43 protein-coding genes, 1 pseudogene and 1 riboswitch are annotated in these 46324 nt (G+C 68.5%); of the genes and pseudogenes, 19 read left to right on the plus strand and 25 right to left on the minus strand.

What is annotated here, in order from left to right:
- A pseudogene (locus NY1_RS43825) lies at positions 1-326 on the plus strand (hypothetical protein); the annotation flags it as partial.
- On the opposite strand, the gene NY1_RS30795 reads toward NY1_RS43825, so the two are convergent.
- Positions 307-1179: an ATP-binding protein gene (locus NY1_RS30795; RefSeq protein ID WP_157762568.1), complete on the minus strand. Its 873-nt coding sequence runs from the start codon at positions 1177-1179 to the stop codon at positions 307-309. The pseudogene NY1_RS43825 and the gene NY1_RS30795 sit on opposite strands and share 20 nt — an antisense overlap.
- A 243-nt stretch (positions 1180-1422) precedes the next feature.
- Between NY1_RS30795 and NY1_RS30800 the strand changes: the two genes are divergently transcribed.
- Entirely contained in the window at positions 1423-2307 is an 885-nt protein-coding gene (locus NY1_RS30800) for a phenylalanine 4-monooxygenase (RefSeq protein ID WP_067720660.1), read from the plus strand.
- Here the strand turns inward: NY1_RS30800 and NY1_RS30805 are convergent.
- Both NY1_RS30805 and NY1_RS30810 read right to left on the minus strand, forming a co-directional pair.
- Positions 2304-2924 (minus strand): acyl-CoA-like ligand-binding transcription factor, encoded by a 621-nt coding sequence (locus NY1_RS30805; protein ID WP_067720661.1) that lies wholly within the window; start codon positions 2922-2924, stop codon positions 2304-2306. The two genes, NY1_RS30800 and NY1_RS30805, sit on opposite strands and share 4 nt — an antisense overlap.
- Positions 2914-4425, minus strand: coding sequence for an MFS transporter (locus NY1_RS30810; RefSeq protein ID WP_067720662.1), 1512 nt, complete (start codon positions 4423-4425; stop codon positions 2914-2916). Before NY1_RS30810 ends, NY1_RS30805 begins: the two co-directional genes overlap by 11 nt.
- Before the next feature lie 163 nt (positions 4426-4588).
- On the opposite strand from NY1_RS30810, the gene NY1_RS30815 reads away from it, so the two are divergent.
- From NY1_RS30815 to NY1_RS30825, 3 genes are all read left to right on the plus strand, one after another.
- Positions 4589-5257, plus strand: a complete 669-nt coding sequence (locus NY1_RS30815) for an ester cyclase (protein ID WP_067720663.1) — start codon at positions 4589-4591, stop codon at positions 5255-5257.
- A 39-nt stretch (positions 5258-5296) separates the two neighbouring features.
- Positions 5297-6598, plus strand: coding sequence for a D-alanyl-D-alanine carboxypeptidase family protein (locus tag NY1_RS30820; protein WP_067720664.1), 1302 nt, complete (start codon positions 5297-5299; stop codon positions 6596-6598).
- 112 nt (positions 6599-6710) lie between these two features.
- Positions 6711-6986 carry a hypothetical protein gene (locus NY1_RS30825; RefSeq protein WP_067720665.1) on the plus strand — a complete coding sequence of 92 codons (276 nt, stop codon included), beginning with the start codon at positions 6711-6713 and terminating at the stop codon, positions 6984-6986.
- 3 nt (positions 6987-6989) lie between these two features.
- On the opposite strand, the gene yhjD is transcribed toward NY1_RS30825, so the two are convergent.
- From yhjD to NY1_RS30840, 3 genes are all read right to left on the minus strand, one after another.
- On the minus strand, positions 6990-8015 hold the full coding sequence (yhjD, locus tag NY1_RS30830; RefSeq protein WP_067720693.1) for an inner membrane protein YhjD: 1026 nt from the start codon (positions 8013-8015) through the stop codon (positions 6990-6992).
- Positions 8016-8055: 40 nt separating this feature from the next.
- Complete coding sequence (gene trpS / locus NY1_RS30835) at positions 8056-9081, minus strand: tryptophan--tRNA ligase (RefSeq protein ID WP_067720666.1); 1026 nt, start codon at positions 9079-9081, stop codon at positions 8056-8058.
- A gap of 154 nt (positions 9082-9235) precedes the next feature.
- Complete coding sequence (locus tag NY1_RS30840; protein WP_067720667.1) at positions 9236-10192, minus strand: oxygenase MpaB family protein; 957 nt, start codon at positions 10190-10192, stop codon at positions 9236-9238.
- Between the two features lie 118 nt (positions 10193-10310).
- Between NY1_RS30840 and NY1_RS30845 the strand changes: the two genes are divergently transcribed.
- The 5 genes from NY1_RS30845 (at position 10311) to NY1_RS30865 (ending at position 13662) form a co-directional block, all read left to right on the plus strand.
- On the plus strand, positions 10311-10955 hold the full coding sequence (locus NY1_RS30845; RefSeq protein WP_067720668.1) for a TetR/AcrR family transcriptional regulator: 645 nt from the start codon (positions 10311-10313) through the stop codon (positions 10953-10955).
- Between the two features lie 106 nt (positions 10956-11061).
- A complete protein-coding gene (locus NY1_RS30850; protein ID WP_067720669.1) occupies positions 11062-11580 on the plus strand; it encodes a guanyl-specific ribonuclease in 519 nt (172 codons plus the stop codon).
- Entirely contained in the window at positions 11580-12077 is a 498-nt protein-coding gene (locus NY1_RS30855; protein WP_067720670.1) for a barstar family protein, read from the plus strand. The genes NY1_RS30850 and NY1_RS30855 overlap by 1 nt, the downstream gene beginning before the upstream one ends.
- Positions 12078-12144: 67 nt before the next feature.
- A complete protein-coding gene (locus NY1_RS45200; RefSeq protein ID WP_157762570.1) occupies positions 12145-13296 on the plus strand; it encodes an outer membrane protein assembly factor BamB family protein in 1152 nt (383 codons plus the stop codon).
- Positions 13297-13425: 129 nt separating this feature from the next.
- Complete coding sequence (locus NY1_RS30865) at positions 13426-13662, plus strand: hypothetical protein (protein WP_067720672.1); 237 nt, start codon at positions 13426-13428, stop codon at positions 13660-13662.
- 49 nt (positions 13663-13711) lie between these two features.
- On the opposite strand, the gene NY1_RS30870 is transcribed toward NY1_RS30865, so the two are convergent.
- A complete protein-coding gene (locus NY1_RS30870; protein ID WP_233434566.1) occupies positions 13712-14518 on the minus strand; it encodes an exodeoxyribonuclease III in 807 nt (268 codons plus the stop codon).
- A 69-nt stretch (positions 14519-14587) separates the two neighbouring features.
- Here NY1_RS30870 and ephH point away from each other — a divergent pair, with 69 nt between their 5' ends.
- Complete coding sequence (gene ephH, locus NY1_RS30875) at positions 14588-15442, plus strand: epoxide hydrolase EphH (protein ID WP_067720674.1); 855 nt, start codon at positions 14588-14590, stop codon at positions 15440-15442.
- Positions 15443-15471: 29 nt separating this feature from the next.
- Here ephH and NY1_RS30880 read toward each other — a convergent pair whose 3' ends face one another.
- From NY1_RS30880 to NY1_RS30915, 8 genes are all read right to left on the minus strand, one after another.
- Positions 15472-16359 carry an alpha/beta fold hydrolase gene (locus NY1_RS30880; RefSeq protein ID WP_067720675.1) on the minus strand — a complete coding sequence of 296 codons (888 nt, stop codon included), beginning with the start codon at positions 16357-16359 and terminating at the stop codon, positions 15472-15474.
- Between the two features lie 177 nt (positions 16360-16536).
- A complete protein-coding gene (locus NY1_RS30885) occupies positions 16537-18309 on the minus strand; it encodes an AMP-dependent synthetase/ligase (RefSeq protein ID WP_067720676.1) in 1773 nt (590 codons plus the stop codon).
- A 52-nt stretch (positions 18310-18361) separates the two neighbouring features.
- Positions 18362-19624 (minus strand): acyl-CoA dehydrogenase family protein, encoded by a 1263-nt coding sequence (locus NY1_RS30890; RefSeq protein ID WP_067720677.1) that lies wholly within the window; start codon positions 19622-19624, stop codon positions 18362-18364.
- A gap of 19 nt (positions 19625-19643) precedes the next feature.
- Positions 19644-20522: an SDR family oxidoreductase gene (locus NY1_RS30895; RefSeq protein WP_067720678.1), complete on the minus strand. Its 879-nt coding sequence runs from the start codon at positions 20520-20522 to the stop codon at positions 19644-19646.
- A gap of 21 nt (positions 20523-20543) precedes the next feature.
- Complete coding sequence (locus NY1_RS30900) at positions 20544-21407, minus strand: MaoC/PaaZ C-terminal domain-containing protein (protein WP_067720679.1); 864 nt, start codon at positions 21405-21407, stop codon at positions 20544-20546.
- Positions 21408-21424: 17 nt separating this feature from the next.
- Complete coding sequence (locus NY1_RS30905) at positions 21425-21862, minus strand: type II toxin-antitoxin system Rv0910 family toxin (protein WP_067720680.1); 438 nt, start codon at positions 21860-21862, stop codon at positions 21425-21427.
- A gap of 51 nt (positions 21863-21913) precedes the next feature.
- Positions 21914-23119, minus strand: coding sequence for a lipid-transfer protein (locus tag NY1_RS30910; RefSeq protein ID WP_067720681.1), 1206 nt, complete (start codon positions 23117-23119; stop codon positions 21914-21916).
- Positions 23120-23333: 214 nt separating this feature from the next.
- Entirely contained in the window at positions 23334-23981 is a 648-nt protein-coding gene (locus NY1_RS30915) for a TetR/AcrR family transcriptional regulator (RefSeq protein WP_067720682.1), read from the minus strand.
- A 265-nt stretch (positions 23982-24246) separates the two neighbouring features.
- Here NY1_RS30915 and NY1_RS30920 point away from each other — a divergent pair, with 265 nt between their 5' ends.
- Positions 24247-25398 (plus strand): hypothetical protein, encoded by a 1152-nt coding sequence (locus NY1_RS30920; RefSeq protein ID WP_067720683.1) that lies wholly within the window; start codon positions 24247-24249, stop codon positions 25396-25398.
- A 34-nt stretch (positions 25399-25432) separates the two neighbouring features.
- Here NY1_RS30920 and NY1_RS30925 read toward each other — a convergent pair whose 3' ends face one another.
- On the minus strand, positions 25433-26059 hold the full coding sequence (locus NY1_RS30925; protein ID WP_067720684.1) for an adenylate kinase: 627 nt from the start codon (positions 26057-26059) through the stop codon (positions 25433-25435).
- 41 nt (positions 26060-26100) lie between these two features.
- Between NY1_RS30925 and NY1_RS30930 the strand changes: the two genes are divergently transcribed.
- Positions 26101-26766 carry a 4a-hydroxytetrahydrobiopterin dehydratase gene (locus tag NY1_RS30930; protein ID WP_067720685.1) on the plus strand — a complete coding sequence of 222 codons (666 nt, stop codon included), beginning with the start codon at positions 26101-26103 and terminating at the stop codon, positions 26764-26766.
- Here NY1_RS30930 and NY1_RS30935 read toward each other — a convergent pair.
- The 3 genes from NY1_RS30935 to NY1_RS30945 form a co-directional block, all read right to left on the minus strand.
- Positions 26763-27962, minus strand: coding sequence for an MFS transporter (locus NY1_RS30935; RefSeq protein ID WP_084535651.1), 1200 nt, complete (start codon positions 27960-27962; stop codon positions 26763-26765). The two genes, NY1_RS30930 and NY1_RS30935, sit on opposite strands and share 4 nt — an antisense overlap.
- A 209-nt stretch (positions 27963-28171) precedes the next feature.
- Complete coding sequence (locus NY1_RS30940) at positions 28172-29536, minus strand: FAD-binding oxidoreductase (RefSeq protein WP_067720695.1); 1365 nt, start codon at positions 29534-29536, stop codon at positions 28172-28174.
- Positions 29537-30240: 704 nt separating this feature from the next.
- Positions 30241-31458: an NADP-dependent isocitrate dehydrogenase gene (locus NY1_RS30945; protein WP_067544012.1), complete on the minus strand. Its 1218-nt coding sequence runs from the start codon at positions 31456-31458 to the stop codon at positions 30241-30243.
- 269 nt (positions 31459-31727) lie between these two features.
- On the opposite strand from NY1_RS30945, the gene NY1_RS30950 reads away from it, so the two are divergent.
- Positions 31728-32372, plus strand: a complete 645-nt coding sequence (locus NY1_RS30950; protein WP_067720696.1) for a hemerythrin domain-containing protein — start codon at positions 31728-31730, stop codon at positions 32370-32372.
- 57 nt (positions 32373-32429) lie between these two features.
- Here NY1_RS30950 and NY1_RS30955 read toward each other — a convergent pair whose 3' ends face one another.
- The 3 genes from NY1_RS30955 to NY1_RS30965 all read right to left on the minus strand — a co-directional run bounded on the left by NY1_RS30955 (position 32430) and on the right by NY1_RS30965 (position 38304).
- Positions 32430-35948: an ATP-binding protein gene (locus NY1_RS30955; RefSeq protein ID WP_067720686.1), complete on the minus strand. Its 3519-nt coding sequence runs from the start codon at positions 35946-35948 to the stop codon at positions 32430-32432.
- A gap of 78 nt (positions 35949-36026) precedes the next feature.
- Positions 36027-36650, minus strand: coding sequence for a hypothetical protein (locus NY1_RS30960; RefSeq protein WP_157762571.1), 624 nt, complete (start codon positions 36648-36650; stop codon positions 36027-36029).
- Positions 36651-36807: 157 nt separating this feature from the next.
- Positions 36808-38304, minus strand: a complete 1497-nt coding sequence (locus NY1_RS30965; RefSeq protein WP_067720688.1) for an MFS transporter — start codon at positions 38302-38304, stop codon at positions 36808-36810.
- A 136-nt stretch (positions 38305-38440) separates the two neighbouring features.
- Here NY1_RS30965 and NY1_RS30970 point away from each other — a divergent pair, with 136 nt between their 5' ends.
- The 4 genes from NY1_RS30970 to NY1_RS43830 all read left to right on the plus strand — a co-directional run bounded on the left by NY1_RS30970 (position 38441) and on the right by NY1_RS43830 (position 42166).
- On the plus strand, positions 38441-39142 hold the full coding sequence (locus tag NY1_RS30970; RefSeq protein WP_067720689.1) for a TetR/AcrR family transcriptional regulator: 702 nt from the start codon (positions 38441-38443) through the stop codon (positions 39140-39142).
- Between the two features lie 12 nt (positions 39143-39154).
- Positions 39155-39265: riboswitch (SAM riboswitch) on the plus strand.
- Positions 39266-39361: 96 nt separating this feature from the next.
- Entirely contained in the window at positions 39362-40687 is a 1326-nt protein-coding gene (locus tag NY1_RS30975) for a bifunctional o-acetylhomoserine/o-acetylserine sulfhydrylase (protein ID WP_067720698.1), read from the plus strand.
- Positions 40684-41847: a homoserine O-acetyltransferase MetX gene (metX, locus tag NY1_RS30980; RefSeq protein ID WP_084535656.1), complete on the plus strand. Its 1164-nt coding sequence runs from the start codon at positions 40684-40686 to the stop codon at positions 41845-41847. Before NY1_RS30975 ends, metX begins: the two co-directional genes overlap by 4 nt.
- 157 nt (positions 41848-42004) lie before the next feature.
- Entirely contained in the window at positions 42005-42166 is a 162-nt protein-coding gene (locus NY1_RS43830) for a hypothetical protein (RefSeq protein WP_169815423.1), read from the plus strand.
- 96 nt (positions 42167-42262) lie between these two features.
- On the opposite strand, the gene NY1_RS30985 is transcribed toward NY1_RS43830, so the two are convergent.
- Positions 42263-42508 (minus strand): DUF3017 domain-containing protein, encoded by a 246-nt coding sequence (locus NY1_RS30985; protein WP_067720699.1) that lies wholly within the window; start codon positions 42506-42508, stop codon positions 42263-42265.
- Between the two features lie 138 nt (positions 42509-42646).
- On the opposite strand from NY1_RS30985, the gene NY1_RS30990 reads away from it, so the two are divergent.
- Positions 42647-43111 carry a tRNA (cytidine(34)-2'-O)-methyltransferase gene (locus NY1_RS30990; RefSeq protein ID WP_067720690.1) on the plus strand — a complete coding sequence of 155 codons (465 nt, stop codon included), beginning with the start codon at positions 42647-42649 and terminating at the stop codon, positions 43109-43111.
- A 4-nt stretch (positions 43112-43115) separates the two neighbouring features.
- Here the strand turns inward: NY1_RS30990 and NY1_RS30995 are convergent, their stop codons facing one another.
- Positions 43116-43346 carry a DUF167 domain-containing protein gene (locus NY1_RS30995; RefSeq protein WP_067720691.1) on the minus strand — a complete coding sequence of 77 codons (231 nt, stop codon included), beginning with the start codon at positions 43344-43346 and terminating at the stop codon, positions 43116-43118.
- 41 nt (positions 43347-43387) lie between these two features.
- Positions 43388-46324, minus strand: a 2937-nt coding sequence (locus tag NY1_RS31000; RefSeq protein ID WP_067720692.1) for an error-prone DNA polymerase, incomplete at its 5' end; no start/stop codon positions are given.

Below are 46324 nucleotides of genomic sequence, written 5' to 3' on the forward strand. Positions count from 1 at the left end.
GCTCCATGCGCATCGTGGTGTGGAACAGCGGAGCCGAGAACCTCTGGGGCATGCGCTCGGACGAGGCGGAGGGCGAGCATCTGCTGAATCTGGATATCGGATTGCCGGTGGCCGAACTGCGCCCGGTGGTGCGGCCCGCGCTCAGCGATCCGAACTATCACTGCGAGATCAAGCTGGACGGGGTGAACCGGCGCGGGCGCGGCGTGACGGTGCGCGTGGTGTGCACCTCGCTGCGCGATCGGTCCGGCGCCGCCACCGGGGCGATCCTGGTCATGGAACCGTTCGGCAACGGCGATGCGGAAACCGCTACGGCGGCAGGGAATTGAGACCGTGCAGGTACCGGCGGCGCGGGCCGGCGGCCAGCACCGCCCACACCACCTTGCCGGTCGGCCAGCGCGGCGTGCAGCCCCAGGCGCCGGCCAGCCGGGCCACCACGTGCAGCCCGTAGCACCGTGACGAGCCGGGCGCGGGCTCGCGCAGCACGGCTTCGCGCGGGTCGGCGTCAGCCACCGCGATGGTGAACAGCCCGGAGCGATATTCCAGCCGCACCTGTATATCGGCGGCGACCCGGCTGTGCAGGAAAGAGTTCTCGACCAGTTCGGTGACCACCAGCAGCGCGTCGGCGCGCACCTCGGCGAGCTCCCAATGCGCGCAGGTCTCCTCGACGAAACGGCGCGCGAGCTGGGCGCTTTCGGCGGTCGGCGGCAGTTCGATACCGGTGCGCCGGCGCACCGGCGGATGACCGACCGCCGCGAGAGCCTCGGGTAGCGAACCGTAGACCGGCACGAACCGGTGCAGGGCGGTGCGGCGCAACCTGGCGCACCGATCGGGGTCGTTGACGACCAGCACGATGGGCACACCCGGCCAGTCCCCGACTCGCATCCAGGCGCTGGAGAAGGCGGTGAGCAGCGGCTCGGCGCGAATGACCAGCAGATCCAGTACGACGATCACCGCACGCGGCTCGTCAACGGTGAATTTCACCAGGTCATCGGTGAAAATTCGATACACGGCCGAGTTCAGTTCACCGCGTGGCGTGACGACCGCGCAGCCCTGTGACTCCAATCGATCCCACCGGATCTCCGGCCCACCCAGCACTTGCCCCACCACATCACTCTCGCGTACCGCTTCGCGACTGCCCGCGAACGCCGTTGCCGCGCGGGCGATTCCGGTAAAACTCACCGTCGAGTGCACCGAACGGATCACTCCGGGTGCATGCGGCTCACAGTAAGGAGATACCCACCCGATCGGCCCGCAACCGGAAATCGCCCGATAACGCCGGTCTCGGCCGCTCGTACACGCAGTGCACAGTCGGCACTCGGAGTATCGCCGTCGCCAGCGCGCACCGAGCCGCCCAGCTAGACAAATTGCCCAGCTGCACGAGGGTTTGTTGTCGCGATCACACTACGGTGCTTGCATCGAGGTATGTTCACCGAAGCTCAGCTGTACTCTCCGGTCACCACGGGGGCCGACGGCGATGTCACCGTGCATCTGAGCGACGAGCATCCCGGTGTGCACGACGCCGACTATCGCGCCCGCCGCAATGCGATTGCCGCTCTCGCCCTGGGCTATCGAACCGGCGAACCGGTACCGCGGATCGAATACACCGCCGAGGAACAGGAAGTGTGGCGGATCGTGTCCGCCGAATTGGCGCGCAAACGCGCGAAATACGCGTGCGCCGAGGTGATCGAGGCGGCGAACCGGCTGGGGCTGCCCGCCGATCGCATTCCGCAATTGGACGAGGTGTCGGCGAAACTGGTGCCGCTCACCGGCTTCCGCTACGTACCCGCCGCCGGCCTGGTGCCGTTGCGGGAGTTCTTCGGCTCCTTCGCCGACCGGGTGTTCCATTCCACCCAGTACATTCGCCATCATTCCGCACCGCTGTACACGCCCGAACCGGATGCGGTGCACGAAATCCTCGGCCACGCCAATCAATTGGCGAGCCCGCGGTTCGCGGCGCTGTACGAGACCGTGGGCGCGGCGGTCGCCCGCATCACCACCGACACCGCGCTCAAGTTCCTGGCCGACGTGTTCTGGTTCTCGATGGAATTCGGCGTGCTGCGCGAACACGGTGAAATCCGTTGCTATGGTGCGGGTCTGCTGTCCTCGTACGGCGAGATCGAGGAATTCCGGGAGGCCGAACTGCGCCCGCTGAACATTCGCGAGATGGGCACCCGGGTCTACGACATCACGCACTATCAGCCGGTGCTGTACTGCGCGGAATCCATCGGCGAGATCGAGGACGTGGTGGGGGCGTTCTTCGAATCCATGACCGACGACACGGTGGCGGAGCTGACCGCGCCCGCCTAGAGCGGCATGCCGGCGGCCAGGAAGTCGATCACGCGCAGGATCTGGTCGCGGTCGAAGGTGAGCGTCTGCGCGGTCAGCGCGCCCAGCATCGCCCCCGTCATGGCCCCGGCCATGGCCCGGATCTCGAAATCGTCCGGGCTGCGGCCCAGGCGCTCCGCCGCGATGCCCGACATGAGCTCGATATTGCGCTCCAGTTCCCGGGCCATGGCGCCGCGCAGTTCCGGCACCGCGTAGACCAGCGCCATCCGCTCCCGCTCGAATTCCAGTTCCGCGGTGGTGATCTCGTCGAACGCATCCACGATCGCGGCCCGCACGGCGGCGATGAGCGGCAGTTCCCGGGGCTGCGTGGCGATGGCCCGGACCATCAGCGGATCCAGGTCGTCGGCCAGCACCACCTGCTCCTTGGACGGGAAGTACCGGAAGAAGGTGCTGGGCGAGACCTCCGCGGCCTCGGCGATCTGCTCGACGGTGGTCTCGCCGTAACCCTGCTCCCGGAAAAGCCGGAACGCCTCGGTGCGAATGGTGCGCCGGGTGCGTTCCTTCTTCCGTTCCCGCAGGGTCGGCTTGTGCCGCCCCGCGGGTTCCACGGTGATCTGGGGATTGGACTCAGCCGGCATGCACTGATTCTGCAACATCGGTCTCGGACTCCGGTGCGACCGGCTGGCGGGTGAGCAGGGCGGCCAGCACGGTGGCGGCGAGGCAGATGGCCGCGCAGACCCAGAGCATGGCGCTCATACCGTCGAGGAACGCGCTCTGCACGTGGTGCAGCACGGCGGGATCGCCGAGCTTACGAGCCACTCCGACACCGGCATTGACGCCGTCGGTGATCGGATCGTGGTTCAGCTCGCCCAGGCTCGAGCGGTACCGCGTGGACAGCACGGTGCCCAGCACCGCGACACCGATGGTGCCCGCGGCCTGCCGGAGCGCCTGCAGCAGCGCCGATCCCGAGCCCGCGCGGTCGGCGGCCAGTTCGCCCATGGCCAGGCCCATGGCGGCGGGCATGACGAATCCCATGCCGAATCCGAGCAGGGCGATGGCGAGCGCGGCGAACCAGTACGCGCTGTCCACGGTGATCAGCGCGCCCAGCCCCAGCCCGACGGCCAGCAGCGCGAAGCCGGTGGTGAGCACGACCCGCAGCCCGGCCTTGGGCAGCACCTTGTCGACCACCCGGGAGCCGATGGCCAGGCCGCCGATGAGCGGCAGCAGGCGCAATCCGCTGCCCAGGGCGTCCGCGCCCAGCACCGCCTGGAAGTACTGCGGCATGGTGAAGAACAACCCGAACATCGCGAAGTTGACGATCACCGAATAGACGGTCCCCCAACGGAATCCGGGTGCGGCGAAGAGACCGACGTCGATCAGCGGATTGGCCGAGCGGCGCTGCCAGAGCAGGAATCCGCCGAGCACCAGCACCCCGGCCGCCACCGCCGCCCAGCCCGCGCCATCGCCCCAGCCCTGCTCGCCCAGCCGGATGAAACCGTAAGTGAGCCCGAGCATTCCGGCCGCGGACAGCACCACACCCGGCAGGTCGATGCGGAAGTCGTTGTCGCTGCGGGATTCCGGCACCAGCAGCGCCACCGCGGTCGCGCCGATCACCACCATGGGCACATTGAGCAGGAACACCGACCCCCACCAGAAGTGCTGCAGCAGCCATCCGCCCACGATCGGCCCCAGCGGCAGCCCGATGGCGGTGGAAGTGATCCAGATGGTCAGCGCGCGCTGCCGCTGTGCCGGTTCCGGGAACAGCCCGGGCAGCACCGCCATCGACAGCGGGAGCATGGCCGCGGCCGCCACGCCGAGCACCACCCGGGCGGCGATGAGCTGTCCCGAGGAGGCGGCGAAGGCGCAGGCGAGCGAGGCCGCACCGAACACCAGCAGCGCCCCGAGCAGGAACCTCTTGCGCCCGTAGCGGTCGCCGAGCGCGCCCGCGGGCAGCATGACGGCGGCCAGGGCCAGGGTGTACGCGCTGCTGAACCACTGCAGCGCGGCGGTATCGGCGTGCAGGTCGACGGCGAGGGTGGGCAGGGCGACGGTGAGCACGGTGACGTCGAGGCCGATGGTCAGCATGGCCACGGCCAGCGCACCGAGGGCCAGCCAGCGGCGCACTCCGGGATCATTCATGACAGTTCCAATCAAGTGATGGTAACTAGATAATGAGAGAGTCTCTCATTTGCTACACACTGTCAATTCTTGACGCGACATGAACCTTGCAGCCTGCTAACGTGCACCGGTCTGTTTTTGAATTACGGGACCCCGCAACGGGTCTGGGAACACGAGGCTCCAAATGACCGCTGAAGCAACCGAATCCGCCGCCACCCCCCTGCACCTGCAAGGACGCGACGCCGTCATCGCCGCCGCCGCCCCCGAGGACTGGCGGGAGGGCGCGCCCGATTACCACTTGAGCGCGCAGGTGATTCCGGTCGAGCGCAGCACCCAGCACGCACCCGATTCGCTCGAGCACATCGTCGAAGAACTCGTGAAGGTCTTCGAGATGGAGGTCTCGCACAAGAAGGACCCCGCCAAGTGGGTCTCCCTGGTGGCCGAGCACTACCGGGGCCGGGTCAACGGCGGACCGTGGCAGGACGCCGAGGAATTCGCCCGCATCGGCTCCTACAACATCCTGATCGGCGAGAACCCCTTCTACGACGTGGCGGGCGAGACCTTCGAGTCCTCGCACGACATCTTCCACACGGCCTTCCCCGGCGGCTTCTTCTGGGAGGTGCTGGAAGTGCTGGCCGGCCCGCCGACCGTCACGTTCAAATGGCGGCACTGGGGTCGCTACACCGGCGAGTACAAGGGTCACCAGCCCACCGGCGAAATGATCGAGATGACCGGCATCACCATCGCCAAGGTCTCCGACGACCTGCGCATTCTGGAACTGGAGCACTTCTACGACAACAACAAGCTGCTCGGCCCGCTGGCCCACGGCTGCCCGGTGCAGCACCAGAGCTGATCACACTCGCGAGGCGGCCCGCATTTAAGCTCATGATCGATGAGCATCCGCAGGAGTAACCGCGCCTCGCTTCGCATCGCCGCCGTGGTGGCGGTGGGCCTGTCCGCCCTCGCCGGCGGGTCGATCGCATCGCTACCCGGTGCGGCGCACGGCCAACCGTCCACCACGACAACGCCTTTCACCACGCCGAACACCGACGGCTGCCCGCAGAAGACCGCGCCGCCGCCGCCCATCGACGCCTCCGAGGTGCCCGCGCCCGGGCAGACCGCGCCCGCCGCGCTGCCGGTGCCGGGCACGCCGATCGGCGGCAAGGAACTGGGCGGCTGCGGACTGGTGCTGCCCAAGGGCGCGCCCGCGGTACCGGAGGGCATCTCGGCCACCGCGTGGATGGTGTCGGACCTGGACACCGGCAAGGTGCTCGCGGCCAAGGATCCGCACGGGCGCTACCGGCCCGCCTCCACCATCAAGGTGCTGCTCGCGGATGTGGCGCTGCGGGTGCTGGATCTGAACAAGACGGTGACCGGGACCCAGGAGGACGCGGACGCCGACGGCACCCGGGTCGGCATCGGGCCGGGCGGCAAGTACACCAACCGGCAGCTGTTCCAGGCGCTGATCATGGCGTCCGGCAACGACGCCGCCCATGCCATCGCGGCCCAGCTGGGCGGGGACGAGGCCGCGGTGGCCAAGATGAACGAGCGGGCGAAAGCCTTGCAGGCGTTGGACACTCGCGCCGCCACGCCGTCCGGCCTGGACGGGCCGGGTATGAGCACCTCGGCCTACGATCTGTCCACGATCTTCCGCGACGCCATGACGCTGCCGCTGTTCGCCGAGCTGATCCACACCGAGGAAGTGCAGTTCCCGGGGTATCCGGCCGATCCGAAGAACCCCGAGGACAAGGATCATCCGGGTTATCCCATCGCCAATGACAATCACCTGCTGTTCGAGTACGACGGGGCGATCGGCGGCAAGACCGGGTTCACCGACGACGCCCGGCAGACGTTCGTGGCGGCCGCGCAGCGCAACGGGCACCGGCTGGTGGTCACGCTGCTGAAGGCCGATGTGCGGCCCTTCCGGCCGTACGAGCAGGCGGCGAAGCTGCTCGATTACGGCTTCGCGCTGCCGTCCGGGAGCAGCGTGGGCACGCTGACCGCCGCCGGGACCAAATCCAGCGCCGCGCCGGAAACCGATGTGGCGCTTGCCAGTCCGCCGCAGTCGACCGGCGGTGAGGCCAGCGGGCCGAGTTCGAGCCACGGCGATCTGCGGGTGACGCTGATGGTCGGCGGCGTGATTTTAGTGGTCGTTTTACTGGCCGGCGCGCGGCGGCTGAATCGGCGCCGCTGAGGTTGTAATACCGTCCGGCACGGTTCATTGGTTTGCCGTTGGTAGGTCATTGGTGGCCGCCCGCACAGTGGTGACAAGCCCGAACAGGCCCGTCACCCACAGGAGCAGAGCAATGAAATCCACCACCCAGACCCGCCGACTGGTTACGTTGGCGGCCACCGCGATCGCCTTCGGCGCCATCGGAGTGTCCGCGTCGGTGGGCACCGCCTCCGCCGGCCTGGCGTCCGCGCCCATGCCGCGCACGGCCAGCTGGAATATCGACAATGTGTCCGGTGGCTTCACCGCGCCGGTCCAGGCCACCGAGCCCGACAATGCCACGCCCAGTCCGGTCGCCGCCGGTGCGGACGGGGTCGGCGCGACCTCGACCCCGAGCATGACCGGCCGCTGAGCCTCAGCGGCGACGTCGTGCCGAAACCAGCGCTCCCGCAATCGCTCCCGCACCGAACAAGGCCGCACCCGCGCCGGCCGTGAGCCCCGGCCCCGCCACCCGGGGTTCGATCACGGCCGGGGCGGGCGGCGGAATGTCCGCGGGCACTTCGTTTTCCGAGGACGTGGCCGCCCAGGCGGTGGCGAACAGAATGATGCGGGCGGTGATGTAGCTGAACACCATGAGGCCGATGATCGGCCCGAAGACCGCGCCCGCCGGGCCGGTGACCACCGATTTCAAGATGATCGAGGCCAGCTGCTTGAACGCCTCGAAGGCGACGGCCGCCATCAGCGCCGCCCGCGCGGCACTGCGGAAGGTGACCGGATGGCGCGGCATGCGGGCGATGATCCACACCAGCACCGCCCAGTTGGCGCCGATGGCCAGCAGCAGCGACAGCAGCGTGAGCAGCAGTGTGATCCAACCGGATTCGGCGATGCCGAACTTCTGCAGCAGGGTGTGGATGAGGCCGCTCGAAGCGAGCACCGACAGGCCGAGCGAGACGCCGATGGCGAAGAACAAGCCCACCAGCGCCAGCAGATCCGACAGCTTGCTGACCACGAAATTGCGTTCCTTGGGCGGCTGATCCCACTGCTCGGTGAGCGCGGCGCGCAGGTTGGCGATCCAGCCCAGCCCCGCGTACGCGCCGGTGAGCAGGCCGATCACCCCCACCCCGGTGCGCGATTCCACCGCCTGGTTGATCAGATCGTTGACCGAATCGCCCGCCGCGCCCGGAATGTTCTCGACAATCTTGTTCTGAATGTCGGTGAGCCACTCCGGGTTTCGCGAGAGCACGAAGCCCGCCGCCGCGAAACCCACCATCAGCAGCGGGAACAGCGACAGCACCGTGAAGTAGGTGATGCCCGCGGCGTAGTAGTCACCACGCTGCCGCTGATAGCGGCCCGCCGCGCGCACCATGTGATCGAGCCACGGCCGGCGCTGGATCTGATGCTCGATCCACGCCTTGACCGACCCGACGACCTTGCCGAACAACCCGCCCACCTTCCGCACTTCGGCGCGGTGGGCGACCGGATCAGCGGGCCAGGAACCCGACCCGGTCGTACACCTGCGCTAGCGTCTTCCCGGCAACCTCCCGTGCCCGCTCCGCGCCGGCGGCGATGATGCGGTCGAGTTCGCCCTGGTCGGACATGTATTCTTCCACCTTCGCGCGCAGCGGAGTGACGAACTCCACCAGAGCGTCGGCGGTATCCGACTTCAGGTCACCGTAGCCTTTACCGGCGTAATCCTGTTCGAGCGTGACGATCGGGGTGTCGGTGAGCGAGCTGAGGATCACCAGCAGGTTGCTCACGCCCGGCTTGGTCTCCGGGTCGTACTTGATCTCGCGCTCGGTGTCGGTCACCGCGGAGCGGATCTTCTTGGCCGAGACCTTGGGGTCGTCGAGCAGGTTGAGCAGGCCGGCATCGGTATTGGCCGACTTGCTCATCTTCGAGGTGGGATCCTGCAGGTCGTAGATCTTGGCGGTGCCGGTGGTCATGTACGGCTCGGGCACCACGAAGGTCTTCTTGAAGCGAGTGTTGAAGCGCTGCGCCAGGTTTCGGGTCAGTTCCAGGTGCTGGCGCTGATCCTCGCCGACCGGAACCAGGTTGGCGCGGTAGAGCAGGATGTCGGCGGCCATCAGCACCGGGTAGGTGAACAGGCCCACGGTCGCGTTGTCCGCGCCCTGCTTGACCGACTTGTCCTTGAACTGGGTCATCCGGCTGGCCTCGCCGAAGCCCGTGATGCAGTTCAGCACCCAGGCCAGTTCGGCGTGCTCGGGCACCTGCGACTGCACGAACAGCGTCGACTTCTTGGGATCCACGCCGAGCGCGAACAGCTGCGCCGCCGAGATCTTGGTCCGCTTGCGCAGTTCCTTCGGGTCCTGCGCCACCGTGATGGCGTGCAGGTCCGGAATGAAGTAGAAGGCGTCGTAATCGTCCTGCAGGCGCACCCAGTTCTGCAGTGCGCCAAGGTAATTGCCGAGGTGGAACGAATCACTCGTCGGCTGGATCCCCGACAGGACCCGCTGCTTGCGTTCGGCGGCTGGTACAGGACTCGACATGCCCCGATCTTCGCACACTGGGTTTCATAGCCCTCCGCTGCGCTCCGGGCGGGTCCGCGGCCCTCATGTCTCGTTCTTCCCTCCCTCCGCTCCCCCGCTTCGCTCCTCCGCTCCACTCAGTCCAGAACGAGACGGCCGCGAACCTTGAACGTGATCAGACCGCGCGCGGCGGGGCATCACTGTGCAGGCGAGCCGTCAATGTGCGCGGGTCCACGCCCGGCATGCTCGGCTTGCCGGAGCCGACGAGCCGCTGTTCGCGGCGGGTGGCGAGCTTGTAGAGCGGGTAGCTGGGGCCGGTCATCGGGGCGTGCAGCGGGTTGCCGACCAGGGGCGGGGACAGGTGGGCGGTGCGGACGGCGCGGGCCAGGGCGCGGAAGGCGACCTCCTCCTTGATGCCCCAGGTCAGGTGGTACATCTCGCGGACGCGTTTGGGGAGGCTGCCCTGGACCAGCAGGGCGAAGCCGGACATGGCCTGCTGGACGGGGGCGGGCAGGGGGTGGGCGACCTGCTGGCCCATGAGGTAGCCACCGACCAGTCGGGCTTCTTCGGTGAGGAACGGTTCGTCCGAGGCCAGGTAGCCGTCGAAGTACTCGCGGAATTCGCGATAGGTGGGCGGGGCGGCCTCGCGGGGCATGCCGAACAGCTCACCCCATCGGATGTAGTCCTGGTACAGCCCTTCGCGTTCCGTGCCGGTCAGTTTGCGCACCAGCAGGTCGTGCATGACCTCGGCGGAATCGAAGGTGAAGGCCATGGTCATGAACATCAGCTGCGGGTCGTGCGCCGAATAGTCCGTGCCCGCCGGATTCCGCTCGCCCGCGTCCTCGGGCAGCTTCCCCCGCACCGGCGCATGCCGCTTGCGCGTGAACGCCCGCGCGCGATCGGCCTCCTCGCGCGTCCCCAGCGATACCGCCTCGAACATCCGCCCGGTCAGCGCGAGCCGGGTGTACGGCGTGGTCCGGTGCTGCGTGTTCTCGGCCGTCCCCACGTACAGCAGCGGATGCACCGCCCCGATGACCAGCGCCCGCTGCCCGTAGGTGAGCCCCACGGCCCGCCGGCGCATGACGCGCCTGATCATCGAATCCTCGCCGAAATAGCCGGCCTGTGCAGGCATCGTTGCCTCCCGAGAACACCGTGTGATGCAACCCACCACATCTGAAAGACAGAGTCCCCCACGCTCCCCAATCTGGCAACCCCTACTACCAGAATCGCTGCCGTGCCAGAATCGATCCGTGACCGGCCAACGGACCTACGGCGGCATCTCCGCCGAAGAACGCCGCACCCAACGCCGCGCGGCCCTGCTCGACGCCGCCCTCGACATCCTCGGCACCCAGCCCCTCGAGAAGCTCACCGTCGCCGCCCTCTGCTCCGGTGCGGGCCTCAACGAGCGCTACTACTACGAGAACTTCGACAGCCGCGAAGCCGTCCTGTCCACCCTCTTCGACGCCATCGCCGAAGAACTCGCCGCCGCCCTGATCGTCGCCGTCCAATCCGCCCCCGCCGACACCCGCGGCAAAGCCCACGCCGCCATCACCGCCGGCATCCACGTCCTCACCGACGACCCCCGCAAAGCCCGGGTAGCCCTCCTGGTCTCCTCCGCCACCCCCGAACTACGCACCCGCACCGCCCACACCATCCGCGCCTTCGCCAATCTCGTTGCCGCCGAAGGCATCGACTTCTACGGCCTCACCGACACCACCCCCTCCCCCACCATCACCTTCCGCGCCACCTACCTCGTCGGCGGCCTCGTCCAAACCCTCACCACCTGGCTCCAGGGGGACCTCCCCATGACCCGCGACGAGCTGATCGCCCACACCACAGACATTTTCGTGCTGCTGGGGGAGGATTCGGCGCGGGGGTTGCAGGCGCCGGATTAGCCTCACGCGCCGGTAGGTCCATGCCCGGGCCACGGCGCGCGGGTGACGTAGATTCGTCAGTCATGACAGAGAACCGCGACTACGCGCCCGGCACGGTGCGGTACCGGTGAAGATCTCCCCGAAGCTGCGCGCATGGTTGTTGCTGGGCGTCGCGGTGGCCATGCTGCTGGTCGCCGTCATGGTTTCGCGGGGCGGTGATCACAAGGACTCCGATGCCAAGAGCGGGCCGGTGGCCGCCTCCACCACCACCGCGCCGAAACCCGGTGGCACCAGGCCCGATTCGACTACGACGGTCAAACCGGGCGGCAATGCCGTCGACACCAGTACCCTCGCCCGCGCGCCCGGCGTACCCGATCGCGCCTACCAGACGCTGATCGAGATCGACGCGGGCCGCTGGCCGGATTCCGCCAACGCGCCCGGCACGCAGGGCGGCGAGACCTGGATGAATCGCGATCGCACCTTGCCCACGCAGGACGCGTCCGGCAAGAAGATCACCTATCAGGAATGGGACGTCAACCCGAAGCGCCGCGGCCAGACACGCGATGCCGAACGCATTGTCACCGGCAGCGACGGCACCGCCTGGTACACCGGCGACCACTACAAGACCTTCACGAGGATGCGCTGATGCCGAAGCCCATGCCGCTGTCGCAGTTCCTCTCCGCCCCGGCCGTTTCCACCGCGGCCGCCGCATCCGCGCCGACCCTGGGCGTGCTGCCCGTCGGCGCGGCCGAATTCTCCGGGGTGCGCAGCCGCATCCCCGCCGACTACCAAGCCCGCGAAGTCCGCGGCCGGCGCATGCGCACGGTCGCGGGGGTATTCGACGAGTTCGCCGCCGCTTTCCAATTCCCCTACTACTTCGGCGAGAACAAGGACGCCTTCGACGAATGTCTGCGCGATCTCGATGAATTCATCGGTTCCGCGGCGGGATACGTGGTCGTCGTACGCAATGCCGCACTGCTGCTGGACGAGCAGCCCGAGGACCGCGACTGGTTCGCGGAAGCCATGACGGATGCGGCGGCCGCCTGGGCCAAGCGGGACATCGCCTTCCGGGTGGTCTTGCAGGATGCCGTCCCGCCCGGTCTCGAGGCGGTCCCGCTGACCCTCGACGCCCCGTCCGCCTGACCCGCCAAGATCAGGAAATTCACCGAAATCGGACTGCATTCACGCGCGGTCCTCATATAGTCAGGCCGTGCTAGAACCTGTTGCAGTTTCGCTGCTCAGCCGTCGAAAACTCCTGATGAACAGCGCTTTTCTGCTGGCGGGCGGGCTCTCCGCGACCTCCTGTGGTCCCGCTCCGGCGCTCGGCGAGACAGCTGCTTCCGGCACCATCGTCTGGCGCTACGGCCTGGAGAACGAACAACTCCGGGCCCTGCGCTACAGCAACGGAGTCGTACTCGCCGACACCGGTACGGGCATCACCGGCATAGACGCGAAGACCGGCAAGAAGCTCTGGCAGGCGACGATCGCCGGGCCGGGAATCGACCGCCACGCGTTCATCACCGAAGGCACCCTCTACCTGTGCGGCGCCGAACCCGACGGTGAGCGCGCCATCGCCCTGGATGCGGTTTCCGGCCAACGCAAATGGACCTTCGACGCCCCCGCCGACACCGCACTCATCGGCATCCACGGCCTACGCGACGGCATCGCCTACCTCTTCACCCTGAACCGCGCCACCGCCCACCACGAAATCCTGGCCGTCGACACCACCACCCGCGCCATTCGCTGGACCGCGCCCTGCCCCACCGACAACACCGCCCTCCACATCCCCGCCACCGGTGCACTGATCTACAGCTCCCGCGAAAACGGCGGCGACCTCATCGCCTTCGACACCGAAAACAACGGCGCCACAGTCTGGTCCAAACAAGACGACCCCACCGCCGCCGCGACCACCATCGCCACCGGCCTGGTCGCCGGCGTCATCCTCGCCACCGACGGCTCCCGCATCGTCTCCGCCCTGGACCCGAAAACCGGTGCGCAACTCTGGAAAACCCCCGAACTGGCCACCCCCGCCGACACCTTCTTCGCCGACGCCGACACCTACTACCGCTGCGACGGCGCCAAACTCCAGGCCCTCCGCCCCGGCCCCGAAGCCGCCGTCCTATGGACCCTCACCGTCTCCGACAAAGCCGAAGCCCACCTCGCCACCGCCTACCTCACCTCCGGAACCTGCTACTTCCTGGCCGCGAACACCCTGCGCGCCATAGACGCCCGCACCGGCAACCCCCGCTGGTCCCGCACCATCGACATCCCCACCACTCCTTTCACGGTAGGCGAAACCCACTGCTACCTCGGATCCCCCTCCGACCCAGCAACTTCCGGCCTCATCGCCATCGCCCGCTGACCATCGGTCCCCACTTCGGTTGGCCCGCAGCACCATCCATCGACATTGCGGCATCGGCAAGCGGTCCCATAGGTTGTCGATGCCTGTCACTCGTGTGAGTGGCGGGACTCGATTCGGAGGTAATTTTCGATGTTCGTCAAATTCCTGGCAGCCGCGGTGATCGCCACCGGCGCAACGGCAGCCCTTACCGCGACCGCCGGCGCCGACGCGCTGACCGACGGCCCCTACGCCAACTTCGGCGACTGTGCCGCCGCGGCGCAGCAGGCGGGTTACTCCGACTCCGGCTGCCATCTCGGCCTGGGCCCGCAGGCCGGCAACTGGTACTTCTACAAGACCGGGGGCACCGGAAGCAGCAGCGGCAGCTGATCACGGCGAGGATGCTGCGGACGCAGCCCGCAGCATCCTCGAAACCGATTCACCGGTACTGGACCGTCACGGGGGCGTGGTCCGACCAGCGCTCGGCGTAGGTGGCGGCGCGCTCCACCACGGCTTGTTTGGCGCGGGTGGCGATTTCACCGCGGGCGAGCTGGTAGTCGATGCGCCAGCCGGCGTCGTTGTCGAAGGCGCGGCCGCGGTAGGAGTGCCAGGAGTAGGGGCCGGGGACGCCCGGGTGGAGTTCGCGGACCACGTCCACGTAGCCGGCCGCGAGCATCGAGGAGACCCAGGCGCGTTCGCCGGGGAGGAAACCGGCGTTCTTGAGATTGCCTTTCCAGTTCTTGATGTCGAGTTCGGTGTGGCCGATGTTCCAGTCGCCGCTGATGACGAAATCGCGGGTGATGGCGGTCATGCGGGCGCCGACGGCGTCGAGGAAGCGGTATTTCTCGTCCTGCATGGGGGTGTCGGCTTCGCCGGTGTGGACGTAGACGCTGGCCACGGTGAGATCGCCGAAGTCGGCTTCGATATAGCGGCCGGTTTCGGCGAATTCCGCTACCGGGGTCCAGGTTCCGTCGACGTCCGTGCCGACGCCGACGCGGACGGCCTCGGGTTCGCGGCGGGAGAGGATGGCGACGCCGGCGCGGCCCTTCACGCCGGGTTCGGCATGGCTGAGAATCCAGCCGGCATCCAGGGCGGGAGCCAGCGCGCTACGCGTTTGCTCGTCGGTCGCGCGGGTCTCCTGGAGGCAGATGAAATCGGCTTCGGTGGCCGCTAGCCAGGGGAGCAGTCCTTTGCCTGCCGCCGCACGGACCCCGTTCACGTTGACTGTACTGAGGATGTTGGCCACCCTACGACCGTACAATGCGGTCATCCACACTTCTCCGCGGACATCGAGGTCCAGGAAGGGGTGACGACGATGACGTCAGGCACCGCTCAGCCCACACCCCCGCTCGCGCCCATGAAGGCGATTCACATCGGGTCCGGAGACCCGCTGCTCCTGTTGCACGGGTTCATGATGTCGCCGCACTGCTGGGAGCAGGTGGCGCAACGCATGGCCGGGCATTGCGAGGTGTTCGCTCCGGCATTCACGGGGCATTGGGGCGGACCAGATTTCGAGGGCTGGTATCTCGATGTCAGTACCCTTGCCGACCGGGTCGAGGACCAGTTGGACGAATTGGGCTGGCGGACCTGCCATATCGCCGGCAATTCGCTCGGCGGCTGGGTGGGGTTCGAACTGGCCCGGCGCGGGCGGGCCCGCACGCTCACCGCTATCGCCCCGGCGGGCGGCTGGCAATCGCCGTCCGTCACCCAGTTCCGGATCGGGGCCAAGTTCCTGTCGCTGGTGCCGTTCGTGGAGATCGGCAAGCATCTGCCGCACGCCATCGCGTTCAGCGCGCCGGTGCGGCAGGCGGTGGCGATGATCTTGAGCAAGAACACCGGCAATGCGCCCCGGCGCGCGATCGAAGCGGCCATCACCTCGGCCATGAACTGCAAGGCCATGCTGCCGATGATCGCCGGTTCGGTGCGGTATCCGGCGCTGGAGGACCTGTCCACGCTGAAAACGCCGGTGCGGCTGCTCATGTGCGAGAAGGACCGGGTGATCCCGAATCGGGTGTACGCGCGGCGGTTCCTGGAGGAGCTGCCGGAGTGGGCGGACCGCATCCTGGTGCACGATGTGGGGCATGTGCCGATGCTGGAAGCACCGGACCGGATCGCGACGCTGATCGCGGAGCACGTGTACGCGAGCCGTACTCGGCTGCGGGCGGTCTGACCTTCGCGATATTCGGCATCCCGCCGGAGTCAGCCCACCGCGTCCTGCGGCGGAATCACCTTGCGGTCGACGAAATCGGCGATCAGCGCGGCGATTCCGTCCGGATCGTCGAGTTGCGGGCAGTGCCCGGCGTGCGGCAGTACCGTCAGTTCGCTGTCCGCCAGCCGGGCGTGCAGGTCACGGCTCGCCTGTACGGGAATGATCCGGTCGCGTGCACCGTGTACGACGGCCACCGGACAGGCGACGGTGAGTTCGGGATAGCCGGCCACGGTCTCGTGGGCGAAACGGGTGGCGTACTCCGCCAGCCACGACAGTTCGGACATGGTGCCGTACTTGGCGGCCCAGATCGCGAGCAGTTCTCGGTCCGCCGTGCGAGGGCGGCCCCACAGCAGATAGCGGCCGCCCGTGATGATCACGCGCCGGACCAGTGGCGCGGGTACCGGAAGGCGGCGCAGCGCCCGGGCGGCACGGGGTGCGATGCGGCCGCGCGCGAAACGGGCCAGCCGGTCGCGGGAGAGGATCGGCTCGTCCAGGGCGACTATGCCCAGGACCGAGGCGGGATGCCGGTGCGCCGCCCGCAGGGACATGGCGACACCGAGCGAATTGCCCACCAGCACAGCGGGTCCCGTCGTTGCGAGCAGGCCGTCCACGAAATCGTCGAGCTGCGGCAGTAGCGGACCGGCGTCGAACGGATCGGCCCGGCCGAAGCCGGCGGCATCCACCGCCAGCGCACTGCGATCGCGCCGGGCCAATCCGGCGAGTACACCGCGCCAGGTATCGGCGTCGTCGGCGAAACCGTGCAGCAGCACGATCGGCAGGCCACGGCCGTCGACCCGCAGCGCGCGGGTACGAGTGCGACCGTAGGTGGTGAGTTCTTCGGTTACTCCGGCGGATTCGCCGTTTACAGGTGACGGCATTGTCACTCCCGTTGTGCGAGAAGTTATTCGGGCAGCGCCGCGCGGACGGGCATCGGATCGGAAGAGTGCGACGGCACGGGTAGCAGGTTCACGGCTTTCCCGCGCCCAGCGCCGGCCGCACAGCCGTCGATGGCTCCCGGGACAACCGTCGCGGGCACGCCGCGTGCCGGCCACCGATCAGGCGTACATGGACTCGATGGCGTCGGCGTAGGTGACGGCGATCGGTTTGCGGCGGAGCTTGCCGGTCGGGGTGAGGTGGGTGGTGCCGGGCTCCCAGCTCTCGCCGATCACCGTGTACTTCTTGATCTGCTCGACGCGGGAGAGGGTGGCGTTGGCGGCGTCGACTCCGGCTTGAATCTCGGTGCGCACCAGCGGATTCACCGCCAGTGCGGACAGCGAGCGATCGGGGATGGCGTGCCGTTCGGCGAATGCCGCTGCCGCGTCGGGATCGAGGCAGATCAGCGCGGTGTTGTAGGGACGGGCGTCGCCGATCACCGCCACCGGTCCGGCCAGCGGGGTGGCGACGGCGATGGCGTTCTCGATATTGGCGGGCGACATGTTCTTGCCCGCCGCGTTGATGATGAGTTCCTTCTTGCGATCGACGATCGAGAGATAACCGTCCGCGTCGAGGGTTCCGATATCGCCGGTGTGCAGCCAGCCGTCGGCATCGACGGCGGCGGCGGTCTGTTCGGGATCGTTGCGGTAGCCGCGCATTACATTCGCCCCGCGCACCAGCACCTCGCCGTCGTCGGCGAGCCGGATCTCGGTGCCCGGCAGGGCGGTGCCGACCGTGCCGATGCGGATCCGGCCCGGCCGGTTGACCGTGGCGCCCGCGGTGCATTCGGTCATGCCGTACGCCTCGCACACCGTAATGCCCAGGCCCAGAACGAATTCCAGCGCTTCCGGGGCGAGCGGGGCGGCGCCGGTCACTCCGAGCCGCACCTGATCGAGCCCCATGCGGGTGCGAATGCGCGACAGCACCAGGCGATCGGCGACGGCGTATTGCAATGCCAGCGCCGCTCCGGGTTTCCGGCCCGCCGAAGCCAGCCGCGCCCGCGCCCGCCCCACGCCGATCGCCCATTCGGCCAGCGCTCGTTTGACGGGGCTGGGTTCCGCGGCGATCTGCGCTTCGATGGCCGCTTTGACCTTCACCCAGATGCGCGGCACGGCAAGGAAAACCGTGGGCCGCACCTCGGTCAAGGTCGCGATCGCCTGCTTGGGGTCGGACAGGGTCGTCAGCTGCACGCCTTTAAGCAGATTGCCGTAGTGCGCGAACCATCGGTTGGCGGCGTGCGCGTCCGGCAGGTACGAAATGACCCGGTCCCGCCCGTCGACCCCGCCGAACTCCTCCACAATGCGGGCATTGGCGATGAAGTTGGCATGGGTCAGCTCCACCCCCTTGGGCGGGCCGGTGGTGCCGGAGGTGTAGACGATGGTCAGCAGATCCTCGGGACGCACTGCGCGCCAAGCGCTTTCGAAGTCGAACTCCGCAGCCGGCGCGGCTTCCACCGCATCCAGCCCGATGGTCCCGTCGATCGCGCCGTCGACACACACGACGTGCTCGACCTTCCCGCCCAGCTCCTTGGCCGCCAGCACCACCGGCACGAACTGCCGCTCGCACACCACGATCCGATTGCCCGCGTTCCCGAACAGGTAGGCGAGCATCTCCGCCGGATTGGTGTTGTACACGGAGAACGGCGTCGCCCCCGCGTGCAGCACGGCGGTATCCACCAGATGGAACTCCGGACGATTGGTGAGCATGATCGCCACCGTGTCGCCCGGACCGACGCCGAGTCCGGCCAGCCCGGCGGCAATGGCGCGCACCCGCCGCGCGTACTCCCGCCAGGTCACCGTGATGCCGCCGCCCGCGTCACGCAGGGCGATGGCATCGGGATCACGGGCGGCGGTGATTTGGAAAGCGTGGCACAGCGTGGCCGGCTCCGAGGTCACGGGCGGTGACTCCGTTTCGTGAGAGATGTTGTGGTTCGGTGGTTCTCGTCCCCTACTGCGCCAGCAGCCCCTTGGCCACGTGCGTCACCTGGATCTCGTTGGAACCCGCGTAGATCATCAACGACTTGGCGTCCCGGGCCAGCTGCTCGACGTGGTACTCGGACATGTACCCGTTGCCGCCGAAGAGCTGCACGGCGTCCATCGCGACCTCGGTAGCGATCTCCGAGCAGTACAGTTTCATCGCCGAGGCCTCGGCCAGTGTCGGCGGCTTGCCGGCGCGGGACCGCTCCAGGGCCATGAACACCATGTTCTGCACATTGATCCGCGCGACTTCCATCTTGGCGAGCTTGAGCTGCACCAGCTGGAAGCGCCCGATCTCCTGCCCCCACAGCTTGCGGGTCTTCGCGTATTCCACACAGCGGCGGTGACATTCGTTCACGATGCCCAGCGCCATGAACGCGACGCCGATGCGCTCGGCGGTGAAACTCGAACGGGCGCTTTCCCGTCCGTCCCCGCCCTTGTGCTCCTCGGTCTCCCCCAGCAGCCGGTCCTTGCTCAATCGCACATTGTCGAAGAACAATTCGCCGGTGGGCGAGGCGTGCAGGCCCATCTTCTTGAACGGCCTGCCCTGGGTGAAGCCCTCCATGCCCTTGTCGAGCACGAAGGTCAGCACCTTGCGATCGCGTTTGTCCGCGCCGTCGCCCTCGTCGAGCTTGGCGTAGACGATGACGGTGTCGGCGTAGGGACCATTGGTGATGAAGGTCTTCTGGCCGTTGAGGATGTAGTCCTCACCGTCGCGCCGCACATAGGTCTTCATGCCGCCGAAGGCGTCCGATCCGGAATCCGGTTCGGTGATGGCCCAGGCCGCGACCTTCTTCATGGTCACGATATCGGCCACCCAGCGTTCCTTCTGGGCGAGCGTGCCGCGCCCGAGAATGGTGGTGGCGCCGAGACCGATGCTCACGCCCATGGCGGTGACCAGGCCCATGCAGACCCCGGACAGTTCGCTGACCAGCACCGCCATCAGCGATTCCTGGCCGGCGAAGGCGCCGCCGTCGCCACCGCCGGACTTCTTCTCCGGCAACGGTTCTCCCGCGGCCAGCGCTTCCTCCCGCTTGCGCTGCTTGGCGAGCAGTTTGGTGACCGACTCCTCCCCCAGGGCGTCGATCCCGAACTCGCCGAATAGTTTCCGGATGATCGGGTACGGCAGCATCTCGCCGCTGTCCAGGGCATCCAGGTGCGGGCGGATCTCCTTGTCGATGAACCCGCGTACCGCGTCGCGGATCAGTTCATCGGTCTCGGACCATTCGAACATCGTTGTTCTCCAACCTGATTCAGGGCAGGCGCGCGCCGATATCGTCGACCGACCACGGGCCTTCGGTTTCGATGGTCTTCACGTCGTGCCAGCCCGCCAGTTCCGAGATGGCGCCGCCCTGCACCGCGAACACCTTGCCGGTGATCGGGCACTTCTCGGTGGCCAGGTAGGCGACCAGCGGGGAGATATTGGCCGGGCTGAAGGCGTCGAACTCGCCCTCCTCCAGGCCCGCTTCCTGCGCTTTCATCATGTCACCCATGCCCGGCGTGGCCAGCGTGAGCCGGGTGCGGGCGATCGGCGCGATGGCGTTCACGCGCACCCCGTAGCGGGCCAGCTCGTCGGCGGCGACCAGGGTGAGCGCGGCGATACCGGCCTTGGCGGCGCCGTAGTTGCCCTGCCCGGCATTCGGCACGGTGGTGCCGGACGCGGAGGCGGTATTGATGACCGCGGCATTGGGCTGATTGCCCGCCTTGGACTGTTCCTTCCAGTACCCGGCGGCATGACGCAGCACGGCGGCGTGGCCCTTGAGGTGCACGGCCACGACCGCGTCCCACTGCGCCTCGTCCATGCCGGCGATGAAGGCATCGCGCAGGATGCCCGCGTTGTTCACCACCACGTCCAGCCGGCCGAACTCCGAAACCGCCTGGTCGACCAGGTTCTTCGCGCCCTGCCAGTCCGCCACGTTGTCGGAATTGGCGATCGCCCGCCCCCCTGCGGCGGTGATCTCCGCGACGACCTCGTGTGCGGGCCCGCTGTCGGCGCCCACCCCTTCGTTGCTGCCGCCGAGATCGTTGACGACCACGGCCGCGCCTTCGCGGGCGAACAGCAGCGCGTGCTCACGCCCGATGCCGCGGCCCGCGCCGGTGATGATCGCGACCCGTCCCTCGAGTGCACCCATGAATATCTCCTCGATTAAGAATCAGTCGGCGATGACGGCCAGGCCGTCGCCGAGAACTACGTCGTCACCGCGCACGGTGCGGAAGGCGTAGGTGGTTTCCCCGCCCTTGCTGCCGGTCGCCCAGATCTGGGTCTCCAGGTCGTCGCCGGGGAACACCATCTTGGAGAAGCGGACGGCGAAACGCTTGAGCCGCTCCACATCCGAGCCGCCGACCGTGGTGAGCACGCCCCACGAGGACATGGCCATAGTGCACAGGCCGTGCGCGATGATGCCGGGCAGACCGGCGTCCTTGGCCACCTGCTCGTCCAGGTGCAGCGGCACCGGATCGCCGGACGCCGGGGAGTACCGGTACGTCTGATCCGGATCGACGTGCGCCGGAACAGTGTGCTGCGCAGGCGATTTCGCCAGTTCGGCGTCCAGCCGGTGCGCGGGGGCGCTGTCGCCGACCTGCTCACCGATATCGATATTGCGGAAGAACGCGGTCAGGTACTGCTCGTTGACCAGTTCCCCGTCCTCGGCCCGGCATTCGATGAGAATGGTGATGGTGGAGCCGTTCGACTTGCCCTCGTACCCGATGGCCTTGGCGCGCGAAACCAGCTGATCACCGGGCCGGATCGGGCGGTGGAAGTGGAAGTCCTGCTCCCCGTGCACGACCCGGCCGAAGATCTCCATCGGCACCACTTCGAGCACCGGCATCATCATGGCCTCGAAGACCGGGACGATGCCGAAGATCGGCGGCGCCACTTCGCCTTTGAGATGCGCTTCGATGGGGTCGTTGGTGGCGGCGGCGTATTCGGCGATACGCTCCGCGGTGACCTCGAACCGTTCCTCGTCGCTCCAGACGTTCAGCCCGGCAGGATCGAAGCGAATGACCTTGTCGGTCATGGGTTTTCCCTTCGCGATCAGGCCGCGGTGGCCAGGGCGTCGAGGGCGGTGAGGGTCTTGTCGAGCTGGGTCAGCCCGTCCTTCTCGACGGCCTTGCCGAGCGCGCCCTTGATCAGCGCGCCTTCGAAGTCGCCGGAGACGGAGAACTTCGAGCCGCTGCCCTCGGGGGCGATGTCGAAACCGAACTGCACCTTGACGCCGGCCATGCCGGTGCCGCTGAGCACCAGGCGATTCGGGGTGTCGACGCTCTCCACCACCCACTCGATCTTGTTGGCCATGCCGAGCATGAGGATCTTGGCGGTCAGCTTGGCGCCGGGGGCGAGCACGGCCGGCGGCTCCTCCATCCAGCGCTCGTGGATGGAGAACCACTTGTCCCAGGTCTGCGGATCGGAGACGACGGCCCACAGGGCGTCGGGGGTGGCGGTCAGTTCACGGCTGGCTTCGATGTGGCCCATGATGTGCCTCTTTCTTCGAAAGTGGAGATTTCCCAGGATGCGGGGATTCGATCAGCGGTCGGCGCGCTGGTAGGCGGTGACGACGGCCGCGCCGCCGAGCCCGATATTGTGCTGGAGGGCGGCGGTGACGTCGTTCACCTGCCGCTTGTCGGCGGTGCCGCGCAGCTGCCAGGTGAGTTCGCTGCACTGCGCCAAACCCGTTGCGCCCAAAGGGTGTCCCTTGGAGATGAGCCCGCCGGAGGGGTTCACCACCCATTTGCCGCCGTAGGTGGTCTGGCCCGCGTCGATCAGATGGCCGGCCTCGCCCTCCTTGGCCAGGCCCAGGGCCTCGTAGAGCAGCAGCTCGTTGGCGGAGAAGCAGTCGTGCAGCTCGATGACCTGGAAGTCCTCGGGGCCCAATCCCGCTTGCGCGTAGACCTTCTCGGCCGCTTGCACGTTCATGTCGTAGCCGATGAGGTTCTTGGCCGAACCATCGAAGGTGGACTGGAAATCGGTGGTCATGGCCTGGCCGACGATCTCCACCGCCTGCGCGGAGAGGTCGTGGCGGTTCACGAAATCCTCGGAGGCCAGGATGACCGCGCCGGAACCGTCGGAGGTCGGCGAGCACTGCAGCTTGGTCAGCGGGTCGTAGATCATGCGCGAGCCCAGGATGTCGTCGAGCGAATACTCGTCCTGGAACTGCGAATACGGGTTGTTGACCGAGTGCTTGTGGTTCTTGTAGCCGATCTTGGCGAAGTGTTCGGCGGTGGTGCCGTACTTCTTCATGTGCTCGCGGCCGGCCGCGCCGAACATCCACGGGGCCACCGGGAACAGCACCTCGGAGATCTCGGCGAGGGCCATGATGTGCTTGGCCATCGGCTGCTCGCGGTCGTCCCAGGTGGAGCCGAGCGAACCGGGCTGCATCTTCTCGAAGCCCAGCGCCAGGGTGCAGTCGGCGAGACCGCCCCGGATCGACTGTGCCGCAAGGTAGAGCGCGGTGGAGCCGGTGGAGCAGTTGTTGTTGACATTGACCACCGGGATGCCGGTCATGCCCAGTTCGTAGACCGCGCGCTGGCCGGAGGTGGATTCGCCGTAGACGTAGCCGACGTACGCCTGCTCGACCTCGCGATAGTCGATCCCCGCATCGGCGAGGGCCTTGGTCCCGGACTCCCGTGCCATATCGGGGTAGTCCCAGTCGCTGCCGTCTTCGTTCTTGCGCCGCCCCGGCTTTTCGAACTTCGTCATGCCGACGCCGACGACGTAGACCTTGTTCGTCATCGAACTCCCTCAGATCAGGGTCGGTCCCCCTGGACCGAACAGAAACAAACATACAAAGCTGTATGTAAGTACGCAAGAGGGTAGCCGGGACTCTCGGCTTCCCCGACATGGCGGCGGCGGAGGCAGTTGTGTCGATACATACAGTCGGCGTTGTACGTTTCGCGCATACGAAAAAGCCGCCGGGACGGCATCCCGGCGGCGCTCGGCGCGGAGGCTATTCGGCGGCAGGCCCCAAGCCCGGCACGCTTCCGTCGGCGATCCGCCGCAGGTGCGCCGCGGCCCGCTTCCAGCGCCGCTGCGCGCGATCGGGATCGGGAGAGACGAAGTTGGACATCAGAATTCCGCGCATGACATCCATGGCGGTGTAGACCAGATCGCGAGCTTCCTTGCGCTGCATGGCATCCGGCACCAATTGCGCCACCGCGACCAGCACCGCATTGTTGACGAACGGCTCGACCTTCTCCATCTCGGCGGCCAGCAGCGGGTCGGTGCGCCCGGCCACCCAGAGTTCGATCGCCGCGATGAACAGCGGCCCCTGATGCAGCTCCCACATGAAGTCCAGTGCCGCGTCCAGCGGATTGTCGCCGGTACGCACCCGCTCCAGCTCCTGCATCGCCGCCTGGGTGCGCCGCTGCGCGAGATGACTGATGGCCGCCACGACCAGGTCCGTCTTGGAACCGAAATGATGCACCTGCGCACCCCGGGTCACCCCCGCGCGCTCGGCCACCCGCGGCGTAGTGGTGCCCGCGTACCCGTACTCCACCAGGCATTCGATGGTGGCGTCGAGCAGCCGCACCCGCATCTCGTTGCTGCGCTGCTCTTGCGTGCGGCGCTGCGGTTTCGAGACGGCGGACCTGGTCATGCGACGATCTTACACTTACATACAGTCGTGTATGTTCACGCCTCGTCAGTTCTCCGAGTTGCATCGCCTCGGACAGGCGAGCACACACGATCGGCCGATCGAAGGTCGGCCTGACAATTCGGTAGCTGAAATTTTGCCAAGGTTTGCAATCGATTACCGAGGCGGTGCGCATGCGCAAACGACCCGGTACGAGGCTCCGCCGTCGACTACCATGAGCGCTTCGCGGCCGGGGCGGGCGCGGCCGATCGACCGGGGCCTGGTAGTTATGAGCGTATTGGCCGGGGCGCCACTGCATTCCACCGTCATTGCCGCGCTACGCACTGCGGGCAAACAGGTTTCGCACTCCGTCGACACCCGCGATCTGCTGGTGGCCCTGATGTGGGTCGACGAACCGAGCCACTGGTCGCGGATCGAGTTGCACGCCGGCGCTGTCGATGCCATCGCGGGCAAGATCGCCCACGATCCGGTCGATCGCAGCTCGGCCGAGTGGCGCGGCATTCCCCTCACCGGCACCTGTGCCGCCGCCCTCGGCATCGCCGAACGCCTGGCCCGCTACTACGACCTGTGGCCATTGCCCGCCGGCATTCTCGCGCTCGGCTTGATCGCCGACGAATCCAGCGCCGCCGCACAGGCTTTGGGCGACGGGCTCCAGCGCGGCGAACTGCTGCGCCTGATCCAGAACGAAGTGCTCGGGATATCTCTCAGCAGGCTCGGAGCCGTGCTGCCCGCGATCGTCCAGGAAGCGACCAACCCATCACGACCGCTGCCGTTCGGCTGGGTGCCCGCGGACGCCAGGCTCTGCTGCGGCGTCTGCGGATCCGTCCCGGCGGTGAACGTGAGTCTCAACGGCCACCAGGGCTTTCTGCTGTGGATCCGATTGGAGACGGTGGCGGGAACATTCTGCCGGGACTGCGGGCTGGCCACCTATCGCTCCTTGACCGTCAAGGGGCTCTGGCTGGGCTGGTGGAGCCCGGTCTCGCCGTTCTTCAACGCCTTCGTGCTGCTGACGAATCTGCAGGGCCGCAGCACCATCGCCCGGCTGCCGCCGCCTGTCCCGGGCGCACCCCGCACGCCGCTGGACCCGGGCCGGCCACTGCACCGTCGCCCGTCCGCCATCGGCGGCATGCTCATCCCGGTCATTGCCCTCATCGCCCTCGCGACCGCGATCATCACCTCCGGCGACCCCGAACCCGAACCCGAACCGCGCCACGCCGCCATCGGTACCTGCTTCGATCAGGTGCCCTGGGTCGTCACCACCGTCGAGATGAAGGAGGTGCCCTGCTCCGACGCGAGCGCACGCACCCAAGTCGTGGCCTGGTTTCCCAGGGATATCGATGGCGCCAACGAATGCCCCAAGCAGGGCGGCAACGGGTATCGCAAGAACGACGATGGCGTGCTGTGCCTGAAGACGCGGTAACGGCGGGCGGACACGCCGGTCCGGGGACCGATGATCAGTCCGTGATGCCGAGGGCGGCGAAGACCCGGCCACGCACCTCCTCGACCGATCCCACGCCGTCGACCCGGCGCAGCAGGCCGCGGGCTGCGTAGAAGGGCAGCAGGTCGGCGGTCATCGTGCGGTAGGTGGCGATGCGGTCGCGGACGACGTCCTCGCGGTCGTCGGGGCGGTGCTCGAGTTCGGCGCCGGCCGGTGGGGGGTTGTATTTCAGGTGGTAGATCCGGCCGGTGCGCTTGTCGATGCGGCGGAGGACGGCGCGTTCGATCAGCAGGTCCTCCGGGATATCCAGGGCGGCAACCGCATTCAGGGCGAGGTCGTGCTGGGCGAGGACGGTGTCCAGGCCGGCCGCCTGGGGTGTGGTGCGGGGGAAGCCGTCGAGCAGGAAGCCGGGTGCGCAGTCGGGTTCCTCCACACGCTTCGCCACGAGCGCGAGCACGACCTCGTCCGGCAGCAGACCGCCGACGGCCATCAGGTCGACGTGTTCCTGCGCCAGTTCCCCCGCGGCCTTGGCCGCGCGCAGCATGTCACCCGTGGAGATCTGCGGAATCCCCAGCCGTTCACAGAGGAATGCCGCCTGCGTGCCCTTGCCCGCGCCGGGCGGTCCCACCAAGACGAGTCGCATGATCACACGGTACGGCGGGGCGGGGCTGGCAGGATGGTTGGATGACGAAGCTGACCGGGAAGCAGATCGCCGAGGCGGGGCTGGACGGGTGGGTTTATGTGCCGGGCGGGTTGCAAACCCGGATTCGGACAAAGGATTTCGCGGGTGGGCTGGCCGTGGTGAACGCGATCGGGGCGGTGGCGGAGGAGCTGGATCATCATCCGGATCTGAATCTGCGGTACGGGTTCATCGATGTGCGGTCCAGCAGCCATGATGTGGGCGGGGTGACCGAGCGGGATGTGCGGCTGGCGCGCCGGATCTCCGCCATTGCCGCCGAGGCCGGGGCGGTGCTGGAACCGGAGCGGGTGTCACGGTTGGAATTGGCTCTCGATACGCCGGATCGGGCTGCGGTACAGCCGTTCTGGGCTGCCGTGTTCGGGATGGAACTCCCGTCCGGGGCCGCGCTCGCGGACGAGATCTCCGATCCGGCCGACGCATTGCCGACCGTGTGGTTCCAGCAGTCCGGGTCCGAGGAACCCCGTCAGCGGTGGCATCCGGATATCTGGATCGAACCGGCTCAGGTACAGCCGCGCCTGGAAGCGGCGCTCGCCGCGGGCGGCGAGTTGGTCAGCGACGAGGCCGCGCCGAGCTTCTGGGTGCTGGCCGACCCGGAGGGAAACCGGGTTTGCCTGTGCACCTGGCAGGATCGTGAACCGCCGCAGAGCTAGGCGGCTGCCGCGCGCCGGGCGAGGGTCACGGTGACCGTGAAGAGCAGGACGCCGAGGATCGCCAGGCCGGTGCCGACCAGCGCCGGCGCGGTGTAGCCGAGTCCGGCGGCGATGACCAGGCCGCCCAGCCAGGCGCCCGCGGCATTGGCGATATTGAGGGCCGCGTGGTTGAGGGCGGCGGCCAAGGTCTGGGCGTCGTGCGCCACGTCCATCAGGCGGGTTTGCAGGGCCGGGCCGAGTGCCGCGCCGGACGCGCCGACGAAGAACGCCGCCACCGCGGCGGTGAACGGATTGTGCGCCGCCGCAATGAAAGCGGCCAGGATGACCACCATCGAGAGCAGGGCGGCGTACACCGCGCGGTCGACGCCGCGGTCGGTGAGGATGCCGCCGAGAATATTGCCCGCCACCATGCCGAGACCGAACAGCATGAGCACGATCGGGACCAGACCGAGGGACATGCCGGCCACATCGGTGAGGGTGGTGGTGATGTAGGTGTAGACGGCGAACATGCCGCCGAAGCCGACCGCGCCGACCAGCAGGGTCAGCAGCACCTGCGGGCGGCGCAGCGCGCCGAGTTCGGTGCGGGGATCGGTGAGGACGATGCCGGTGAGCTCCGGCACGAAGCGCGCGATGGCGGCCACCGTGGCCAGACCGATGACGGCGACCACCACGTAAGCGTCCCGCCAGCCCAGATGCTGCCCCAGCCACGTGGCGGCGGGAACGCCGACAACGTTGGCGGCGCTCAGACCCAGCATAACTGCGGCAACCGCTTTGGCCCGTTGCCCCACCGGTGCCAGCGAGGCCGCGGCCAGCGACGCGACGCCGAAATACGCGCCGTGCGGCAGGCCCGAGACGAAACGGGCCGCGGTGAAGGTCAGGAAGGTCGGGGCCACCACCGACGCGGCATTGCCCACGGTGAACGCCAGCATCAGCACCATCAGCAGGCGTTTGCGCGGCACCCGGGCGCACAGCGCGGCGATCACCGGGGCGCCGATCACCACGCCGAGCGCGTACGCCGAGACGGCATGCCCGGCACTCGGTTCCGAGACGCCGAAGGTCTTCGCGATATCCGGCAGCAAACCCATGGTGACGAATTCGGTGGTGCCGATGCCGAACCCGCCCAGCGCCAGCGCCAGCATGGCGGGGATATGCCAGCCGCGCTCTCGCACGACCGGCGTGGCATCGGACGCGGTCATGGTGGGCGCGGCGGCCTCGGAAACTGATTTCGGCACAACCAATCGCAACACCGGAGCGAACCCGGCCGAAACCCCCGAACGCGGTGATCTCACTCACCACGCGCCGATCTTCGTCACGTCCGGGCGGGTTACCGGGTTCGCTCACTCCGCCGCGAGCCGCACCCGGCCGGCCAAGCGATGGCAAGCCGTGGCGGCCGCCACCTCCCCGCCTATCCGGCGGCGGCGTTCGCGACCGGGTAGCTGGAGCGGAAAGTCGCGGCGGGGTCGTATTTGCTCTTGATCTGCTGTAGGCGGGTCAGGGTTTCCGGATCGAAGGCGGCTGCGACGGATTCGCCGGAATCCAAGTAGGTCAATGGTTTCCGGCCGGACAGGTGCGGGCGCAGGGCGGCGGTGACGGCGTCCTGGCGGGCGGCGACCACAGCGGCCAGTTCCGGGGTCGGGATCGGCCCGAGGAGGGAGAGCAGGTAGGGCTCGCTGATGCCGCCCGCGCAGCCCGCGTCGGGGGCAGGGCGGGTGATCGCGCCGCCGAGGTGGCGGAGCTGAGCCAGCGCTAACGGAGCGGGGGTGCCGCCGGGGGCCACGGCATCGAGCAGGGCGGCGGCGGTTTCGGGGGCGAGATCGGTGAGGAGTTCGCCGCGGATGCGGGCCGGGGTGGGAGCGGTGGGTTCCATGCAGATGGAACCGATCTCGGTGGGCAGCAGCGGGCGGCGGGTGTCCAGCACCAGGCCGGGCACCTCCTCGAACCAGCGCAGCGGGGAGGTGACCGCGCCCTGGGCCAGCACGTCGATGGCGACCATGGCGCGGCCGCGCAGCAGTTCGGGAAGCTGTGGGAAGGGCGGGAATTGGATGACGGTGTACCAGATGCTCAGGCCCTCGGGCGCTTCCAACGTGGCGCGGCGGAAGGCCGACAGCACCGCTTCCGCCTGCTCGCTCGGCCACAGCATGCGACCGCCGGACAGCGAATCCGCTTCGAACAGTTCGAGTTCCAGCTCCGTGACGAGCGCGAAATCGCCGCCGCCGCCACGCAAGGCCCAGAACAGGTCCGGTTCGGAGTCGGCGCTCACCCGGGTCCGGGCGCCGTCCGCGGTGATCACCTCGAACGCACGCACCGTGTTCGCGGCGTACCCGTGACTGCGCGCGAACCAGCCGAGGCCGCCGCCGAGCGTGTAGCCCGCCACGCCCACCACATCGGAACTGCCCACCGCACCGGTCAATCCGCGTTCGGCGGCCGCGCCCAGCACATCCAGCCAGGGCATGCCCGCGCCGATCCGAGCCGTCCGCGCCCGCGCGTCGATCTGCACGCCCTGCAAGGCGCGCGTCTTCACCAGAATCGTCCCGTCGGCCGCGGTGGACGCCCCGTGCCCGGTGGTCTGCGTGCTCACCGCCAGCCCCGCCCGGCCCGCGTACCGCACCACGGCCGCCGCGTCATCGACGTCCGCGACCTCGACCACGGCCACCGGCTGCTGCGCCACCGCCACATTCCACGGCATCCGAGCCTGCTCGAACCCGTCCTCCCCCATCGCGACGACCCGCCCGCGCACCGCGCTCCGCAGCTCGTTCCCGATTCCCGTCATCATTCCTCCTCCGATACACCGTTCCCCGCACCGGTTTCCCGGTGGACGATGCACATCCACGACCGCGCATGCCGATCGGCATGCCGGGCAAGCACTTCCGGCCAGCCGTCCAGTAATCACCCGGCCACCCACCCCGCGTTAACCGCGCCCGCCCGCTACTCCCCCGCCATCTTCACCGCGCCCCGATGACCGTTTCATGATCACGCCCCGCAACCGCCCCCGGAAACCAGTTCGGGCACCCGCCCACCCACCGGATTCGGTGGAGGCAGGTGCCCGTGCGGAGCGCGGCGGAAGGATGGTCCTGGCCGGGACGGTAGTCCCGGCCCCCATCGTTCGCCGCTGCGGCGCTGTTCACGTTGCATCAGCGCAAGCTCCGGACCCAGTTCGGTCCGTCGCCCCCGGTTTGCCTCGCGGCATGCCCGGGTCAGAGGTGAGACCTGAGGTCACCCCGGTCCAAAGGCCGGGACCTGGCGGCCGCTACCTGGTTCCGAGGCGAACCTCACGGCTCGTTCCCGATCTCAGGAGCGCGACTCGCGCCTCACCTTGATTTCATAGGCGAGACCTCTCGGCCCAGCTCCGATTTCAGGAGCGCGACCTCGCGTCTCACCCTGGGGTTTCAGGGGCCGGCCCCTGAATCTCCCTCCCCTTTCGGGGTTTCAGGGGCTTGCCCCTGAGAATTGCTTCTCTCCCGCCGCAGGCGGGGCTCAGCGCAGCTCGCGCGCCAGGTTGGCGTCCAGCACGCCGAGGAACTCCTCGGTGGTCAGGTAACCCTGGTCCCCGCCGACCAGCAGCGCGAGATCCTTGGTCATCTGCCCGTCCTCGACCGTCTTGATGACGACGTCCTCGAGGGTCTGCGCGAAGCCGATCACCTCGGGGGTGTTGTCCAGCTTGCCGCGATGCGCCAGACCACGCGTCCACGCGAAGATCGAGGCGATCGGGTTGGTGGAGGTGGGCTTGCCCTGCTGGTGCTGACGGTAGTGCCGCGTCACGGTGCCGTGCGCCGCCTCCGCCTCACAGGTGCGGCCGTCCGGGGTGAGCAGCACGGAGGTCATCAGACCCAGCGAGCCGAAGCCCTGCGCCACGGTGTCGGACTGCACGTCGCCGTCGTAGTTCTTGCAGGCCCAGACGTAGCCGCCCTCCCACTTGAGCGCGGAGGCGACCATATCGTCGATCAGGCGGTGCTCGTAGGTCAGACCGGCCGCGTCGAACTCGTCCTTGAACTCGGTCTGGTACACCTCCTCGAAGGTGTCCTTGAACATGCCGTCGTAGGCCTTGAGGATGGTGTTCTTGGTCGACATGTACACCGGGTAGTTCTGCTGCAGGCCGTAGTTCAGCGAGGCCCGCGCGAAGTCCCGGATGGACTCCTGGAAGTTGTACATGCCCATGACCACGCCGCCGTCTTCCGGCATGCGCACGACCTCGTGCTGGATCGGCTCGGAGCCGTCCTCGGGCGTGAAGGTCAGGGTGACGGTGCCCGCCTGGTGCACCTTGAAATCGGTGGCACGGTACTGGTCACCGAAGGCGTGGCGGCCGATGATGATCGGCTTGGTCCAGCCCGGAACCAGACGCGGGACGTTCGAGATGATGATCGGCGCGCGGAAGATGGTGCCGCCGAGGATGTTGCGGATGGTGCCGTTGGGCGACCGCCACATCTTCTTCAAGCCGAATTCCTCGACTCGCGCCTCGTCCGGGGTGATCGTCGCGCACTTGACGCCCACGCCGTGCTTCTTGATGGCGTTCGCGGCGTCGATGGTGATCTGATCATCGGTCTTGTCGCGGGCTTCGATGCCGAGGTCGTAGTACTCGAGGTTCACATCGAGATACGGATTGATCAGCTTGTCCTTGATGAACTGCCAGATGATCCGGGTCATCTCGTCGCCGTCGAGTTCGACGACGGTGCCTTCAACCTTGATCTTGGACATGGATCTTCGTGTCCTCCTAGGAAGGTGGTGCTCCCATTGCACGGCCGGTGAGCACCGCTTGTAGCGGACCCCAGCTGTTCAACAGACAACGTATACGCCCGGCGCCCGGCCGGGGGCCTCTGGTACCAGGTCCACGTCCGATGTGGCGTCAAGCATGACAAGCGTACTGCTGGTCCCATCCTCACCGCGCGGCCAGCCCCCGCTGTGCGGGAACGCGGCATCGGTTACTCGCAAGTAGGGTGCAAGTGACCCAGCCCACTGTTTCCAGTATGCCGACCGAAACCACCGGGCCCGACCTGCTGGGTATGCGCCTCGCCCACCGGGCCATGCTCGCCGACACCCAGCGCCTGTGCGAACTCACCCGCGATATCGCCGCCGGGCGCGCCGACTGCACACCCGCACGCGCGGCCGCCATCACCGATTACCTGCTGCTGCTCTGCGACAGCATCCACCATCATCACACCATCGAGGACGAGGTGCTCTGGCCGCTGCTGCGCGGCACCGGCGCGGTCGACGTGCGCGAACTCGAGGACGATCACGCCCAGCTCGACCCGATCCTCGACGCCGTCCGCACCGAGGCCCGCGAATTCGCCCGCTCCGCCACCGGTTCCGCCGCCGTCCTCACCGGCTGCCTCTCCCGCCTGCACGCCCTGCTCGCCGAGCACATCGCCGACGAGGAGAAAACCGTCTTCCCGGTGATCACCGGCTATCTGGACGCGAAGCAGTGGAGCACCGTCGAAGCCGAGGCCCGGAAGGGCGCGAAGATGAGTTTCGAGTTGCCCCGCATGTTCGCCATGTGCACGCCCGAGGAATGGGAGCGCGCCACGGCCGAGGGCGGGCTCGTGCTCACCCTGATGCTGCGCTGGTTCGGGCGATCGCATCGCCGGCGCGAAGCCCTGATCGCCGGGGGCTGATCGAGGGGTGAGCGGGAACCGGCTGTGGCGCACGCCCGCAATCGGTTTCCGCTTCGGTCAGGCCGGGAGGGCGGCGAGCTGGTCGGAGATGCAGGCGGTGAGCTGTGCCGCGTGGAGGCGGTGCGCGGCAGCGGCAACGGGATCGCCGAGCGCGTCGGCGAGTTCCGCCAGGACCGTGTCCATCGGGCCGTAGACCACCGAACCGGTATCCAGGCCCGCCATGGTGCCCGCGCGCGGCAGCATGTCCCGATAGCACTCGCGCATGCCGTCGAGGTCGTTCAGCCGGAGCGCCGCCCGAGCCCGGAAGACCACCATGACCGACCAGTAGTGATCCCGCTTGATCGGTCCCGCCTGCTCGAAAACCGCTCGCGCGCGGTCGTTTTCACCGGCGTCCAGCAGCGCGACCACGTAGGGATGGACCAGGACGCCCGGGGCGGCCGCGTGGAAACGACCCATCGGTTCGACCAGTTCGGACAGGTCGCCGCGCGCCCAGCCCAGCACCATGGCGGCGGCGATCATGAGTTCGGCGCCGTTGGCCGTCCCCGACGCCACCATATCGGCGCTGCACTCGGCATAGATCCGCTCGGCGGCGGCCAGATCGCCGCGCAGGATGGCCAGCACCGCCGAGAACGTCGACAGCACGGTGAGCAATTGCCGCAGCTGTCCACCCGTCGCGCATTCCAGACCGCGCTCGGCCTCGTCCCGTGCTCGCGCCAGATCGTTCGCGCCGCACGCGATCAGGCAGCCCAGAAAGTGCGCGACCGCTTGGAATTCGACCAGCCCGGCCGTGCCGGCGAGCGACCGGAGTTCCGTGGTCAGCGCTTCCCGCTCGTCCCACAGGTCCGGGCCGAGCGCCAGGAACGCCCTGGCATTCAGGGCCGCGCACAGCAATTCGGCATCGCCGAGTGCGCGCGCCGTGGCGAGCGCCTCGGCCGAGGCCGCGAACGCCAGCGGATCGTCGTCACCCTCCACCTCGAACACCGTGGTGATCAGCAGGCGCACCCGGGTCGCGGGCGGCAGCGGACGGTCCAGCGCCGCCGCCAGCGCCCGGACCATCCGCTCGTCCGGGAGGCGTTTGTCCCGCGTCCCCCAGATCAGCGGCGACCGCCAGGACCCCAGCGCCGCCGCCATCGGATCGCCGCGGCCCGGTCGCGCCGCGGCCAGCCGTTCGGCCACCGCCAGCGCCTGCTCGCGCAAGCCCCGGGCGGCGGAGTCGTCGCCCCGGTAGGCGAGTGAATTGACCAGGGCGCACATCGACTCCAAAATGCCTGCGACGGCGTCGCTTTCGAGTCCGGCGGGCAACCAGGACGGACCGGAATCGCCGCCGAAACCGGGCACCGGCGGGGCGGTAGAAACCGTTTCGCGCGCGCCCCGATCATGATCGACCGGCCCAGCGATCAGAACCGTTTCGCCCGCGGCCTGATGGCGATCGACCAGCCCAGCAGTCAGAACCGTTTCGCCCGCGGCCCGGTGGTGATCGCCCGGCGCGGCCGTGAGCGCGGGCGGCAACACAGTCAGATATCCGGCGAGGACGTACAACTCGAGAACCGCGCGCCACAGCGGTTCGGCGTCCGGGAATTCGCGGCGCGCGCCGGCCTGCAAGGCGGCGGCGCGCACATAACCCAACGCTCGCAGCGCATTCGCGGAGTTGGCTCCGACGATGGCGTGATGCGCGAGCGCGTCGAGATCGGGCGCGCTCGCCCGCTCCGCGACCGCCAATGCCGTCCAATGCATGCGAGCCCGCCGCAACGCCGGAATCCCCGCATAGACGGCGTCCCGGGTCAGCGCGTGCCCGAATCGGATCCGCCCACTCCGCTCGATCCGCAACAGCCCCGACACGACGGCGGTATCGACCAGATCGACCAGCGTCTCCTCGTCCTCACCGCTCAGCTCCAGCAGCGAGTCGAAGTCCGCCCCTTCACCCCAGACCGCCAGCAGCCGCAGCAAGCGAGCCGCCGCCGCGGGCAACCGGGCGATCCGCCGCAGCAGTACATCCCGCGCCCCGGCCGGCACGGCGAGCAAATCCCCCTCCGCCGCGGCGAGTTTCGCCAGCTCCGCCACGAACAGCGGATTCCCGCCGGTGCGATCCCGCACCAATTCCGCGGTCCCGTCATCGATCCCGCGCAAACCCGCGGCCTCGGCCACCACCCGCACCGCCGCGGCGTCCAGACCCGTCAGCTCCAGCCGTCCGGCCGTCGCCGCCGCCAGCGCCGCCGAAGTCCCCCGCACCTCCTCCCCCGCCTCCGAACCCCGCATGGTCACCACGAACAGCACCGGCAGCCGCGCGGACCACGCCACCACCTGCCGCAGAATCTGCAGGGTGGCGCTGTCCGCGCGATGCGCATCCTCGAGCACGATTACGACCGGGACGGCCTCCGCCGGATCGGCGGTGGTCAAGCAATCCGCCACGGCGCGAGCCAAACCGAACGGAGTGGGATGCGCCGCGAGATCGGCGTTGCCGCCGCCCAATTCGTCCAGCAATTCCATCCAGGCCCAGGCGGCGGGTGCGCCGTCCACCTCGGGGCACTGGCCGATGACCACGCGCCAGGCAGTGGCGGCCAACTGCTCGGTGACGGCTCGGACCAGGGTGGTCTTACCGGCTCCAGCTTCACCTTCGAGCCACACCAGGCGGCCGTGCCCGATGGCCGCTTCGTTCGCGGCGGCGAGCAGCGCGGCGCGTTGTCCGGGGTAGCCGACCGGCGCGGAGGGGGTTGCCGATCCGGTTGCGCCGGTATCGGTTTCGGCAAGGTGTGCCGACGTGACGCGCCCCGGAGAGGAATTTGCTGTCGCATCGATCGCGGGGTGCGGGGGAAGTGGCGGGGTGAGGGACGGGTCGTGAGCCAGGATGGCGGCTTCGAGAGCGCGCAAGGGCGGGCTGGGGTCGATGCCGAAATCGGTGTTGAGAGTGGTGCGGAGGGCGCGGAGGGTAGCCAGGGCTTCGAGCTGGCGGCCGAGGCGGTACTGGGCGAGGGCCAGGAGGCGAACGGCGGCTTCACGTTCGGGGTGTTCGTCGACGAGGCGGCGGAGACTGGCGGCGGCCTCGTCGGGGCGGCCCAGGAACAGGGCGGCTTCGGCTCGTTGTTCGACGGCGGTCCGGCGCAGGTCGGTCAGGCGGGTGATCTCGGCCGCGCTCCAGGCGGTATCGGAATAGGGAGCGTAGGCCGGGCCGCGCCACAGGGCCAGCGCCGCGTCCAGGGCGCGATGGCGGGCGGCGGGGTCCGTCGCCGCGGTGGCGGTCGCCATCAGTTGGTCGAAATGCCAGGCGTCGACGGACGAAACCGGCAGGCGCAGGGCATATCCCGGAGCCTGGGAGACCAGGATGCGAGCCGGGGCGCGGGGCGACCGCTCCGGTTCGAGGGACCGCCGCAGGTACGAGATGTGCGCCTGCAACGCCCCGGATGCCTTCGGCGGCGGTTCACCCTGCCAGAGGTCCTCGATGAGCCGATCGACCGAAACCACTTCGCCCCCGGCCGAAACCAGCCGCGCCAGTACCGCGCCCTGCATCGGCCCGCGCAGCACGGCGGGGCGGCCGCCGACCGATACCCGCAGCGCGCCCAGCACTTCCACCAACACCACGGGTGGTACATCGGCGGGATCGGTGCATTCGCTAACAGTGCGAACGACCGGCGCGAGCCTGGTATCGCGACCGCCGGATCACTTCCGCAGCGCGCGCACCCCGGAGGCGGCGAGGACGAGGCCGACCGCAATAGTGCCGGGGATGATCCAGAGACCCTCCGCGCCCGGCAGCGCTTCGGCCGCCGCCATGGCGAATACGGCCAGGATGATCACCGCGGCGGCGGGGCGGCCGAGCAGTGGGCGTGGGGCGGCGAGGGCGCAGGCCGCCAGTAGCAGGAAGCCGAGCAGGAAAGCGGCGGCGAGCGGGCCATTCACCGGGAGGGCCGCGTCTTCGATGGCGGTCTGTTCGTGGTGGGACAGGCGCGGGGCGACGAAGGCCTCGTGGTACGCGCCGACGGGAATGGCCAGGGTCAGGCCGAGATAGAGCAGGGCGCCCGCGAGCGTGGACAGCCTTGCCACCCAGCTGCTTCCGGCGAGCCGCCAGGCGGCCGTCACCAGGGGCAGGCCGATCGCCATGAGGACCGCGCCCGCGCTGAAGGTCAGGTGGGCGGCGACCCAGGTCGGGGCGTGTTCGGCGGTTTCGGAGTGTTCCAGCGGGTGCAGGCCGTTGCCGATCGCGAACAGCACGCCGCCGGCGATCAGTGCGGCGGCGCGCGGCTGGAGGTCTCGGTCGGCCACGGTGGGGGCCGTCGTCATCGTCATGGGCACAGGATCGGTGTGCGGTATTCACCGCGACTTGCGGCCGGCTTGCGGCGGGCGGCCGGATTGCCCGGCGGCGGTACGGAATCCGGCGCGCCGACCGGGCGGGAGTACGGGTCCGGGCCCGCCGCGAGGTGCGCGGCGGGCCCGGAGCGGTGGGTCAAACCGCCACGTGCACTTGGTGTTCGGGTCCTTCGAGGAGGTTCTCCGGCTTGTCCCGGATCATGAAGGCGATGATCGGGATGCAGGCCAGGAAGAAGCCCGCGCCGATGTAGAAGGCCACGTCGTAGCTGTGGATGGAAGCCCGGGCGACCACATTGTCGATGGTCGGGTGGTTGCGGGCGTAGCGTTCGGCCGCCTGCACCGAGAGGGTGGTCAGCAGTGCTGTGCCGATGGATCCGCCGACCTGCTGGGCCGCGTTGAGCAGGGCGCTGGCGACGCCGGAGTCCTTCTCCTCCACCTGATGCAGCGCGGTCGCCTGCATGGCCACGAACAGCCCGCCCATGCCGAGGGCGATGAGGATCATGGCGGGCAGCAGACTGGCCGCGTAGCCGTCCCCGAATTCGAGCTGCGCCAGGTAGATCAGGCCCGCGGTGCCGAGCACCGCACCGGCGAGCATGATCGGGCGCGGTCCGATGCGCGGCAGCAGGGTGCTGGCGATGCCGGCCGACACCACGATGCCCGCGGGGAACGGCAGGAACGCCACGCCCGCCTTCAAGGCCGAGTACCCGAGCGTCATCTGCAGGTAGAAGCTGAGATTCAGGAACATGGCGAACATGGCGATGGGCACCAGCAGCGCCACCAGGAACGAACCGCCGCGATTGATCTCACCCGGAATGCGCAGCGGCAGTAGCGGATCGGCGGTGCGGGCTTCGATCACCACGAATGCCACCAGCAGCGCGGAGCCGGCGATGAGCAGGGCCAGGGTGCTGGCCGCGCCCCAGCCGTCCGAGGCGGCGCGGCTGAAGCCGTAGACGATCGAGATGAGGCCGAGCGTGCCGGTGACCGCGCCGGGCAGGTCGTAGCCGCCGGTGCGCGGCGCGGGCACGTCCTTGATCACGAAGGCGAAGGCTCCGGCCAGGGCGAGCAGCGCGATGGGCGCGTTGACCAGCAGGCTCCAGCGCCAGTTGGCGTATTCGGTGAGCGCCCCGCCCGCGATCAGGCCGATGGCCGCGCCACCCGCCGACACGCCTGCGAACACGCCGAAGGCCCGGGCGCGTTCCTTGGCTTCGGTGAAGGTGATGGACACCAGCGACAGTGCGGCGGGCGCGAGCAGCGCGCCGAACGCGCCCTGCAGACCGCGGCCCGCGAACAATTGCCCGGCGTTCTGCGCCAGCCCGGCCAGCGCCGACGCCCCGGCGAAACCGATCAGGCCGATCATCAGGATGCGGCGGCGGCCGAGGTAGTCGGCGAGCCGGCCTCCGAGCAGCAGCAAGCCGCCGAAAATGAGCGTGTAGGCGGTGAGCACCCACTGTTTGTCGCCGTCGCTGATGTGCAGGTCCTGCTGCGCGAACGGCAGTGCGATGGTGACGATGGTGGCGTCCAGCACCACCATGAGCTGCGCCATGGCGATCACCGCCAAGGCCCACCAGCGTCTGGAATCTGTTGTCCCGCCGACGTTTTCGCCGGTCTCGAGTGTTGCCGTCCCAGCGGACATGAGCCTCTCCTCAGGGTTTCGAACAGCTCGCACCATCGTGGCATCGCCGGACATTTGTCGTCAAGAGAAAAATGTCTGACTGCGACAGTTGGCATAAGCGGACACTATCCGCCGGGATGCGTCTAAAATGGGGCCCATGTTCGACTCGTCAACGCTGACCGCGCGCCCGGGCCTGCGCGAACGCAAGAAGCAGCAGACCCGCAACCGGATCATCGATGTGGCGCTGAACCTTTGCGACGCACAGGGTTTCGACGCCACCACCGTCGAGCAGATCGCCGCCGAAGCCGATGTCTCGCCCCGCACGGTGAACCGCTACTTCGCGAGCAAGGAAGACATCGTCATCGCCCCGATCGAGGACTGGGGCCAGGCACTCGCGGAACAGTTGCGAGCCCAGCCCGTCACCGGCAATGAGCTGCAAGCCCTGCTCGACTCCTTCCTGGTGGTGGTCGACCTGATCCTGGGCGGCGACTCCCCCGTGCCGTTCCGCTGGTTCCAGCAAATGCAGCGCATCACCCGCGACAATGTGGCCGTGCGCGCACAGAGCCTGGAGGCCGCCGACACCAAGACCCGGTCGATGGCCCTGGTGCTGGCCGAACGCCTGCACACGACCCCCGACGCCGCCGCGGTGCAGGTGATCGCCGCGACCTGGCATGCCATCGTGCGGGTGGGCATGGAGTGCGATTTCGACGCCGACTCCGAATTCCCGGACTGCGCGACCGCCACCTCGGCCCGCCAGCTGGCCGACAATGTGCGAGCCGCCTACGACGAATTCGTCCGGGTCTGCGCGACTCCGACTGTGGCCAGCCCCACTTCGGAGACCGCCGCCGCATCCCGTTAGAATCTCGCAACAGGTCAAGAGCATCAGCGCCAAGCCCCGGCTCGCTGATCGGCAACCCTCCAGCTGCGGTGGGGTGCTCCGGGTGAAGACCGGGCGCTCGACGGCCGAGCGCAAGCGCACTGTAGGAGGTCTACCGAAATGTGTTGTTGTCGAAGCCTATTCGCCTTCCGATAACGTCAGAATTCCGCCATTCGGCGACCTTGTTTTTTGGAGCAGCACATGAGTGACTCGACCGCGCCCATCGACCCTGCCGCCTGGTCCTTCGAGACCAAGCAGATCCACGCCGGTCAGGCCCCCGATCCGGCCACCGGCGCGCGCGCCCTGCCCATCTACCAGACCACTTCGTACGCTTTCCGCGACACCGACCACGCCGCCGCGCTCTTCGGTCTCGCCGAGCCGGGCAATATCTACACCCGCATCATGAATCCCACCCAGGACGCGGTGGAACAGCGCATCGCGGCCCTCGAAGGCGGCGTAGCGGCGCTATTGCTGGCCTCCGGGCAGGCGGCGGAGACCTACGCGATCCTGAACCTGGCCCAGGCCGGCGATCACATCGTCGCCAGCCCGCACCTGTACGGCGGCACCTACAACCTGCTGCACTACTCGCTGCCCAAGCTCGGCATCGAGGTCAGCTTCGTCGAGGACCCCGACGATCTGACCCAGTGGCAGGCGGCGATCCGGCCGAACACCAAGGCTTTCTACGGTGAGACGGTCGCCAACCCGTCCAGCTCGATCCTGGATATCCCGGGCATCGCGGGCGTCGCGCACGCGGCGGGGCTGCCGCTGATCGTGGACAACACGGTCGCCACCCCGTACCTGATCCAGCCCCTCGCGCAGGGCGCGGACATCGTCGTGCACTCGGCCACCAAGTACCTGGGCGGCCACGGCGCGGCGGTCGCGGGCGTGATCGTGGACGGCGGCAACTTCGACTGGACGGTCAAGGACGCCGACGGCGTGTCGCGGTTCCCCGGCTTCACCGTCGCCGATCCGAGCTACCACGGCGTGGTGTTCGCCGATCTCGGCGCGCCCGCCTTCGCGCTCAAGGCCCGCGTGCAGCTGCTGCGCGACCTCGGCGCGGCCGTGTCGCCGTTCAACGCGTTCCTGATCGCCCAGGGCATCGAGACCTTGAGCCTGCGTGTCGAGCGGCATGTCGCCAATGCCCGAGCGGTGGCGGAGTTCCTGACCCAGCAGGCGGGCGTCGAGAAGGTCTACTACGCGGGCCTGCCCAGCTCCCCCTGGTTCGAGCGCGGCAAACAACTGGCGCCCAAGGGCGTCGGCGCCATCGTGTCGTTCGAACTGGCCGGCGGCGTGGACGCGGGCAAGAAGTTCGTGGACGCGCTGGTGCTGCACAGCCATGTCGCTAACATCGGTGATGTGCGTTCGCTCGTCATCCACCCGGCCTCCACCACCCATTCCCAGCTGACCCCCGAAGAGCAACTCGCTTCCGGCGTCACCCCTGGTCTGGTGCGGTTGGCCGTGGGTATCGAGGGCATTGACGACATCCTGGCGGATCTGCGCGCCGGTCTGACGGCGGCAGCGTCTTGACCGTGAGCATCGAATCCAGCACCTCCCGTCCGGCGGCCGAGCTCCTGCTCCCGCCGCCGGACGGGACGCTCGGCAGCATTCACATCGGGGAGGTGGCGCTCGAGAACGGCGCCGTCATTCCCGAGGTGAGCCTGGCCGTGCAGCGGTGGGGCGAACTGTCGGCGAACGCGGACAATGTGGTGCTGGTCGAGCATGCGCTGACCGGCGACTCGCATGTGGTGGGCGGCGTGGACGTGCATCACGCCCAGCCCGGCTGGTGGGACGGCATCGTCGGCCCGGGTGCGGCCATCGACACCCGGGAATGGTGTGTCATCGCCACCAATGTGCTGGGCGGCTGCAAGGGCAGCACCGGGCCGGCCTCGCTGGCCGCGGACGGCAAGCCCTGGGGCGCACGGTTTCCCGAGATCTCCATCCGGGACCAGGTGACCGCCGAGGTCCAGCTTTTCGACCTGCTCGGCATCGACCACCTGGCCGCCGTCGTCGGCGGGTCCATGGGCGGGATGCGGGTGCTGGAGTGGATGGTCGGCCATCCCGACCGGGTCGGTTCCGCGCTGGTGCTCGCCGTCGGGGCGCGCGCCACCGCCGATCAGATCGGCACCCAGACCACCCAGATCGCCGCCATCCAGGCCGATCCGGACTGGCAGGGCGGGAACTATCACGGCACCGGGCGCACGCCCATGACCGGGATGGGAATCGCGCGGCGCATCGCGCACCTGACCTACCGCACCGAGTTCGAGCTGGACCATCGCTTCGAGAATCACGCCCAGGGGGACGAGAACCCTTGGGAGGGTGGGCGTTACGCGGTGCAGAGCTACCTGGAGTACCAGGCCGACAAGCTCAAGTCGCGCTTCGATCCGGCCACCTACGTGCTGCTCACCGAGGCCATGAACCGGCACGACGTGGGTCGCGGGCGCGGTGGCGTCGAGGCGGCGCTGGCGGCCACGCCGGTGCCGTGCGTGATCGGCGGCGTGGATTCGGACCGGTTGTATCCGCTGCGGACCCAGCAGGAGCTGGCCGATCTGCTGCCCGGTTGCAAGGGTCTGGAGATCGTCCGCTCGCGCGACGGGCACGACGGGTTCCTGACCGAGACCGAAGCGATCGGCAAGCTGATGACCGAGACCATGGATCTGGCGCGCGCGGCCCGGGCCGAACGCGCCTGATCGCACCCTTTGGGCGGGTTGACCGGCGTGTCCCAGGTGTCGTGCCTGTTTCATCCGAATTGTCCTGAGCCGCTGCCGGTTTCACCCAGATGACGCCTCCGTAACCAGCGGCCCGGAATTTGCGCGTACCGCGCCGTGCCGCCGTAATGTGTCAGACATGCCAGCAGCATTCGATGACATGGATCTCCGCGACCTCGTCGACCTGCTCTCCGACGACGAGCAACGTGAACTACGCCCGGCGATATTGCGGGTGCTGAACCGCCTACCCGCGCAGGAAGTGCTTCGCCGCGAGTTAGGACGCCGGATGGCGCGAATCTGACGCACCCGATATCCGAGATCCGCTAGCCCCCAGAATCCGATAACCCCCGTGGTGGGTCGCCCGGTGCGCCGCCCACCACCACGTCCCGCCGCGCGCTTAGGTGACGCCGAGGCTGCTGATCGTCGCGGCCAGCGCGATGATGGCACTGCCCAGCACGGTCAGCCAGATCACGTCGAACGGCTTGCTGCGCACCGCCAGCAGCCCCACCCGCTCGGTCGGCAACACCATTCGCAGCGCCGCCGCCAGCAGGGTCGCGCCGCCGAAGAAGAACGTCCCGCGCCGCCAGCGATCCCAGGCCAGGAACACCACGGCCACCACCATCACCGCCGCGATCAACAGCATCGGCAGATTGTCGCGCACGAACTCACCGAATCGGCTGCTCCGGCTCGCGGGGGCGGCATGGGCTGGGCTCACGGGCCGAGTCTAGCCATCACCCGGCCACCGCACCGCCCGCCCCGGCCTTCTGAGATGCTGTAGCCCGTGTTCCATCTGGTGTTCTTCGAGCCGCGCATCCCACCGAATACCGGCAATGCCATCCGCCTGGCCGCCGGTACCGGTTGTCAGCTGCACCTGATCGAACCGCTCGGTTTCGACCTGTCCGAGCCGAAGCTCCGCCGCGCCGGGCTGGACTATCACGATCTGGCGGTGGTCACCGTGCACGAGAACCTGGCCGCCGCATGGGATTCCATCAAGCCGGAGCGGGTGTTCGCCTTCGCCGCGAGCGCCACCACCCGCAGCACCGACGTGGCGTATCGCGAGAACGATGTGCTGTTGTTCGGACCCGAACCGACCGGCCTCCCCGAAGAGGTGCTCGCCGACCCCCGCGTCACCGACCGCGTGCGCATCCCCATGCTCCCCGGCCGCCGCTCCATGAACCTGTCCAATGCCGCCGCCGTCGCCGTCTACGAAGCCTGGCGGCAGCAGGGCTTCCCGGGCGCGGTGTAGCCGCTCAGTCGGCGATCTCGAAGCGTTTGAAGCGGGAAGTGGCTCCGGCGGTGAGGGTTACGGTGGATTTGGGGACGCCGAGATGGGCGGCCAGCAGGTCGATGGCGGCCTTGTTGGCCTTGCCTTCGGTAGCGGGGGCGCGGACGTAGAGCTGCAGGGTGCCGTCCTCGAGGATTTCGACGAGGGGGCCCTTCTTGCTGTTGGGTTTGATGGTGGCCCGGATGACGGTGGGCACGGGGCTCCCTTCTGCGGTGGACGAGTCATTGTCGCGCGGGGTCAGCGGAAGTCGCGGGAGCGGGCCTCGATGCGCAGGTCCATGCGCTGCAGGTGGTCGGCGACGATGGTGACCGCGCCTTCGGCGTTCTGCACGCGGCCGCGGACCAGCAGGGCGGGGGCGGATTGGGCGAGGCGGCGGTAGCGGGCCCAGAGTCCCACGGAGCACACCACGTTGACCATGCCGGTCTCGTCTTCCAGGTTGAGGAAGGTGACGCCGCCGGCGGTGGCGGGACGCTGACGATGGGTGACCGCGCCGCCGACCAGCACGCGGGTGCCGTCGCGAATGTCGAGCAGGTGGGCGGCGGGGACCACGCCGAGGGCGGTCAGGCGGTCGCGGAGGAATTCGGTGGGATAGCTGCCCGGGGAGACGCCGGTGGCCCAGACGTCGGCGGCGGCCAGTTCCAGATCGCTCATACCGGGCAGGGCGGGGGCGTCGGTGACCGCGCCGGTGCCGGGGAGCCGGTCGGGACGTTCGCCCGCGGCCGCGCCGGCCGCCCAGAGGGCTTGCCGGCGGGTGATGCCGAGGCTGCCGAGCGCGCCCGCGGTGGCCAGCGATTCCGCTTGCGGGACGGTCAGTTCCACGCGGCCGGTGAGATCGGTGAACGAGGTGTAGGGGCCGTGCAGTTCGCGGGCGTCGACGATGCGGTCGGCCAGCTCCGTGCCGATCTGCCGGACCGCGGCCAAGCCGAGGCGGATCTGCAGGCCGCGCGCCTCCAAGGTCGCCTCGGCCAGACTGTGATTGATGTCCGGGCCGTGCACCACCACCCCGTGCCGGCGAGCATCGGCGACCAGCGATTGCGGGGAGTAGAAACCCATCGGCTGGGCGCGCAGCAGGCCCGCGCAGAACGCCGCCGGATGGTGCAGCTTGAACCACGACGAGTAGAACACCAGCGAGGCGAAACTCTGCGAATGGCTTTCCGGGAAGCCGAAATTCGCGAAGGCATACACCTTCTCGTAGATGCGGTCGGCGATCTCGCCGGTAATGCCGTGCAGGTCGTGCATGCCCCGGTAGAAGCGTTCCCGCAGGCGCTCCATCTTCTCCGGTGAACGTTTGGAGCCCATGGCCCGGCGCAGCTGATCGGCTTCGGCGGCGGTGAAGCCGGCGATATCCACCGCCATCTGCATGAGCTGTTCCTGGAACAGCGGGATGCCGAGGGTGCGCGCCAGTGAATTCTCCAGGGCCGGATGGTCGTACGCGACCTTCTCCTGCCCGTTGCGGCGGCGGATGTAGGGGTGCACGGAACCGCCTTGAATCGGTCCGGGGCGGATCAGCGCCACCTCCACCACCAGGTCGTAGAAGTTACGGGGCCGCAAGCGCGGCAAAGTCGCCATCTGGGCCCGGGATTCGACCTGGAAGACGCCCACCGAGTCGGCGCGGCACAGCATGTCGTACACGGCCTGTTCGGTGAGGTCGAGCTGGAACAGTTCGACGGTCTCGCCCTTGTGCTCCTGCACCAGGTCGATCATGTAGTGCAGGGCCGACAGCATGCCGAGGCCGAGCAGGTCGAATTTCACCAAACCCGCTGCGGCGCAATCGTCCTTGTCCCATTGCAGGACGCTGCGCCCGGCCATGCGCGCCCATTCGGTCGGGCAGACATCGGCGATGGGCCGGTCGCAGATCACCATGCCGCCGGAGTGAATCCCCAAATGCCTCGGCAGGCCCTCCAATTCACCGGCCAGCGCCAGTACGTCAGCGGGGATGCCGGTGTTCTCCTCCTTCGCGACGCCGCTCCAGCGGCTCACCTGTTTGCTCCAGGCATCCTGCTGGCCGGGCGAAAACCCCAGCGCGCGAGCGGCATCGCGGACCGAGGAGCGGCCGCGATAGGTGATCACATTGGCCACCTGCGCCGCGTACTCGCGCCCGTATTTGGCGTAGACGTGCTGGATCGCCTCCTCGCGCCGATCCGATTCGATATCCACATCGATATCGGGCGGCCCGTCCCGCTCCGGCGCCAGGAAGCGCTCGAACAGCAGTTTGTTGGCGACCGGGTCCACATTGGTGATGCCGATGGCGTAGCAGACCGCGGAATTGGCCGCCGAGCCCCGGCCCTGGCAGAGGATGTCGTTGTCCCGGCAGAAGCTGACGATATCGTGCACCACCAGGAAGTAGCCGGGAAAACCCAGTCCGGCAATCACTTTCAGCTCGTGTTCCAGCTGCTGATACGCCCGCGGATTACCGGCGGGCGGGCCGTAGCGCCGGGCCGCGCCGGTCATGGTCAGCTCCCGCAGCCAGGAGTTCTCGTCGTGCCCTTCCGGGACGTCGAAAGGCGGCAGTTTCGGCGCGATCAGGCGCAGGTCGAACGCGCATTCCCGGCCCAGCGCAACGGCATTCGCCACCGCCTGCGGGCTGGCCGCGAACAGCCGCGCCATCTCCGCCCCGGACCGCAGGTGCGCGCCGCCGGTGGGCGCCAGCCAGCCCGCCATCTCGTCCAGGCTCTGCCGGGCGCGAATCGCCGCCAGCGCCATGGCCCGGCGCCGTTGCGGGGGCGCGGCGAAATGCGCGCCGGTGGTGGCGAGCACCGGCAGCCCGACCCGGTCGGCGACCGCGATCAGCCGGGCATTGCGCTCGTCGTCCTCCGGGATCCCGTGATGGGTGAGCTCCACGCTCACCCGCTCCCGCCCGAAACGCTCCACCAGTTCCAGCAATTCGGCCTCGGCGGCGGCTTCGCTCTGCTGCAGCGCCTGCCGCACGGTGCCTTTGCGGCAGCCGGTGAGAATCTGCCAGTGCCCGCCCGCCGCCTCGGTCAATCGATCCAGGTCGTAGCGCAGGATGCCCTTCTCCCCCGCCGCCATGTGCGCGGCGGCCATCTCCCGGGACAGCCGCCGATAGCCTTCCTGCCCGCGCGCCAGCACCAGCAGGTGCGGACCGGCCGGGTCGGGCGCGCCGGTGCGCGGGGCGGAATCGGTCCAGGCGGAGCCGCCCGCCTCGGGCAGATC

This window comes from Nocardia yamanashiensis NBRC 100130, from assembly GCF_001613325.1.
In the GTDB taxonomy this organism is placed as follows: domain Bacteria; phylum Actinomycetota; class Actinomycetes; order Mycobacteriales; family Mycobacteriaceae; genus Nocardia; species Nocardia yamanashiensis.

Coding starts and splice junctions, on each gene's coding strand:
- NY1_RS30925 (WP_067720684.1), bottom strand. CDS start 26,059: ATGCGACTCGTCTTGGTGGGACCGCCCGGCGCGGGCAAGGGCACGCAG.
- NY1_RS30910 (WP_067720681.1), bottom strand. CDS start 23,119: ATGACGAACAAGGTCTACGTCGTCGGCGTCGGCATGACGAAGTTCGAA.
- ephH (WP_067720674.1), top strand. CDS start 14,588: ATGACGTCAGGCACCGCTCAGCCCACACCCCCGCTCGCGCCCATGAAG.
- NY1_RS30810 (WP_067720662.1), bottom strand. CDS start 4,425: ATGAATGATCCCGGAGTGCGCCGCTGGCTGGCCCTCGGTGCGCTGGCC.
- NY1_RS30880 (WP_067720675.1), bottom strand. CDS start 16,359: ATGCCGTCACCTGTAAACGGCGAATCCGCCGGAGTAACCGAAGAACTC.
- NY1_RS30825 (WP_067720665.1), top strand. CDS start 6,711: ATGAAATCCACCACCCAGACCCGCCGACTGGTTACGTTGGCGGCCACC.
- NY1_RS30950 (WP_067720696.1), top strand. CDS start 31,728: ATGCCGACCGAAACCACCGGGCCCGACCTGCTGGGTATGCGCCTCGCC.
- NY1_RS30840 (WP_067720667.1), bottom strand. CDS start 10,192: ATGCCTGCACAGGCCGGCTATTTCGGCGAGGATTCGATGATCAGGCGC.
- NY1_RS30915 (WP_067720682.1), bottom strand. CDS start 23,981: ATGACCAGGTCCGCCGTCTCGAAACCGCAGCGCCGCACGCAAGAGCAG.
- NY1_RS30820 (WP_067720664.1), top strand. CDS start 5,297: ATGAGCATCCGCAGGAGTAACCGCGCCTCGCTTCGCATCGCCGCCGTG.
- NY1_RS30940 (WP_067720695.1), bottom strand. CDS start 29,536: ATGACGGGAATCGGGAACGAGCTGCGGAGCGCGGTGCGCGGGCGGGTC.
- trpS (WP_067720666.1), bottom strand. CDS start 9,081: ATGTCGAGTCCTGTACCAGCCGCCGAACGCAAGCAGCGGGTCCTGTCG.
- NY1_RS30945 (WP_067544012.1), bottom strand. CDS start 31,458: ATGTCCAAGATCAAGGTTGAAGGCACCGTCGTCGAACTCGACGGCGAC.
- NY1_RS30815 (WP_067720663.1), top strand. CDS start 4,589: ATGACCGCTGAAGCAACCGAATCCGCCGCCACCCCCCTGCACCTGCAA.
- NY1_RS43830 (WP_169815423.1), top strand. CDS start 42,005: ATGCCAGCAGCATTCGATGACATGGATCTCCGCGACCTCGTCGACCTG.
- NY1_RS30985 (WP_067720699.1), bottom strand. CDS start 42,508: ATGCTGTTGATCGCGGCGGTGATGGTGGTGGCCGTGGTGTTCCTGGCC.
- NY1_RS30960 (WP_157762571.1), bottom strand. CDS start 36,650: ATGACGATGACGACGGCCCCCACCGTGGCCGACCGAGACCTCCAGCCG.
- NY1_RS30805 (WP_067720661.1), bottom strand. CDS start 2,924: ATGCCGGCTGAGTCCAATCCCCAGATCACCGTGGAACCCGCGGGGCGG.
- NY1_RS30905 (WP_067720680.1), bottom strand. CDS start 21,862: ATGGGCCACATCGAAGCCAGCCGTGAACTGACCGCCACCCCCGACGCC.
- NY1_RS30895 (WP_067720678.1), bottom strand. CDS start 20,522: ATGGGTGCACTCGAGGGACGGGTCGCGATCATCACCGGCGCGGGCCGC.
- NY1_RS30920 (WP_067720683.1), top strand. CDS start 24,247: ATGAGCGTATTGGCCGGGGCGCCACTGCATTCCACCGTCATTGCCGCG.
- NY1_RS30855 (WP_067720670.1), top strand. CDS start 11,580: ATGCCGAAGCCCATGCCGCTGTCGCAGTTCCTCTCCGCCCCGGCCGTT.
- NY1_RS30890 (WP_067720677.1), bottom strand. CDS start 19,624: ATGTTCGAATGGTCCGAGACCGATGAACTGATCCGCGACGCGGTACGC.
- NY1_RS30975 (WP_067720698.1), top strand. CDS start 39,362: ATGAGTGACTCGACCGCGCCCATCGACCCTGCCGCCTGGTCCTTCGAG.
- NY1_RS30900 (WP_067720679.1), bottom strand. CDS start 21,407: ATGACCGACAAGGTCATTCGCTTCGATCCTGCCGGGCTGAACGTCTGG.
- NY1_RS30965 (WP_067720688.1), bottom strand. CDS start 38,304: ATGTCCGCTGGGACGGCAACACTCGAGACCGGCGAAAACGTCGGCGGG.
- NY1_RS30935 (WP_084535651.1), bottom strand. CDS start 27,962: ATGACCGCGTCCGATGCCACGCCGGTCGTGCGAGAGCGCGGCTGGCAT.
- NY1_RS30930 (WP_067720685.1), top strand. CDS start 26,101: ATGACGAAGCTGACCGGGAAGCAGATCGCCGAGGCGGGGCTGGACGGG.
- NY1_RS30865 (WP_067720672.1), top strand. CDS start 13,426: ATGTTCGTCAAATTCCTGGCAGCCGCGGTGATCGCCACCGGCGCAACG.
- NY1_RS30970 (WP_067720689.1), top strand. CDS start 38,441: ATGTTCGACTCGTCAACGCTGACCGCGCGCCCGGGCCTGCGCGAACGC.
- NY1_RS30800 (WP_067720660.1), top strand. CDS start 1,423: ATGTTCACCGAAGCTCAGCTGTACTCTCCGGTCACCACGGGGGCCGAC.